Origin of the sequence: Microbacterium sp. SYP-A9085 (assembly GCF_009649635.1) — a bacterium.
In the GTDB taxonomy this organism is placed as follows: domain Bacteria; phylum Actinomycetota; class Actinomycetes; order Actinomycetales; family Microbacteriaceae; genus Microbacterium.
In genome coordinates, this window is record NZ_WJII01000008.1 from 1 (window position 1) to 47,577 (window position 47,577).

General features: G+C 71.1%; 47 protein-coding genes and 1 tRNA gene. 27 read left to right on the top strand and 21 right to left on the bottom strand.

Annotation, left to right across the window (positions count from 1 at the left end; translation table 11 throughout):
* Positions 1-326: 326 nt before the first annotated feature.
* On the top strand, positions 327-1,925 hold the full coding sequence (gene abc-f, locus GH740_RS13405) for a ribosomal protection-like ABC-F family protein (protein WP_367641596.1): 1,599 nt from the start codon (positions 327-329) through the stop codon (positions 1,923-1,925).
* 15 nt (positions 1,926-1,940) lie between these two features.
* Here the strand turns inward: abc-f and GH740_RS13410 are convergent, their stop codons facing one another.
* The 3 genes from GH740_RS13410 to GH740_RS13420 are packed head-to-tail and all read right to left on the bottom strand — an operon-like array spanning position 1,941 to position 3,456.
* Positions 1,941-2,864, bottom strand: coding sequence for an SURF1 family protein (locus GH740_RS13410; RefSeq protein ID WP_367641597.1), 924 nt, complete (start codon positions 2,862-2,864; stop codon positions 1,941-1,943).
* Entirely contained in the window at positions 2,861-3,085 is a 225-nt protein-coding gene (locus GH740_RS13415; RefSeq protein ID WP_153746619.1) for a hypothetical protein, read from the bottom strand. Before GH740_RS13415 ends, GH740_RS13410 begins: the two co-directional genes overlap by 4 nt.
* A complete protein-coding gene (locus GH740_RS13420) occupies positions 3,082-3,456 on the bottom strand; it encodes a DUF3099 domain-containing protein (protein WP_367641598.1) in 375 nt (124 codons plus the stop codon). Before GH740_RS13420 ends, GH740_RS13415 begins: the two co-directional genes overlap by 4 nt.
* A gap of 113 nt (positions 3,457-3,569) precedes the next feature.
* Between GH740_RS13420 and GH740_RS13425 the strand changes: the two genes are divergently transcribed.
* Complete coding sequence (locus GH740_RS13425) at positions 3,570-4,280, top strand: beta-ketoacyl-ACP reductase (RefSeq protein WP_153746620.1); 711 nt, start codon at positions 3,570-3,572, stop codon at positions 4,278-4,280.
* A gap of 7 nt (positions 4,281-4,287) precedes the next feature.
* Here the strand turns inward: GH740_RS13425 and serB are convergent, their stop codons facing one another.
* Positions 4,288-4,920 (bottom strand): phosphoserine phosphatase SerB, encoded by a 633-nt coding sequence (gene serB / locus GH740_RS13430; RefSeq protein WP_367641599.1) that lies wholly within the window; start codon positions 4,918-4,920, stop codon positions 4,288-4,290.
* Between the two features lie 21 nt (positions 4,921-4,941).
* Entirely contained in the window at positions 4,942-6,186 is a 1,245-nt protein-coding gene (locus GH740_RS13435; protein ID WP_153746621.1) for a glucose-1-phosphate adenylyltransferase, read from the bottom strand.
* Between the two features lie 46 nt (positions 6,187-6,232).
* On the opposite strand from GH740_RS13435, the gene glgA reads away from it, so the two are divergent.
* The 3 genes from glgA to GH740_RS13450 all read left to right on the top strand — a co-directional run bounded on the left by glgA (position 6,233) and on the right by GH740_RS13450 (position 8,578).
* On the top strand, positions 6,233-7,447 hold the full coding sequence (glgA, locus tag GH740_RS13440) for a glycogen synthase (protein ID WP_153746622.1): 1,215 nt from the start codon (positions 6,233-6,235) through the stop codon (positions 7,445-7,447).
* Positions 7,448-7,457: 10 nt separating this feature from the next.
* Positions 7,458-8,261, top strand: coding sequence for an ABC transporter ATP-binding protein (locus GH740_RS13445; protein ID WP_153746623.1), 804 nt, complete (start codon positions 7,458-7,460; stop codon positions 8,259-8,261).
* A gap of 62 nt (positions 8,262-8,323) precedes the next feature.
* Positions 8,324-8,578: a type B 50S ribosomal protein L31 gene (locus tag GH740_RS13450; RefSeq protein ID WP_153746624.1), complete on the top strand. Its 255-nt coding sequence runs from the start codon at positions 8,324-8,326 to the stop codon at positions 8,576-8,578.
* A gap of 63 nt (positions 8,579-8,641) precedes the next feature.
* Here GH740_RS13450 and GH740_RS13455 read toward each other — a convergent pair whose 3' ends face one another.
* Positions 8,642-9,349, bottom strand: coding sequence for an exonuclease domain-containing protein (locus GH740_RS13455; RefSeq protein WP_253941434.1), 708 nt, complete (start codon positions 9,347-9,349; stop codon positions 8,642-8,644).
* A 66-nt stretch (positions 9,350-9,415) separates the two neighbouring features.
* Between GH740_RS13455 and GH740_RS13460 the strand changes: the two genes are divergently transcribed.
* Positions 9,416-10,294 (top strand): alpha/beta fold hydrolase, encoded by an 879-nt coding sequence (locus tag GH740_RS13460; protein ID WP_367641600.1) that lies wholly within the window; start codon positions 9,416-9,418, stop codon positions 10,292-10,294.
* A 244-nt stretch (positions 10,295-10,538) separates the two neighbouring features.
* Here GH740_RS13460 and GH740_RS13465 read toward each other — a convergent pair whose 3' ends face one another.
* The gene (locus GH740_RS13465; protein WP_153746626.1) at positions 10,539-11,012 is read right to left on the bottom strand and encodes an Lrp/AsnC family transcriptional regulator; all 474 of its coding nucleotides are present in this window, start codon (positions 11,010-11,012) and stop codon (positions 10,539-10,541) included.
* A gap of 164 nt (positions 11,013-11,176) precedes the next feature.
* Between GH740_RS13465 and pdhA the strand changes: the two genes are divergently transcribed.
* Genes pdhA through GH740_RS13480 form a run of 3 tightly spaced genes read left to right on the top strand, consistent with a single transcriptional unit; the run spans position 11,177 to position 14,660 of the window.
* Positions 11,177-12,304 (top strand): pyruvate dehydrogenase (acetyl-transferring) E1 component subunit alpha, encoded by a 1,128-nt coding sequence (pdhA, locus tag GH740_RS13470; RefSeq protein ID WP_153746627.1) that lies wholly within the window; start codon positions 11,177-11,179, stop codon positions 12,302-12,304.
* On the top strand, positions 12,301-13,311 hold the full coding sequence (locus GH740_RS13475) for an alpha-ketoacid dehydrogenase subunit beta (RefSeq protein WP_153746628.1): 1,011 nt from the start codon (positions 12,301-12,303) through the stop codon (positions 13,309-13,311). Before pdhA ends, GH740_RS13475 begins: the two co-directional genes overlap by 4 nt.
* Positions 13,308-14,660: a dihydrolipoamide acetyltransferase family protein gene (locus tag GH740_RS13480; RefSeq protein WP_367641601.1), complete on the top strand. Its 1,353-nt coding sequence runs from the start codon at positions 13,308-13,310 to the stop codon at positions 14,658-14,660. The genes GH740_RS13475 and GH740_RS13480 overlap by 4 nt, the downstream gene beginning before the upstream one ends.
* A gap of 23 nt (positions 14,661-14,683) precedes the next feature.
* Here GH740_RS13480 and GH740_RS13485 read toward each other — a convergent pair whose 3' ends face one another.
* Positions 14,684-15,274, bottom strand: coding sequence for a TetR/AcrR family transcriptional regulator (locus tag GH740_RS13485; protein WP_153746629.1), 591 nt, complete (start codon positions 15,272-15,274; stop codon positions 14,684-14,686).
* A gap of 61 nt (positions 15,275-15,335) precedes the next feature.
* Here GH740_RS13485 and GH740_RS13490 point away from each other — a divergent pair, with 61 nt between their 5' ends.
* Genes GH740_RS13490 through GH740_RS13510 form a run of 5 tightly spaced genes read left to right on the top strand, consistent with a single transcriptional unit; the run spans position 15,336 to position 21,294 of the window.
* The gene (locus tag GH740_RS13490) at positions 15,336-16,898 is read left to right on the top strand and encodes a carboxyl transferase domain-containing protein (RefSeq protein ID WP_253941438.1); all 1,563 of its coding nucleotides are present in this window, start codon (positions 15,336-15,338) and stop codon (positions 16,896-16,898) included.
* Between the two features lie 20 nt (positions 16,899-16,918).
* Positions 16,919-18,844: a biotin carboxylase N-terminal domain-containing protein gene (locus GH740_RS13495; protein WP_367641602.1), complete on the top strand. Its 1,926-nt coding sequence runs from the start codon at positions 16,919-16,921 to the stop codon at positions 18,842-18,844.
* Positions 18,845-18,851: 7 nt separating this feature from the next.
* Positions 18,852-20,012, top strand: coding sequence for an acyl-CoA dehydrogenase family protein (locus tag GH740_RS13500; protein WP_153746632.1), 1,161 nt, complete (start codon positions 18,852-18,854; stop codon positions 20,010-20,012).
* Positions 20,013-20,017: 5 nt separating this feature from the next.
* Complete coding sequence (locus GH740_RS13505; RefSeq protein ID WP_153746633.1) at positions 20,018-20,494, top strand: MaoC family dehydratase; 477 nt, start codon at positions 20,018-20,020, stop codon at positions 20,492-20,494.
* Positions 20,491-21,294, top strand: coding sequence for a CoA ester lyase (locus GH740_RS13510; protein ID WP_367641603.1), 804 nt, complete (start codon positions 20,491-20,493; stop codon positions 21,292-21,294). The genes GH740_RS13505 and GH740_RS13510 overlap by 4 nt, the downstream gene beginning before the upstream one ends.
* A gap of 122 nt (positions 21,295-21,416) precedes the next feature.
* On the opposite strand, the gene GH740_RS13515 is transcribed toward GH740_RS13510, so the two are convergent.
* Together GH740_RS13515 and GH740_RS13520 are read right to left on the bottom strand one after the other, a co-directional pair.
* Positions 21,417-22,034 carry a histidine phosphatase family protein gene (locus GH740_RS13515; protein ID WP_367641604.1) on the bottom strand — a complete coding sequence of 206 codons (618 nt, stop codon included), beginning with the start codon at positions 22,032-22,034 and terminating at the stop codon, positions 21,417-21,419.
* 71 nt (positions 22,035-22,105) lie between these two features.
* A complete protein-coding gene (locus GH740_RS13520; protein ID WP_153746634.1) occupies positions 22,106-22,933 on the bottom strand; it encodes a Sir2 family NAD-dependent protein deacetylase in 828 nt (275 codons plus the stop codon).
* A gap of 49 nt (positions 22,934-22,982) precedes the next feature.
* Here GH740_RS13520 and GH740_RS13525 point away from each other — a divergent pair, with 49 nt between their 5' ends.
* Positions 22,983-23,786: a TrmH family RNA methyltransferase gene (locus GH740_RS13525; protein ID WP_367641605.1), complete on the top strand. Its 804-nt coding sequence runs from the start codon at positions 22,983-22,985 to the stop codon at positions 23,784-23,786.
* A 233-nt stretch (positions 23,787-24,019) separates the two neighbouring features.
* Here GH740_RS13525 and GH740_RS13925 read toward each other — a convergent pair whose 3' ends face one another.
* The 3 genes from GH740_RS13925 to GH740_RS13535 form a co-directional block, all read right to left on the bottom strand.
* Positions 24,020-24,178, bottom strand: coding sequence for a hypothetical protein (locus tag GH740_RS13925; RefSeq protein WP_172978384.1), 159 nt, complete (start codon positions 24,176-24,178; stop codon positions 24,020-24,022).
* A 55-nt stretch (positions 24,179-24,233) separates the two neighbouring features.
* Entirely contained in the window at positions 24,234-25,328 is a 1,095-nt protein-coding gene (locus GH740_RS13530) for an acyl-CoA desaturase (protein WP_253941435.1), read from the bottom strand.
* A 61-nt stretch (positions 25,329-25,389) separates the two neighbouring features.
* The gene (locus tag GH740_RS13535; RefSeq protein ID WP_216644957.1) at positions 25,390-25,917 is read right to left on the bottom strand and encodes a hypothetical protein; all 528 of its coding nucleotides are present in this window, start codon (positions 25,915-25,917) and stop codon (positions 25,390-25,392) included.
* A gap of 115 nt (positions 25,918-26,032) precedes the next feature.
* Here GH740_RS13535 and GH740_RS13540 point away from each other — a divergent pair, with 115 nt between their 5' ends.
* Positions 26,033-27,076, top strand: coding sequence for a diacylglycerol kinase family protein (locus GH740_RS13540; protein ID WP_153746637.1), 1,044 nt, complete (start codon positions 26,033-26,035; stop codon positions 27,074-27,076).
* Here GH740_RS13540 and GH740_RS13545 read toward each other — a convergent pair.
* Positions 27,040-27,900 (bottom strand): SGNH/GDSL hydrolase family protein, encoded by an 861-nt coding sequence (locus GH740_RS13545; protein ID WP_153746638.1) that lies wholly within the window; start codon positions 27,898-27,900, stop codon positions 27,040-27,042. The two genes, GH740_RS13540 and GH740_RS13545, sit on opposite strands and share 37 nt — an antisense overlap.
* Before the next feature lie 102 nt (positions 27,901-28,002).
* Here GH740_RS13545 and GH740_RS13550 point away from each other — a divergent pair, with 102 nt between their 5' ends.
* The 5 genes from GH740_RS13550 (at position 28,003) to ligA (ending at position 36,024) form a co-directional block, all read left to right on the top strand.
* Complete coding sequence (locus GH740_RS13550) at positions 28,003-29,811, top strand: DEAD/DEAH box helicase (protein WP_367641606.1); 1,809 nt, start codon at positions 28,003-28,005, stop codon at positions 29,809-29,811.
* Between the two features lie 115 nt (positions 29,812-29,926).
* On the top strand, positions 29,927-31,015 hold the full coding sequence (locus GH740_RS13555; protein ID WP_153746639.1) for a VIT1/CCC1 family protein: 1,089 nt from the start codon (positions 29,927-29,929) through the stop codon (positions 31,013-31,015).
* 69 nt (positions 31,016-31,084) lie between these two features.
* Positions 31,085-32,254: a cysteine desulfurase family protein gene (locus tag GH740_RS13560; RefSeq protein WP_367641607.1), complete on the top strand. Its 1,170-nt coding sequence runs from the start codon at positions 31,085-31,087 to the stop codon at positions 32,252-32,254.
* Positions 32,255-32,273: 19 nt separating this feature from the next.
* On the top strand, positions 32,274-33,371 hold the full coding sequence (mnmA, locus tag GH740_RS13565; protein ID WP_153746640.1) for a tRNA 2-thiouridine(34) synthase MnmA: 1,098 nt from the start codon (positions 32,274-32,276) through the stop codon (positions 33,369-33,371).
* Between the two features lie 343 nt (positions 33,372-33,714).
* A complete protein-coding gene (gene ligA / locus GH740_RS13570) occupies positions 33,715-36,024 on the top strand; it encodes an NAD-dependent DNA ligase LigA (protein WP_367641608.1) in 2,310 nt (769 codons plus the stop codon).
* A gap of 21 nt (positions 36,025-36,045) precedes the next feature.
* Here the strand turns inward: ligA and GH740_RS13575 are convergent, their stop codons facing one another.
* Both GH740_RS13575 and GH740_RS13580 read right to left on the bottom strand, forming a co-directional pair.
* A complete protein-coding gene (locus GH740_RS13575) occupies positions 36,046-37,866 on the bottom strand; it encodes a DEAD/DEAH box helicase (RefSeq protein ID WP_153746641.1) in 1,821 nt (606 codons plus the stop codon).
* Positions 37,863-39,569, bottom strand: a complete 1,707-nt coding sequence (locus GH740_RS13580; RefSeq protein ID WP_367641609.1) for a long-chain-fatty-acid--CoA ligase — start codon at positions 39,567-39,569, stop codon at positions 37,863-37,865. Before GH740_RS13580 ends, GH740_RS13575 begins: the two co-directional genes overlap by 4 nt.
* Before the next feature lie 162 nt (positions 39,570-39,731).
* On the opposite strand from GH740_RS13580, the gene gatC reads away from it, so the two are divergent.
* The 6 genes from gatC (at position 39,732) to GH740_RS13610 (ending at position 45,389) form a co-directional block, all read left to right on the top strand.
* Positions 39,732-40,031 carry an Asp-tRNA(Asn)/Glu-tRNA(Gln) amidotransferase subunit GatC gene (gene gatC, locus GH740_RS13585; protein WP_367641610.1) on the top strand — a complete coding sequence of 100 codons (300 nt, stop codon included), beginning with the start codon at positions 39,732-39,734 and terminating at the stop codon, positions 40,029-40,031.
* Positions 40,028-41,563: an Asp-tRNA(Asn)/Glu-tRNA(Gln) amidotransferase subunit GatA gene (gatA, locus tag GH740_RS13590; protein ID WP_367641611.1), complete on the top strand. Its 1,536-nt coding sequence runs from the start codon at positions 40,028-40,030 to the stop codon at positions 41,561-41,563. Before gatC ends, gatA begins: the two co-directional genes overlap by 4 nt.
* Positions 41,560-43,059 carry an Asp-tRNA(Asn)/Glu-tRNA(Gln) amidotransferase subunit GatB gene (gatB, locus tag GH740_RS13595; protein ID WP_153746642.1) on the top strand — a complete coding sequence of 500 codons (1,500 nt, stop codon included), beginning with the start codon at positions 41,560-41,562 and terminating at the stop codon, positions 43,057-43,059. The genes gatA and gatB overlap by 4 nt, the downstream gene beginning before the upstream one ends.
* A 140-nt stretch (positions 43,060-43,199) precedes the next feature.
* Positions 43,200-44,462 (top strand): DNA polymerase IV, encoded by a 1,263-nt coding sequence (dinB, locus tag GH740_RS13600; RefSeq protein ID WP_153746643.1) that lies wholly within the window; start codon positions 43,200-43,202, stop codon positions 44,460-44,462.
* A 41-nt stretch (positions 44,463-44,503) separates the two neighbouring features.
* Positions 44,504-44,824, top strand: coding sequence for a hypothetical protein (locus GH740_RS13605; RefSeq protein ID WP_153746644.1), 321 nt, complete (start codon positions 44,504-44,506; stop codon positions 44,822-44,824).
* Entirely contained in the window at positions 44,799-45,389 is a 591-nt protein-coding gene (locus GH740_RS13610) for a hypothetical protein (protein ID WP_367641612.1), read from the top strand. The genes GH740_RS13605 and GH740_RS13610 overlap by 26 nt, the downstream gene beginning before the upstream one ends.
* A gap of 3 nt (positions 45,390-45,392) precedes the next feature.
* Here GH740_RS13610 and GH740_RS13615 read toward each other — a convergent pair whose 3' ends face one another.
* The 5 genes from GH740_RS13615 to orn form a co-directional block, all read right to left on the bottom strand.
* A complete protein-coding gene (locus GH740_RS13615) occupies positions 45,393-45,884 on the bottom strand; it encodes a DUF2017 family protein (protein ID WP_253941436.1) in 492 nt (163 codons plus the stop codon).
* A complete protein-coding gene (clpS, locus tag GH740_RS13620) occupies positions 45,881-46,180 on the bottom strand; it encodes an ATP-dependent Clp protease adapter ClpS (protein WP_153746645.1) in 300 nt (99 codons plus the stop codon). The genes GH740_RS13615 and clpS overlap by 4 nt, the downstream gene beginning before the upstream one ends.
* Complete coding sequence (locus GH740_RS13625) at positions 46,177-46,527, bottom strand: metallopeptidase family protein (RefSeq protein WP_153746658.1); 351 nt, start codon at positions 46,525-46,527, stop codon at positions 46,177-46,179. Before GH740_RS13625 ends, clpS begins: the two co-directional genes overlap by 4 nt.
* Before the next feature lie 120 nt (positions 46,528-46,647).
* Positions 46,648-46,723 (bottom strand) — tRNA-His (locus GH740_RS13630).
* A 35-nt stretch (positions 46,724-46,758) separates the two neighbouring features.
* Positions 46,759-47,385 (bottom strand): oligoribonuclease, encoded by a 627-nt coding sequence (orn, locus tag GH740_RS13635; protein WP_153746646.1) that lies wholly within the window; start codon positions 47,383-47,385, stop codon positions 46,759-46,761.
* Positions 47,386-47,577: the final 192 nt, after the last annotated feature.

The window sequence follows — 47,577 nt, forward strand, 5'->3', positions numbered from 1 at the left end:
ACGACACCGACCTCGCCAACACGCAACGACTCCTCAACGGCCGGCCACGCCAAACCCTCGGATTCCACACCCCTGCTGAGAAACTAGACGAACTAGTCAGCGTTGCACTGGCATCCTGAAACCGCCCCCGACTTTTCGTCGTTTGCGCAATCTCGACGCCCGGGGAGGGCGCGACCCGGCGTCAGGACTCCGCGCGACCGAGCCGCCAGTAGTGATGCGGCGACAGGGCGACGGTGATGGACCGCCGGTGACCGCCTTCCGCGCCTCGTATACTGGGAGGCTGGCCCCTCGGCCCCTCCACCACCCGACAGAAACGGACGTCCGCTGTGCTTGCCGTGCACGACCTGCAGATCCGCGTGGGCGCGCGCACCCTGATGTCGGGTGTGTCGTTCCGTGTGGCCGCCGGCGACAAGATCGGGCTGGTCGGGCGCAACGGCGCGGGCAAGACGACCCTGACGAAGGTGCTCGCCGGCGACCTGCTGCCCGCGGAGGGCACCGTGGACCGCGTCGGGGAGCTCGGATACCTGCCACAGGATCCGCGCACCGGAGACCCGGACATGCTCGCCCGCACCCGCATCCTCGACGCTCGGGGGCTTGGGACCCTGCAGGTGGGGATGCGTGACGCCTCCGAGCGGATGGCGTCGGACGACGCGGATGTCGCGGCCCGCGCGATGCGCAAGTATGCGAACCTCACCGAGCGCTTCGAGGCCCTCGGCGGCTACTCGGCCGAGGCCGAGGCCGCCTCGATCGCCCACAACCTGTCGCTGCCGGACCGGATCCTCGATCAGCCGCTGCGCACGCTGTCCGGCGGTCAGCGTCGCCGCATCGAGCTGGCGCGCATCCTCTTTTCGGACGCCGAGACGATGATCCTCGACGAGCCCACGAACCACCTCGACGCCGACAGCGTCGTCTGGTTGCGCGAGTTCCTGAAGGGTTACAAGGGCGGGCTGATCGTCATCAGCCATGACGTGGAGCTTGTCGGCGAGACCGTGAACCGCGTGTTCTACCTGGACGCGAACCGCCAGGTGATCGACATCTACAACATGAGCTGGCGCAACTATCAGCGTCAGCGTGTGGCGGACGAGGAGCGCCGCAAGAAGGAGCGCGCGAACGCCGAGAAGAAGGCGACGGCGCTGCAGCAGCAGGCGGCCAAGTTCGGCGCCAAGGCGACGAAGGCCGCCGCCGCGCACCAGATGATGGCGCGCGCCGAACGGCTGCTCAGCGGCCTGGACGAGGTGCGCGCCGTCGACCGGGTCGCCAAGCTCCGCTTCCCGAAGCCGGCCGCGTGCGGCAAGACGCCGCTGATGGCATCCAGCCTGTCGAAGTCATACGGCTCGCTGGAGATCTTCGCCGACGTCGACCTGGCGATCGACCGCGGCTCGAAGGTCGTCGTGCTGGGCCTGAACGGCGCCGGCAAGACGACGCTGCTGCGGATCCTCGCCGGCGTCGACCGCCCCGACACCGGACAGGTCGAGCCGGGACACGGGCTGAAGATCGGCTACTACGCGCAGGAGCACGAGAACCTCGACGTGCAGCGCAGCGTGCTGGAGAACATGATGTCGGCGGCGCCGGACATCACCGCCACCGAAGCGCGCAAGGTGCTCGGCTCGTTCCTTTTCACCGGTGACGACGTGCTCAAGCCCGCCCGGGTGCTCTCCGGCGGCGAGAAGACGCGGCTGTCGCTGGCCACGCTCGTGGTCTCCAGCGCGAACGTCCTCCTGCTCGACGAGCCCACGAACAACCTGGACCCGGCCTCACGCGACGAGATCCTCGGTGCGCTCGCGCACTACGAGGGCGCCGTGGTGCTCGTCTCGCACGACGAGGGCGCCGTGCAGGCGCTCAACCCGGAGCGCGTGCTGATCCTCCCCGACGGCGTCGAGGACATCTGGGGCCGCGACTACGTCGACCTCGTCACCTTGGCCTAGCCGGGGGCTCCGGCGTCACCGGCCGCCGGAGCGATCCAGCAGCGCGTCCTCGTCCTGCGCGTCGCGGTCGCGCCGCGCCGCGCGCCGCTCCCGGACGCGGCGGGCGGATGTCTCGGCCTGCAGCGCCGCGGCGGCCTCCGGGTCGGTCGCCGCCAGCGCCGCCACTGCGGCTGCGTCCTCGGCCTCTTCACGGTGGATGCGACGCTCGGAGCGGATCACGTACCAGATGAAGATGAACCCCATCACGGCGAACAGGATCCACTGGATGCCGTACGACAGGTAGGGCCCCGGATCCTCCGACGGCGACTCGAACGCCTGCGGGGCCGACGCGGGCGCGGGGTCCTCGGACACGAGCTGCCCGTACGCGCCCCGGTACAGAGCGCTGCCGTCGGCGCCGCCGATGCGCTGCGCTATCAGGGGCAGGTGCAGTGACGGCACCTCGCCGGCGGGCGCAGCCGCCCCGGACGCGGGCAGCCCCTCGCCGGGCAGCAGCCGGGCCACGACCGTGACGGTGCCGGTGGGGGCATCCGGGATGCTGTCCGGTCGCGGCTGCCGGTTGCCCGGCGGCTCCCAGCCGCGGTCGACGAGGAACACGCGGCCGTCGGTCAGCCGGAAGGGAACGAGGATCTCGTATGCGGCGGTGCCGCCGTGCACGCGGTTGCGGGCCAGCAGCTGCCGGTCCGCGAGGTACGTCCCGGTCAGCGTCACGGGACGCCATTTGAGGTCGGCCGGCAGCGCCTCCTGCGGGTCGAGCACGTCCGCCAGCGCCACCGGCGCGGCGTCGTAGTTGCGGGCGATCAAGGCCAGCTGGTCGGTGCGGGCCGCGTTCTTGGTCAGCTGCCAGTTCGCCAGGAACGCGCAGGCGATGGCGAACACGACTGCCACGCCGATGTACGCCGTCCAGCGGACGGCGGCAGGGGCGGTGTGTCGTCTGCTCACGGGGACTCCTCGGGGCGGGCGGAGGGGAACGGCTCGACGGCGACGGGGAAGCGGCGGGCGGCGAGGTAGTCGCGCAAGTAGTCGACGTGTTCGTCGCACGCGAGCCACACCTTGCGGCGGCCCGCGGCGTGGATGCGCGGATTGCGCCACACGACCTGGGTGGTGGCGGCGGCCCGGCAGCCTGCGCGCGAGCAGATCGGCGTCTGTGCGGCGTCGGTCATGCCTTGTCCTGCGGCGGGGCGGGCGGCTCGCCGTCGCTCGGCTCCACCGCAGGGGTCTCGGCGACCCGGATCACCGGGGGGATCGACGGCGTGGACGGCGCCGCGGGCAGCGCCCGCTCGGGGGGCACGGCCGTCACGGACTTCGAGTCCTGGCCGACGTTGGCCAGCACCACCGCGATGTACGGGAGGAAGATGGCGCCGGCGCCGAACACCCACGTGTACCAGCCGAACGGCTGGATAAAGACCATGAGGACGAAGCACGCCACGCGTACCGCCATCATGATCAGGTAGCGCGCAGAGCGCGAGCCGACCTCGTCGCGCGGAGCGCGGGGGAGGGATGTCGCGGACTGTGGGTGCGGAGTCGTCTTCACTATCCCTCCAGACTACGCCGCGGACCGGGATCGATCGCCGTCGGTGCGGGGTCGGAAGCACCGCCCGGTTAGGCTGGTGCGAGCATCCGCCCCATCCCCTTCCGGAGTCATCCATGCCTGAAGACCGTGTCGTCCTGATCACCGGCGGCAACCGCGGAATCGGCCGCGCCATAGCGGAGCGGTTCGTGGCCGACGGCTACCGGGTCGCGGTCACCGCGCGGTCGGGCGAGGGCCCCGCCGGCACGCTCACCGTCCGCGCCGATGTCACCGACGCGGACGCCGTGGACGCCGCTTTCACCGAGGTCGAGGACAGGCTCGGTCCGGTCGCCATTGTCGTGGCGAACGCCGGCATCACGAAGGACACGCTGCTGCTGCGGATGACCGAGGACGACTTCGACACCGTCGTGTCCACGAATCTCGGCGGCGCGTTCCGGGTCGTCAAGCGGGCGGCGAAGGGGATGCTGCGCGCCCGCTGGGGCCGCGTCATCCTCATCTCGTCGGTCGTGGGCCTGTACGGCTCGGCCGGGCAGATCAACTACGCCAGCTCGAAGGCGGGCCTCGTCGGCTTCGCCCGGTCCCTGACGCGCGAGCTCGGCAGCCGGGCGATCACCGCGAACGTCGTCGCCCCCGGCTTCATCGAGACGGAGATGACGGCGGAGCTGCCGGAGGACACGAAGGCGGAGTACAAGAAGGCGATCCCCGCCGGCCGGTATGCACAGCCCAGCGAGGTCGCCGGCGTGGTGGCGTGGCTCGCATCCGACGAGGCCGCCTACATCTCCGGCGCCGTGATCCCCGTGGACGGCGGACTCGGGATGGGGCACTGACGCCGCGTCAGGGCAGCAGCGGCACCACCTGAGCGAGGTCGACCGGGCCGATCACGAGATCCGCCTGCGCGCGCACCGCCGGCTTCGCGTTGAAGGCGACGCCCAGCCCCGCGGCGGCCATCATCAGCAGGTCGTTCGCCCCGTCGCCGACCGCCACGGTGCGCGACGCGGGCACGCCGTGCTCGGCCGCCCACTCGCCCAGCGCGGCGGCCTTGCCGGCGGCATCCACGATCCCTCCGTCGACCCGCCCGGTCAGGACGCCGTCGGCGGCGTGCAGCCGGTTCGCGCGCCAGACGTCCACGCCCAGCTGCGGCGCCACGGTATCGAGCACTTCGTGGAACCCGCCGGAGACGACACCGACGATGCCGCCGCGCGCGTGCACGGCGTCGATCAGCTCGCGTGCACCGGGCGTCGGCTCGATGCGCGCCAGCACGCGGGCGAACGCGGCCAGCGGCACTCCGCGCAGCGCCTCGACGCGCGAGCGCAGACTCGTCGCGAAGTCGACCTCGCCGCGCATCGCCGCCTCGGTGGCCGCCGCCACCTCCGCGCCGCGCCCGGCCTCGTCGGCGATCAGCTCGATCACCTCGTTCCGGATGAGGGTGGAGTCGGCATCGAGGACGAGGAGGAGACGCGCGGGCACGCGTCCACAGTACCGGGGCGCTCAGGCGGCGACGTGCGTGCCCTTGCCGACGATGGTGATACCGGAGTCGGTGACCGTGAACCCGCGGTCCAGGTCGCGCTCCCGGTCCACGCCCACCGTCGCGCCGTCGGCGAGGACCACGTTCTTGTCGAGGATTGCCCGATGCACGCGGGCGCCCTGGCCCACTCGGACGTGGTCGAACAGCACCGCGTCGGTGATTGTGGAGCCTCCGCCGGCGAGGGTCCACGGGCCCACGACGCTGCGCTCCAGATGCGTCCCGGACAGCACCGAGCCCAGGGACACTATCGAGTCGATGGCGTTCCCGATCCGCCCCACCGAGTCGCGGACGAACTTCGCCGGCGGCGAGTTGACGGTCTGCGAGTGGATCGGCCAGTCCGTGTTGTACAGGTTGAAAATCGGCAGCGTCGAGATGAGATCCCGGTGCGCATCGAAGAACGAGTCGATGGTCCCGACATCCCGCCAGTACGACCGATCCCGGTCCGTGGAGCCGGGGACCTCGTTGAGCTTCATGTCGTACACGCCGGCCTCGCCGCGTGCGACGAAGTACGGGATGATGTCGCCGCCCATGTCGTGGTTGCTCGTGGCGATCTCGCCGTCCACGGTGACCGCCTCGATGAGCGCGTTCGCGTCGAAGATGTAATTGCCCATCGACGCGAGGATCTCGTGCGGCGCGTCGGTGAGCCCGGTCGCGTTCTGCGGTTTCTCGAGGAAGTCGCGGATGCGTCCGGGATGCTCCGGATCGACGTCGATCACCCCGAACTGGTGCGCGAGCGCGGTCGGCTGCCGGATGCCGGCGACCGTGGCGCGCGCTCCGGATGCCAGGTGCGCATCCAGCATCTGCCGGAAGTCCATCCGGTACACGTGGTCGGCGCCGACGACGATGACGATGTCGGGCTGTTCGTCGTTGATGAGGTTCAGGCTCTGCAGGATCGCGTCCGCCGACCCGGAGAACCACCGCTTCCCGAGCCGCTGCTGGGCCGGCACCGACGTGACATAAGCATCCAGCAGCGCCGACATCCGCCACGTCTGCGAGATGTGCCGGTCGAGGCTGTGCGACTTGTACTGGGTGAGCACCACGAGCTGCCGCAACCCCGAATTGATGAGGTTCGAGATCGCGAAGTCGATCAGCCGATACTGGCCCCCGAACGGCACGGCGGGCTTCGCGCGATCCGCTGTCAAGGGCATCAGGCGCTTGCCTTCACCACCCGCGAGGATGATTCCGAAGACCTTTGGTGCGGCTGGCATGGCACCACACTATTCCCCGGTTCCCGCCTGTACTAGCGTTCCAGACATGCGCGTCGACGTCGTGACGAAGGAGTACCCGCCGGAGATCTACGGCGGCGCCGGCGTCCACGTCGCCGAGCTCGTGAAGGCGCTGCGGGTCCTGGGTGCGGAGGGCGCCGGACCCCTGGATGTCCGGGTCCGCGCGTTCGGGGGGCTGCGCGACGAACGCGGAACCAGCTCCTACGCGGTCCCCGACGATCTGCGCGGGACGAACCCCGCGATCCAGACTCTCGGCACGGACCTGGAGATCATCCCCGACGTGGTCGGCGCCGACGTCGTCCACTCGCACACCTGGTACGCGAATTTCGCCGGTCACCTCGCGTCGCTGCTGCACGGCATCCCGCACATCGTCACCGCGCACAGCCTGGAGCCGCTGCGGCCGTGGAAGGCCGAACAGCTCGGCGGCGGATACGCCGTGTCCAGCTTCGTCGAGCGCGCCGCATACGAGGGGGCGGCCGCCGTGATCGCGGTCAGCGACGGCATGCGCTCCGACATCCTGCGCAGCTACCCGTCCCTGGATCCGCGCCGGGTGCGAGTCATCTACAACGGCATCGACGTGAACGCGTGGCATCCCACCGAGGATCCCGACGTGCTGGCCCGTTACGGCATCGACCCCGCGCGGCCGTCGGTCGTGTTCGTCGGGCGGATCACGCGGCAGAAGGGCCTTCCGTATTTCCTGCGCGCTGCCGAGCTACTGCCGCCGGACGTGCAGGTGATCCTGTGCGCGGGCACCCCGGACACCCCGCAGATCATGGAGGAGGTGCACGGCCTGGTGCACCGGCTGCAGCACACCCGCAACGGAGTGGTCTGGATCGAGCAGTTCCTGCCGCGCCACGAGCTGTGCACAATCCTGACCGCGGCCACCGCCTTCGTGTGCCCCTCCGTGTACGAGCCGCTGGGCATCGTGAACCTCGAGGCGATGGCGTGCGGCGCCGCCGTGGTCGGAACCGCGACCGGCGGCATCCCGGAGGTGGTCGTCGACGGGACCACGGGCCGACTGGTGCCCATCGACCAGGCCGCGGACGGCACCGGTACGCCCAACGACCCGGATCGCTTCGTCGCCGACCTGGCGGCCGCGCTGACCGAGGTGACGGGGGATCCGGACCGGGCGGCGGCCCTCGGACACGCGGGCCGGCAGCGTGCCGCGGACGAGTTCAGCTGGGCGACGATAGCCCGGCAGACGGCCGCGCTGTACACGGAGGTGACGGGCTCCGGCCGATAGGCTGGATGCCATGCCACAGGTCCTCGAGTTCTCCGACGTCGTCGTCCGCAGAAACGCCCGGAACATCGTCGATCAGGTGACCTGGTCCGTGCAGGGCGACGAGCGCTGGGTGGTCCTCGGGGCCAACGGGGCGGGTAAGACCACGGTGCTCCAGCTGGCGGCTGCCCTGCTGCATCCCACGAGCGGCGCCGTCATGATCCTCGATGAGCGGCTCGGCCGCACCGACGTGTTCGAGCTGCGTCCGCGGATCGGCTTCGCGTCCTCCGCGATGGCGCGCCGGGTGCCGCCGGAGGAGACGGTGCTCAACGTCGTGATGACGGCGGCGTACTCGGTGCTCGGCCGCTGGAACGAGGCGTACGAGGACATCGACGAGCGCCGGGCGCTGCGCGTGCTCGCCGAGTGGCGGCTGGACCAGCTCGCCGACCGCACGTTCGGGACGCTGTCGGAGGGCGAGCAGAAGCGCGTGCAGATAGCCCGCGCGGTGATGACCGACCCGGAGCTGCTGCTGCTGGACGAGCCCAGCGCCAGCCTCGACCTCGGCGCGCGGGAGGAGTTGCTGCAGCTGCTCGGCGGCTACGCGCAGGCGCCGACCACGCCCGCGATGGTGATGGTCACCCACCACGTCGAGGAGATCCCGGTCGGGTTCACGCATGTCCTGCTGTTGCGGGAGGGCGGGGTCGTGGCATCCGGACCGCTCGAGACGACCCTCACCGCGGAGAACCTCAGCAGCACGTTCGGGATGCCGATCGCCCTGAGCATGGACGACGGACGCTACGCGGCACGGGCCGCGTCGCAGAACCCGGCCGGCGACTGATAGAATCGTCCCTTGGTGCCTCGGCGCCGCAGATTTCCCTTCCGCTCTCGCAAGGAATCCCAATGAAGACTGACATCCACCCCGACTACCACGCCGTCGTGTTCCGTGACCTGGGCTCGGGCGAGACCTTCCTGACCCGTTCGACGGCGTCCAGCGACAAGACTGTCGAGCTCGACGGTGTCGAGTACCCCGTCATCGACGTCGAGATCTCGTCGGCGTCGCACCCGTTCTACACGGGCAAGCAGCGCATCCTCGACTCGGCCGGTCGTGTCGAGAAGTTCAACCAGCGCTTCAAGGGCTTCGGCGGCGCCAAGTAACGGCATCCTCCGACCTGATGAAAGCCCTGCTCCGGCGGGGCTTTCGTCGCGTCCGGGTGCGGATCAGCGGATCGGCCAGCTGCCGTCGACCGCGTCGATGCGCCCGATCCGCGTGAAGTACTCGGTGAGGCTCTCCGCCTGATCGCGCGCCCACCCTATCTGCCGGGTGTGCAGTTCGGCGACGGTGGCCGGCAGGACCGGGGCGAACCGCTCGGCGAGGGCAAGGGCCACCCGGCCGGCGGCGACCGCGTCGGCTGCCGCCTCATGCGCGTCCTCGAGCCGCACCGCGTAGTGCGCGGCCACCGCGGTGAGCGTGCGCTTGCCCGGACGGTAGCGGTCGAACGTCTTGTCCAGCACGAGCGGGTCGATCACGGGCTCCGGCCGGGCTATCTCGGCCACGCCGTGCCGTCGGCATTCGTGCTTGAGCAGCGAGAAGTCGTACGGCGCGTTGTAGGCCACGACCGGGATGCCGGCGGCGAACAGGTCGCGCAGCGCGGCGGCCACGTCGGCGACCACCTCCGCGGCGGGCCACCCGTGGGCCCGCGCGTGCGCGGTCGTCACGCCGTGCACGGCCGCTGCGCCGTCCGGGATCTCCACGCCGGGGTCGGCGAGCCAGTTCCGCGCCTGCAGGACCGCGCCTGTCCCGTCCAGGACGCCGACGTGCGCGGTCACGATGCGGTCGCGGTCGACGGCGACGCCGGTGGTCTCCAGGTCGAACACCCCCACCCGGCGCGACCATTCCGGGGTGTCGAACAGGGGCAGCTGATCCATGCCGCCCACGGTATGGCACCCTCCGGACATCCACCGCGCGGCATGCCGGTTCCGTAGACTTCTGTGGTGACCGTCCCCAGTCCCTACGCTGCGCAGCTCGCCCGGATCCCGGTGCAGCGGCAGGAGGCGGAGGTGCTCGGCTCGCGGACGGCGTACTGGGTGTATGGGCCCGACGATGCGCCGTACACGATCCTCGCGGTGCACGGTTTCCGCGGGGAGCATCACGGGCTCGAGCCCGTCGTGGCGCAGCTGCCGGGCGTCCGCTTCGTCTCTCCCGACCTGCCCGGGTTCGGCGAGACGCCTCCGCTGCCCGGACGTGCGCACGACCTGGACGCGTACGTCGACTGGCTCACCGCGTTCGCCGCCGCGGCGGCGCCGGGCGCCGTCGTGCTCGGGCACAGCTTCGGCTCGATCGTCGCGGCGGCCGCTGTCGCTGCCGGGCTTCCGACGCCCCGCCTGATCCTCGTGAACCCGATCGGCGCGCCGGCGCTGGAGGGACCCCGTGGGGTGTTCACGCGGCTCGCCGTCCTCTACTACCGGCTGGGGGCGAGGCTGCCCGCGCGACTGGGTGAGGCGCTGCTGCGCAACCCGCTCATCGTCCGGGTGATGAGCCTCGCGATGGTCAAGACGCGGGATGCCGCGCTGCGGCGCTTCGTGCACGATCAGCACGACACGTACTTCTCCCGGTTCGCCGACCGCGACGTCCTGCACGATGCTTTCGTCACGAGCGTGTCGCACGACGTCCGCGAATCCGCGGCGCAGATCTCCCAGCCGACGCTGCTGATAGCGGCCGACCGCGACGACATCACGCCGATCCACAAGCAGCGCGAGCTGCAGCGGCTGTTCCCCGACGCCCGGCTGATCGAGATCCCGGCTGTCGGGCACCTCATCCACTACGAGACGCCGGCGCCCGCCGCCGAGGCCATCGAGCGGTTCCTGCGCTGACCGCGCTGCGCCACCGTGTCACACAACCTGCGGGTTCGGGGCTGCAGAGGTCGCATGTTGTGCGACACGCGCGGCGATGTGTCTCACAGCGTGCGGCCTCGGCGGCGGGGATGTCGCCTATTGTGCGACACGCTCGTGGACGTGTCACACAACCTGCGGCTGCGGGGCTGCGGAGGTCGCATCTTCTGCGACACATCAGCCGACCGCGACACGTCGGTCGGCGTCGTGTGTGGCAACGAGACGACTACTGGTCGTCGTGGGCGAGTTCCATCAGCGGCCGCACCCGGTAGCCGATCACCTCGCCCATCACGAGGGATGTCTCGGTGCGCTCGACGCCCTCGATAGCGAGGATGCGCGCATCCGTGTCGAAAAGGTGCTGCGTGTCGCGGCACGCGACGAGGACCAGCAGATCGATCTGGCCGCTCAGGCCGTGGGCCTGCAGCACCTCCGGAATGTGGTGCAGCTCGCCCTTTATGTAGGGCAGATCCGCCTGCCGCACGGTGACGCTGATGAACGCCTCGATCGGGAACCCGAGCGCACTCGCGGAGATCGCCCGCTCGAACGAGAGGAACACCCCGGTGCGGTCCAGTCGCGCCATGCGCGCCTGCACGGTGTTGCGGCTCATGCCGAGCTTCTCGGCGAGCGCGACGACGGTGGCGCGCGGCTCCTGGGAGAGGGTGGCCAGGAGCTCCAGGTCGACGCTGTCCAGGTGGGCCATAGTGCGAAACACTAGCACGATTCTGTGGGGCAATTCTGCGCAACATGCTCAGCATCGACCAAGAAGCTTGAGCTAGGTGCAATATCGACGTACCCTCACGGTATCCGGCGTCGACGCCGGCTCATCACGCGGAACGCCCCACGAGGGCCCCGCGAGAAGGAGGGATGACGATGGTGCACACCCTGACTCCGACAGCCGACCTCAAACAGGATGTCGACGACGTCGCGCGACTGCTGACCGCGGAGGGCGAGCGCATCGCCGACCGCGACCTCGACCCGTGGGTGGCCGACGTGGACACGGCGCAACTGCGGGACCTGTATCGGGACATGGTCGTCCTGCGCAGGATCGACGCCGAGGGAATGGCCCTGCAGCGCCAAGGCCAGGTGGGTCTGTGGGCCCCCTGCCAGGGCCAGGAGGCCACCCAGATCGGCACCGCCCGTGCGATGCGTGCCGACGACTTCGCCTTCCCCAGCTACCGCGAGACCGGGGTCACGTACGCCCGGGGCGCGGGGCCGGAGGGATACATCCGCGCATGGCGCGGCGAGGCGCACTCCAGCTACGACCCGCACGAGGTCGGCGCCGCCATCCCGCAGATCATCATCGGCGCGCAGACGCTGCACGCGGTCGGCTACGCGATGGGCATCCAGCGCGACGGCACCGACCAGGCCGTCGCGACGTGGTTCGGCGACGGCGCGACGAGCCAGGGCGACGTGAACGAGGCGATGGTGTTCGCCGCGTCCTACACCGCACCGGTCGTGTTCGTCTGCACGAACAACCAGTACGCGATCAGCGAGCCCGTCGGCGTTCAGGCCGCGGCGCCGATCGCCGGACGGGCGCCGGGCTTCGGCATCCCCAGCATGCGGGTGGACGGCAACGACGTGCTCGCCGTCACCGCGGCGATGCGCTGGGCCCTCGACCATGCGCGCACCGGCCAGGGCCCCGCGTTCATCGAGGCTGTGACGTACCGGATGGGCCCGCACACCACCAGCGACGACCCGACCCGCTACCGCGACAAGGACGAGGTGGAGCGCTGGCGCCGCCGCGACCCGATCGCCCGGCTCGAGGCATACCTGCGCAGCCAGGACGCGTTCGACGATGAGTTCGCCGCCGCCGTGGCCGCGGAATCCGACGAGGTCGCCGCCGCTGTGCGCAGCACCTGCCTGGCGATGACCACGGCGCCTGCGCTGAGCATCCTCGACAACGTCTACGCCGAGCCGCACACCGGGCTCGAGGACGAGAAGACCTGGTTCGCCGCCTACCTCGACGGCTTCGCCGAGGAGAGCGCGCGATGACCCAGCTCACGATGGGGAAGGCCCTCAACGAGGGGCTGCGCCGCGCGATGCGCGACGACGACAAGGTCCTCATCATGGGTGAGGACATCGGCAAGCTCGGCGGCGTGTTCCGCATCACCGACGGACTGCAGACCGAGTTCGGCGCGCAGCGGGTTGTCGACACGCCGCTGGCCGAGTCCGGCATCATGGGCACCGCCGTGGGCCTGGCCTACCGCGGGTACCGCCCGGTCGTGGAGATCCAGTTCGACGGGTTCGTGTATCCCGCGTTCGACCAGATCGTCTCCAACGTCGCCAAGCTGCACTACCGCTCGCAGGGCGCCGTGAAGATGCCGATCACGATCCGCATCCCCTGGGCCGGCGGTGTGGGTGCCGCCGAGCACCACTCGGAGTCGCCGGAGGCGTACTTCGTGCACACCGCGGGCCTGCGCGTGGTGGCGGTCTCGAACCCGCAGGACGCCTACACCGTGCTGCGCCAGGCGATAGCGTGCGACGACCCGGTGGTGTTCTTCGAGCCCAAGCGGCTGTACCACACGAAGGGCGAGGTCGACCTCGACGGCGACATTGCGGACGCCGCCCCGATGGGGCTGGCGCGCGTCGCACGACCCGGGAGCGACGTGACCCTTCTCACGTACGGCGCGCAGGTGTCGACGGCGATGGATGCCGCGACCGCGGCCGAGGACGACGGCATCTCGATCGAGGTCATCGACCTGCGCTCGCTGTCCCCGGTGGACTACAAGACCGTCACCGCGTCGGTGCGCAAGACCGGCCGGGTGGTCGTCACCCACGAGGCCGCCCGCGAGGCGGGGATGGGCGCCGAGCTCATCGCCAGCGTCACGGAGCGCTGCTTCTACCACCTGGAGACGCCGCCGGTGCGGGTCACCGGGTGGGACATCCCGTATCCGCCGGCGAAGCTCGAGAAGCACCATGTGCCCGATCTGGACCGGATCCTCGACGCCGTCGACCGCGTGCTGGACCGTCCGAACAGCCTGACCGGAGTCGAACTGTGAGCCAGGACTTCCGCCTGCCCGACCTCGGCGAGGGCCTTCCGGACGCCGAACTCGTGTCGTGGCTCGTCGCCGAAGGGGACGAGGTCGCCCTCAACCAGAACATCGCCGAGGTCGAGACAGCCAAGGCCGTGATCGAGCTGCCGAGCCCGTTCGCCGGGACCGTGCAGAAGCTGCACCATGCCGCCGGCGACGTCGTCGAGGTGGGCGAGGTGCTGATCACGTTCGGCGGTGCGGGCGCGGAGGATGTCGCGCCCCGACCCGCCGCGCAGGAGGCCGCCGAGGACGAGAAGGCGACGCCGAACCTGGTGGGCTATGGGGCGGCCCCGCGCAAGTCCGCCCGGCCGCAGCGGCGCGCCCGCGCCGCGCGCGCCGACGATGCCCGCAGCGCCGACACCGCGGTGCTGGAGGCGGCGCCGCACGACGCCATCGTCGAGCAGCCGCTGGAACAGCCCCTCGAGCGGCCCCGGTCCACGCCTCCGGTGCGCAAGTTCGCGAAGGACCTCGGCATCGACCTGGCGCTGATCGAGGCGACCGGCGTGAAGGGCCTGATCACGCGCGCCGACGTCGAGGCGTACGCGGCACGCGTGGGACTGGGGGCCGCGCCCGACGCGGCGCCGGCCGCGGCATCCGTCCGCCCCGGCCCCGACGAGCGGGTCACCCGCCGCCCCATCCGCGGAGTGCGCAAGGTGACCGCCGAGGCGATGGTGCGCAGTGCGTTCACCGCCCCGCACGTCACGACGTTCCACACCGTCGACATCACCGAGACGATGCGCCTGGTCGCGTCGCTGAAGGCCGACCGGTCGCTGGAGGGCCACCGCATCGGCGTGATGGCCGTGGCGGCGAAGGCGGTGTGCCTCGCGCTGGGTCACAACGTCAGTCTGAACGCGAAGTGGGACGCCGAGGCGGGTGAGATCGTCGAGCACCACTACGTGAATCTCGGGATCGCTGCCGCAACCGACCGCGGACTGATCGTCCCGGTGATCCCGGACGCCGACGCCATGACGCTCGTCGAGCTCGCGGACGCCCTCCGCGACCTCGCACAGGTGGCCCGGTCGGGGAAGACCCCGCCCGCGGCGATGACCGGCGGCACTTTCTCGATCACGAACTTCGGCGTGTTCGGCGTCGAGGCGGGCACGCCGATCCTGAACCCGGGGGAGGCCGGCATCCTCGGCCTCGGCTCGGTGCAACGCCGTCCGTGGGAACATGACGGCGAGATAGCGCTGCGCGACGTGATGACGCTGAGCCTCTCGTTCGATCACCGGCTGGTGGACGGCGCGGAGGGTTCGCGGTTCCTCGTCGACGTGGCCCGGGTGCTGGAGCAGCCCGGCCGCGCCATGCTGCTGCGCTGAGCCTTCGGCCGCCCCGAACCGGGCTACGCGGTCAGCGCCGCGCGGGCGAGCTGCTCGAGGACCACGCGCACGTCGCCCTCGGGCGGCGCGGTGCGCAGGCCGCGGACGCTGTGCGGCGTGGAGTTTATGAGGCCGAACACGGCATGCGCGCGCACGCGCAGGTCCGCATCGTCACGGTCGGGGTGGATGCTGCGGAGCACCTCGACCCAGGTCTCCACGTATTCGCGCTGCAGCCGCCGCACCCGGTGGCGGTCGGCATCGGCGAGGCTCGCGAGATCCCGGTCCTGCACGCGGATGACGTCGGCGTCGTCCAGCGCGAACGCGACGTGGAACCGGATCAGCCCCTCCAGCGCGTCGGCCGGGGCGGCGGCATCCTCGATCACCGTCTGCCCGCCGTCGTGCAGTCCCTCGCTCACCCCCACGAGGATCGCACCGAGCAGCGCCTGCTTGCTCGCGAAGTGCCGATACACGGCGGGGCCGCTCACGCCCACCGCCGCACCGATCTCCTCGAGCGTGACGCTCGCGAAGCCGCGCTCGGCGAACAGGCGCGACGCCTCTCGCAGCAGGGCCGATCGGCGATCGGACTTCGCGCGCTCGCGCTGCGTGGTTGCCATCTGAGTTAACCCCCGCTAACCTGGAATTCGGTTAATGAAGACTAACATCCGTGGAGCCGACATGAGCGAACCCGCCACCCAGCGGGACCTGGCCGTACAGCTGCGCGCGCGCCTCGAGGCTGCGGCACTCGGCGGGTCCGAGGCATCCCGCGCCCGGCATGTCGGCCGCGGCAAACTGCTGCCGCGCGACCGCGTGACACGGCTGCTGGATGAGGGCAGCCCGTTCCTCGAGGTGGCGCCGCTGGCCGCCGACGGCCTCTACGACGGCCACGCGCCCGCCGCGGGCGTCATCGCCGGGATCGGCCTCGTGCACGGCCGGCACGTCATGGTCGTGTGCAATGACGCCACCGTCAAGGGCGGCACGTACTACCCGATGACCGTCAAGAAGCACCTGCGCGCGCAGGAGGTGGCGCTGGAGAACCGGCTCCCGTGCATCTACCTCGTCGACTCCGGCGGCGCGTTCCTGCCGATGCAGGACGAGGTGTTCCCCGACCGCGACCACTTCGGGCGCATCTTCTACAACCAGGCGCGGCTCTCCGCCGCCGGCATCCCCCAGATCGCCGCCGTGCTCGGTTCGTGCACGGCCGGCGGCGCGTACGTCCCGGCGATGAGCGACGAGACCGTGATAGTGCGCAACCAGGGCACGATCTTCCTCGGCGGTCCTCCGCTCGTGAAGGCCGCGATCGGCGAGATCGTCACGGCCGAGGAGCTCGGCGGGGGAGAACTGCACGCGCGCCGCTCCGGCGTCGTCGACCATCTCGCCGAGGACGACGAGCACGCCCTGGAAATCGTCCGCGACATCGTCGCCACCCTGCCCGCGCCGGCCGAGCCGGCGTGGGAGATCCTGCCGACCCGGGCGCCCGACGCCGATCCCGCCGAGCTGTACGACGTCGTGCCCGTCGACGTGAACCAGCCCTACGACGTGCGCGAGGTCATCGCGCGGCTCGTCGACGGCAGCGAGCTGCACGAGTTCAAGAAGGAGTACGGCACGACGCTGGTCACCGGGTTCGCCCGCCTCCACGGCCACCCGGTCGGCATCGTCGCCAACAACGGCGTCCTCTTCAGCGAGTCCGCGCTGAAGGGCGCGCACTTCATCGAGCTGTGCGACCAGCGCGGCATCCCGCTGCTGTTCCTGCAGAACATCTCCGGGTTCATGGTGGGTCGGGATGCCGAGGCCGGCGGCATCGCAAAGGACGGCGCGAAGATGGTCACCGCCGTCGCGACCACGCGGGTGCCCAAGCTCACGGTCGTGATCGGCGGATCGTTCGGCGCCGGCAACTACTCGATGTGCGGCCGTGCATACTCACCGCGGTTCCTGTGGACGTGGCCGGCCAGCCGCATCTCCGTGATGGGCGGCCCGCAGGCGGCATCCGTCCTCTCCACGGTCAAGCGCGACCAGCTCGAGCGTCGCGGTCAGGACTGGGATGCCGCGGACCAGGCCGCGTTCGAGGCGCCGATCCGCGCGCAGTACGAGGAGCAGGGCAGCCCCTATTATGCGACGGCGCGGCTGTGGGATGACGGCATCGTCGACCCCGCCGACACGCGCGACCTGCTGGGTCTGGCCCTGGACGTCGTCTCCCGCTCGCCGCTGCCCGAGCCGCGCTTCGGCGTGTTCCGGATGTGAGCGGCATGAGCGATCGGCGCGTGGAATCAGTGAAGCGAGACGAAGTGTTCGATACGGTCCTCATCGCCAACCGCGGCGAGATTGCTCGCCGCGTGATCCGCACGCTGCGGCGCCTGGGCATCCGCTCGGTCGCGGTGTACAGCGATGCGGATGCCGCGGCCCCGCACGTCACGGAGGCGGACGAGGCGGTGCGGATAGGCCCGGCCGCAGCATCCCGCTCGTACCTGGACATCGACGCGATCATCGCCGCCGCCCGCGCCACCGGGGCGCAGGCGATCCATCCCGGGTACGGGTTCCTCTCCGAGAACGCGGCGTTCGGCGCGGCCTGCGCGGCCGCCGGCATAGTGTTCATCGGCCCGGGCGCGCAGGCGCTCGAGGTGATGGCCGACAAGATCCGGGCCCGCGACCACGTCGCGGCGTCGGGCGTGCCGATCGTCCCCGGGTTCTCGGCGGCCGGGATGACCGACGACGAGATAGCCCGCACCGCGATCGCCGCCGGATTCCCGCTCCTGATCAAGCCGTCCGCGGGCGGCGGCGGCAAGGGCATGCAGGAGGTGCACGACGTCGCGCAGCTCGCCGACGCCGTCGCGACGGCGCGCCGGGTCGCGACCGCCGTTTTCGGCGACGACACGCTGCTGTTCGAACGCCTCATCCAGCGTCCGCGCCATATCGAGGTGCAGGTGCTCGGGGACACGCACGGACGCGTGATGCACCTCGGCGAGCGGGAGTGCACGCTGCAGCGCCGCCACCAGAAGGTGATCGAGGAGGCGCCGTCGCCGCTGATCGACGCCGACACCCGGGCGCGCCTGGGCGCTGCGGCCTGCGCGGCCGCGGCATCCGTCGCCTACACCGGCGCCGGCACCGTCGAGTTCATCGTGTCGGCGGACCGGCCCGACGAGTTCTTCTTCATGGAGATGAACACGCGGCTGCAGGTCGAGCACCCGGTCACCGAGCTCGTCACCGGCATCGACCTCGTCGAGCAGCAGCTGCGGATCGCCGCCGGCGCCCCGCTCGCGCTGGACGACGTCACACTGCACGGCCACGCCGTCGAGGCGCGGGTGTACGCGGAGAGCCCCGCGCGCGGCTTCCTGCCCGCCACTGGCGACGTGCTCGTCTGGCGGGCCGCCGACGGGGTGCGCACGGATGCCGCCGTCGAGACCGGCAGCACCGTCACCGCCGACTACGATCCGATGATCGCGAAGGTCATCGCCCACGGCACCGACCGCGCGGACGCGCTCGCGGCGCTGGATGCCGCCCTCGCCGAGACCGTGATGTTCGGCGTCGAGTCGAACGTCGACTTCCTGCGCACGCTGCTGGCCGACCCCGCCGTGCAGGCGGGGGCGATGGACACCGGGCTCATCGACCGGATGCCGGCGTTCGTCGATCCGGCGCCGAGCCGGGCAGCGCTGGATGCCGCGGCATCCGTCGTGCCCGCCTCGGCGGGGCGCAGCCACGCCGCGCCGCTGTGGCTGGCGCGCTCCGGCTGGCGGATCGGTGCAGACGCGCCGGATGCGGCGCAGTCGTTCCTGACCTCGGCGGGCGAGGTCGTCAGCGCGTCGCGGACCCAGGACCCGGGCGACCGCGCGGCGGCGGCACTCGCCGTCGCGGCACCGGACGGCACCGTCTGGGTGCACGCCGACGGTGTCACCAGCGCCCTCACCCCGCTCACCCGCCGACAGGCGATGGAGCACCGGCTCGCTCAGCGGGAGCGCGTCGACGCGGCATCCGATCCCGAGCTGCGGGCTCCGATGCCCGGCGCGGTCGTCGCCGTGCACGCCCCGCACGGCGCGCACGTGAGCGCCGGCGCGCGGATCGTCTCGATTGAGGCGATGAAGATGGAGCATCCCGTGACGGCGCCGCACGACGGCATCCTCACTCTCACCGTCGCCGTCGGCGACCAGGTCCGCCGCGGACAGATCCTCGCCCGCGTCACCGAATCGGAATGAAGGACACATGGACACGTACACCACCTACGACGTGACGGACGACGAGCGCGAACTCGCCGGCCTGGTCCGCGACTTCGCAGACACCGTCATCGCACCGATCTCCTACGAGGCCGACCGCACGCACACCCTGCCGCTGGACGTCGTCGCGCAGATGGGCGACATGGGGCTGTTCGGCCTGCCGTTCCCCGAGGAGTACGGCGGGCAGGGCGGCGACTACTTCGCGCTCGGCGTCGCGATCGAGGCCATCGGCCGCGTCGACCAGTCGCTGGCGATCACGCTGGAAGCCGGCGTGAGCCTCGGCGCCATGCCCGTATTCCGGTTCGGGAATGAATCGCAGAAGCGGGAGCTGCTGCCGGACCTGCTGGCCGGCCGTGCGCTCGCCGGCTTCGGTCTCACCGAGCCCGATGCCGGCTCGGACGCCGGTGCCACCCGCACCACCGCGCGGCTCGAGGACGGGCAGTGGGTCGTCAACGGGGCGAAGCAGTTCATCACGAACTCCGGCACCGCCATCACCCGCTTCGTCACCGTCACCGCTGTGACCGGCGAGCGGGGCGGCCGCAAGGAGATCTCCACGATCATCGTCCCCAACGGCACCCCGGGTTTCACGGTGGAGCCCGCATACGACAAGGTCGGCTGGCGGGCCTCCGACACGCACCCGCTGACGTTCGCGGACGCGCGCGTGCCCGCGGAGAACCTGCTCGGCGCGCAGGGGCGGGGCTTCGCGAACTTCCTGCACATCCTCGACGAGGGCCGCATCGCCATCGCCGCGCTGGCCACCGGTGCCGCCGAGGGGTGCGTGGACGCGGCCGTCGATTATGCGCACAGCCGCACGGTGTTCGGCCAGTCCCTCGCGACCAAGCAGGCGATGCAGTTCAAGATCGCCCGGATGCAGGCGCGCGTGCACACGGCGCGGCTCGCGTGGCACCAGGCGGCGCGTCTGCGCGACGCGGGCAAGCCGTTCAAAACCGAGGCGGCGATAGCGAAGCTCGTCGCCGGCGACGCGGCGATGGACAACGCCCGCGACGCCACCCAGGTGTTCGGCGGCAACGGGTTCATGAACGAGTATCCGGTGGCCCGGCACTACCGCGACTCGAAGATCCTCGAGGTCGGCGAGGGGACCACCGAGGTGCAGCTGCTGGTGATCGCCCGCGCGCTCGGGCTAGCGTGACGGTCATGACCGAGATCACGCAGCGCGGACTGTACTACGAGGAGTGCGAGGTCGGCGCCCGGTACCTGCACCGTCCCGGCCGCACCGTGACCGAGGCTGACAACATGCTGTTCTCGGCGCTGACGATGAACACGCAGGCGCTGCACCTGGATGCCGCGTACTCGGCCACCCAGCCGTTCGGCAAGCCGCTGATGAACTCGATGTGGACCCTGGCGACGCTGGTCGGGATGTCGGTCGCGCAGATCACGCAGGGGACCCTCGTCGCGCAGCTCGGCCTGTCCGACATCGCCTTCCCGCATCCGGTGTTCGCCGGCGACACCCTGTACGGCGACACCGAGATCGTCTCGAAGCGACTGTCGAAGTCGCGCCCGGGGCAGGGCCTCGTGACGATGACGCACACCGGCCGCAACCAGGACGGCACGGTCGTGGCCACGGTGTCCCGCGTCGCCCTGATGTGGTGCCTGCCCGAGGGGTCGGCGTGACACTCGCGATGGGCCCGGCCCTGCTGTTCTGCCCGGCCGACCGGCCGGAGCGGTTCGCGAAGGCCGCGGACCGGGCGGACGCCGTCATCCTCGACCTGGAGGACGCCGTCGCGCCGGATGCCAAGGTCGCCGCGCGCGGGCATGTCATCGAGAGCCGTCTCGATCCGGCCCGCACGATCGTCCGCGTCAACGAGCTCGGCGGCGAGCACACGGCATCCGACCTGTCCACCGTCCTGCAGACCGACTACCGCACGATCATGGTCGCCAAGGCCGAATCGCCGAAGAAGATCGGCCGGCTGGACCCGCGGCTGCGGGTGATAGCGCTGTGCGAGACGGCGCGCGGCGTCGCGAACGCCGAGAAGATCGCGGCGCTGCCCAACGTCGTCGCGCTGATGTGGGGGGCCGAGGACCTCGTCGCCTCGCTGGGCGGCACGTCCAGCCGCAAGGACAGCGGCCGGTACCGTGACATCGCCCGCCACGCCCGGTCGCGGGTGCTCTTGGCGGCCGGCGCTCACGGCAAGGCCGCGATCGACGCGGTGCACCTGGACATCACCGACGCGAAGGGTCAGCAGCGGGAGGCCCGGGATGCCGCCGCCAGCGGGTTCGCCGCGACGGCCTGCATCCACCCGTCGCAGGTGCAGACAGTGCGGGACGCATATCGCCCCGACGCGAAGACGCTTGCCTGGGCGCGTGCCGTGCTCGCCGCCGCGGAGGGGGAGCGGGGCGTGTTCGCGTTCGACGGGCGCATGGTCGACGAGCCGGTGCTGCGGCACGCCCGGGCCGTGATGGCGCGGGCCTGAGGCGTCCCTCCTCGGCTCGGCCGAGGAGAATGGCCGAGGCGAGGGCCGAATGACCCGGATCGGCCCTCGCGCGGGCCGATCCCCTCGGCTCGGCCGAGGATGCCGCCGCCGGGCGCCCGCTGTTAGCGCGGGGTGGGCGCGAAGCTCACGCTGCGGGCCGTGTCGACAAGGCGCAGACCCTCCCGTTCGTAGAGCATCGTGTAGCCGCCGCCGTTGGGCAGGGAGGTGCCGGGCGCGGGAAGGTCGCCGCCGGACACGTGGCGCACGAGCTCGCGGATGAGTCCGCCGTGCGCGACGACGATGACGGATGCCGCGGCCGGCGCTGTCGCGCGGCGTACGTCCCGCACGACGCGGTGCACGGCGGCGAGCGCGCGGCGCCGCAGCTTGTCGTGGGTCTCGGCGCCGGGCACCTGCGCCGTGCCCCAGGGACCCCACAGGTCCGCCGCCTCCGCGACGGTCTTGCCCTCGCCGGCGCCGTACGCCCGTTCCCGCAGCCGCCGGTACAGGCGGGGCGGGTTCAGCGCGAGCTCGGCGGCGATGATCTCCGCGGTCTCCCGCGCCCGCGCCAGGTCGCTCGCCACGATCGCGACCGAGCCGTCCAGCTGCCCGCGGAGATCCACAGCGGCCTCGCGCGCCTGCCGGCGCCCGGTGTCGTTGAGCGGGATGTCGGAGCTGCCCTGAATGCGTCCGGCCAGGTTCCAGTCGGTCTCGCCGTGGCGCACGAAGATCAGGGAGGTCACCCTTCGACGATAGCCGCGGCATATCCCAGATCCCTGAGCGGGCGCGGCGAGACGAAGCGCGGGCTCGTCGCTCAGGGAGTCGCCGGCTCCGGCAGGTGCTCGGCCAGCGCCGCCAGCACGTCGCTGGTCCCGGCATCCACCTTCACCGCCGCGCGGGCGTCGGCCCGGGTCTGGCCGCGGTTCACGATTACGATCGGCAGCTCGCGCCGGTGCGCGCGCTGGATCAGCCGCATCCCGGAGTTCACCGCCAGCGACGAGCCCGCCACCAGCAGCGCCTCCGCGCCCGCGACCAGCTGCTCGGCGCCGGCGAACCGGCCCACGGGGATCGTCTCGCCGAAGAACACCACCTCGGGCTTGAGCATCCCGCCGCACACCGAGCACACCGGGAGCCGGAAGCCGTCGACCGACGCGGGGCGTACGTCGCCGTCCGGCAGCAGTACGGCGTCCTCGCCGGCGACCAGCCACGGATTGTCGGCCTCGATCTGCACGGCGATATTTCGGCGGTCGAAGACCTGACCGCAGTGCAGGCAGACCACGCGGCGCATCGTGCCGTGCAGCTCCACCACCCGCTGCGAGCCGGCCTGGAGGTGCAGGCCGTCCACGTTCTGCGTGATCACACCGGTCGCGATGCGGCGACGCTCGAGCGCGGCGAGGGCGGCATGCCCCCCGTTCGGCAGCACGGAGGAGAACCGCCGCCACCCCATGTGGCTGCCCACCCAGTACCGCCGTCGGGCGTGCTCGGACGCGAGGAAGTGCTGCACGGTCATCGGGGTGCGCACCGGCGCGCCCTCGCCGCGATAGTCCGGGATGCCGGAATCCGTCGAGACGCCCGCGCCCGTGAGGACCGCGATGCGGCGACCCGCCAGCACCGCCACGGCGTCCTCGATAGCGCCCGTCATCCGCACCCCCGCGCACCAGGCTACGCCGCGGATGCGGCATCCTGGAACGGTGCTCCCGATCCGCATCGACGATCCCCGCGATCCGCGTCTGGCCGACTACCGGGACCTCACCGACATCGCGCTGCGCCGGAAGCTCGAGCCCTCCGGTGGCCTGTACATGGCCGAGTCTGCGAAGGTCCTCGCCCGCGCCCTCGCGGCGGGGCACATCCCGCGATCCGCCCTGGTCCAGGAGAAGTGGATGCCGGACGCCGCGGCGCTGCTGGCAGCCCACCCCGATGTCCCGGTCTACGTCGTGCCCGCGACGGTCGCCGAGCAGCTCACCGGGTACGCGGTGCACCGCGGCATCCTCGCCGCCATGCACCGGCCGGAGCTGCCCGCCCCCGAGGACGTCCTCGCCGGCGCACGGCGCGTCGTCGTGCTCGAGGACATCGTCGACCATACGAACGTGGGGGCAATGTTCCGTGCGGCGGCCGGGATCGGCGCCGACGCCGTGCTCGTGGGGCCCCGGTGCGCCGATCCGCTCTACCGCCGCAGCGTGCGGGTGAGCATGGGGACGGTGTTCCAGGTGCCGTGGACCCGGCTCCCGGACTGGCCCGCCGCGGGAGCCGTGCTGCACGCGGCGGGATTCCACGTCGCGGCCCTCGCGCTCGCCGACGACGCCGTGCCGCTGGACGTGTTCGCCGCCGCGCCGCCCGAGAAGGTGGCGCTCATGCTCGGCGCCGAAGGCGACGGGCTCAGCCGCCGTGCGGCGGCCATCGCCGACACCGTCGTGACGATCCCGATGCGCGGCGGCGTCGACTCGCTGAACGTCGCCGCAGCCGCTGCCGTCGCGATGTGGGCGCTGCGGGTCTGATCGCAAGGGCGAGCGGACTGGCCCCTCAATGGTTTTCTGGTCGGCGTGAGTGGATCGCGGTCGGTTTCAGAAACCGGGCACGCTTGGCCGCTGCGGGTGGTCGAGGATTCTCGGCTTGACCCGAGTTCTTGTCAGACTGCTGGTGCTTCCTCATGTCTGGACGCTACCGACTCAAGATGTACATGCTCACAGGGAGCAAATTGAGCGTGAAGCCGTCGCGCTCGGCCGCGGCGTCAACTCTTTCGAGTACGGTTCCGGATGAGCCCGAAGATCACTGTCCCGACGAAGAGGACGATGCCGATGATCGCCAACCAGAGCAGTCCCTTGAGCGCAAAGCCGACAACGGCGAGAACCGCCCAGACGACCAGCAGGATTACGAGTACTGTCCACATGGCTCTCACCGTACGCGATCGCGATGCTGATCACACCCCCTCTGACACTCATGGCCTAGCCGAGACCGTCACCCGTTCGCTCCGCAGACCCGCTTGACACGAACTGACGCTGGTCGATGAGCGGGCAGGTGAACACATCCCGCTCGCCGAGACCGACGCGATTGATGTAGCGCACCACGATGGTGTACGAGGCGAACAGTCCCGTCTGGGTGTACGGGACCGCGTGCTCGTCGCAGTAGGCGGCGATCAGCGGCGCTGCGCGCCGCAGATGCGGGCGAGGCATCGAGGGGAACAAGTGGTGTTCGATCTGGTAGTTGAGTCCACCCATCGCGACGTCGAGGAAGCGGCTGCCCCGAATGTTCCGGCTCATCATCACCTGCCGTCGCAGAAAGTCGAGCGTGCGGTCGCGGGGTACCACCGGCATGCCCTTGTGGTTCGGCGCAAAGGAGACGCCCATGTAGAACCCGAAGATGCCCAGCTGGACCACGAGAAACACGAACGCGATGCCAGGTGACAGCACGAGGAAGACGAGCGTCGTGAAGCCGACCAGCCGTACCCCCATGAAGCCGATCTCCACCCAACGTCGATCGAGATGCTGCCGTCCCACGATGCGCCGCAGCCCCGATGCGTGCAACGAGACGCCCTCCAGGAGGAGGAGCGGGAAGAAGAAGAGGCCCTGGTGCGCGCGTATCCACCGGCCCAGCGGACCAGCCAGCCATCGTGAGCGCTCTCCGGTCACGGTGATGACCGGCAACTCGAGGTCCGGGTCGGAGCCGAGCTTGTTCGGGTTCGCATGGTGCCGCGTGTGCTTGTGCTGCCACCATCCGTAGCTCATCCCAACGAGCAGATCACCGAGGATCAGGCAGATCCAGTCGTTCCATCGGCCGGAGGCGAAGATCTGGCGGTGCGCGGCATCGTGCCCGAGGAACGCGATCTGCGTGAAGACAATCGCCAGCACAGCGGCGGTGAACAGCTGCCACCACGTGTCGCCGATGAACACGAACGCCACCAGGCAGCCGCCGAGGGCGATCGGTGCGCCGATCAGCTTCGACCAGTAGTACCCGTATCGGCGGCGCATCAGACCGCTCTGTCTCACTCGCTGGGCGAGTTCGGTGAACTCGCTCGCGCCCGTCGTGGGCTTCTCACCCATCGGACGGTGGATCGTAGAGCGGATGGCGCCCATGATGACCCCTTCTCCGCCGGGCAGCCTTTCAGCTGCGAACGGCTTCCCCTTGATCGCCCCACATCGCGAGGAATGCGGGGTCTTCCGCCGCTTGCGTCTCCTCCCTGCCCGTGGCACGACGGGCGAACGTCACCGAATCGGCGAGAGCCGCGACTGCCGCTGCGCGCTTCTGCTCACGTTCCGGCGCTTCCTGAAAGCGAGCGGTCGCGATCTCACGCCGCCTCCACACCTCCGTGCTGATGGCGGAGAGCCGCTCTGCAAGTACCGCTGCCAACCCATCCCGCAACTCCTCTAGACTCGTGTTCGCGATGCCCAGACGGCGGTCGGACACAGAGACCTCGACCGTGCGATACCCGTTATCTGACAGACAGGTCCGTGTCTCGTTGCCGAGGATCGCCTCGATCTCCTCGCGCTGCGGCCTTCGGCTGAACACAGCCTCGACGAGATAGCGGTCGGGCGCGTCTTGCGTGAACAGCGTCGCGGGGAGAGAGCCGACGATGACCGCTCCCAGCCCGAGCACGTCATCCCTGCGCCCGGCGCTCGGCCTCGCGTTCATGATCGGACGGTACGCCCCCAACCTGTATGCGCGCAGAGACTGCCGCGTGGCGGGCAGACACCACACCGCCCCACGTATCGGCGCGGGTCGCGCGAGGAGAGTCTAGGCTTCGTGCATGTCCTCGCAGACAACGGCAGGGTCGCGCGCGGCGGTCGTCTACAACCCCGTCAAGGTGTCCCTCGATCGGTTGCGCAGTGCGGTCGGGCGGGAGGAAAACCGTCGGGGGTGGCAACCGTCGCACTGGTTCGCCACGAGGAACGAGGACGGAGGGTACGGCGCGGCTGAAGACGCGATCGCGGACGGTGCGGCGCTCATCCTCGTCGCCGGCGGCGACGGAACCGTACGTGTCGTCGTGGAGGCGGCCGAGGCCGCGGGTGCGAATGAGACCCCACTCGGCCTGCTGCCTGCGGGGACTGGGAATCTTCTTGCGCGTAGCCTCGGGCTTCCGTTGAACGATATCTCCGCTTCCGTCGCTGTTGCTTTCGGAGGCGCGACCCGCACGATCGACGTCGGCGTCGCTGAACTCGACGACGATGAAGGAGCTCGCAGACGCCACCTGTTCCTCGTGATGGCCGGCATAGGACTGGACGCCGAGATGGCGGAGAACACCGGTGCGGTTGAGAAGCGACGACTCGGATGGTTCGCGTACGTGCGGCCCATTGCACGGTCGATCATCGCGAACCGCGTCTTCCGTCTGCACTATCGGATCGACGACGGGCGCGTTCACTCTGCTCGGGCGCACACCGTCATCGTCGGGAACTGCGGAACGCTCACCGGCGGGATACCCCTTCTTCCCTCCGCCGTGATCGATGACGGGCTCCTCGATGTGGTCCTGATGCGACCCAAGAACTGGTTCGGATGGGCGCGGATCGGAACGAGACTCTCGCTCCACGGCATCGCACATCGCTCGGCGTTCGGCAAGGGCCTGCTACGGCTTGCCCCGGAGATACAAGCGCTCGCCTATGCCCAGGGACGACAGTTCGACGTACGCTTCGACGTCTCACACGGCGTAGAACTCGACGGCGACAGCTTCGGACCGGTCATACGTGCTCGGATCACGGTCCGGCACGCCGCACTTCGGATCCATACCGAAGAAGCGATGCGGGAAAACGGGAGCGCGTTTCATGTCTGCTCGCCGCGCCGGGCCGCGGCATCCTGACCCGGCGCGAGCGTCGTCACGGGGAGGGGCTCCGGGCGCTTGGCCGTCACGTTGTCGCCCGAGGACTGGTGGCGCAGGCGCCGCAGCACCCACGGCACCAGATGCGTGCGCGCCCAGACGAGGTCTTCGGCGCGGGCCTCACGCCAGGTGCGCAGCGGAAGCGGGTCCGGCTGCATCGGCGTGAGATCGTTCGGCACGTTCAGGGCGCGCAGCACCATGCGCGCCACCTCGTGATGGCCCAGCGCGTTGAAGTGCAGCCGGTCGTCGGCGAAGAACCGGGGATCCTGCACGGTCTTCAGCGCCCACTGGTCGGCCACGATCCCGTCGAACTCCTCGGCCACGGCCCGCACATTCTCGTTGTAGATCGCGACCTTGCCGCGGATCGGACGGAACACCGGCGTGAACGCGGTGTCGATCCCGGTGAACACGACGAGCGTGGCGCCGCTGCCGGCCAGCCGTGCCACCGCGTCGCGGAACACCTCGGCGACGGCATCCGGATCCGACCGCGGCCGGATCACGTCGTTGCCGCCCGCGCACAGCGTGATCAGGTCGGGCTTCAGAGCCAGCGCGGGCTCGATCTGGTCGTCCACGATCTGCCGGATGAGCTTTCCGCGCACCGCCAGGTTCGCGTACGCGAAGTCGTCGACCTGACGCGAGAGCGCCTCGGCGACCCGGTCGGCCCAGCCGCGGAACATGCCCGGGCGGGTGGGGTCGGGGTCGCCCACCCCCTCGGTGAAGGAGTCGCCGAGGGCGACGAAGCGCCGCCAGGGGTGCGCCTGCTCGTTCGCGAGATAAGGGCCGCGATCACCCTCGGCGTCGGACATCGACATCCTCCCGGTTCGTGACCGACACTCACACTAGCGCCGCACCCGGTGTCCGGCCCGTCGCTTAGGGTGGAATGTCGTCTGGCGTGGGAAGGAGACCGGGTGGAGGAGCAGGCCTCTCTGGGCAGCTTCGCCGCCGAACACCTTCCGCCCACCTACCCGCAGCGCGCGCCATGGGGCACCGCGCAGCGCCTGCGGGCGTGGCAGGCCGAGGCGCTGGACCTGTACTTCGGCCTGGACGGGCCGGACGGTGTCGGCAAGGGGCCGCGTGACTTCCTCGCCGCGGCGACCCCGGGCGCCGGGAAGACCACCTTCGCGCTGCGGCTGGCCAGCGAACAGCTGCGCCGCGGCGTGGTGGACCGGATCGTCGTGGTCGCCCCCACCGAGCACCTGAAAACGCAGTGGGCGGATGCCGCGGCCCGCGTGGGCATCCGCCTGGACCCCGCGTTCAGCAACCGGCACTCGGCGCCGTCGCGTCAATACCACGGCGTCGCCGTGACCTACGCGCAGGTGGCGGTGAAGGCGTCCGTGCACCAGCGCCTGGTGCTCGAGCGGCGCACGCTCGTGATCCTCGACGAGGTGCACCACGGCGGCGACGCCCTGAGCTGGGGGGACGCGCTGCGGGAGGCGTACCAGCGCGCGACCCGCCGCCTGCTGCTCAGCGGCACGCCGTTCCGCAGCGACACCGCCCCGATCCCGTTCGTCGAGTACCACCCCGACCGGCACGGCATCCGGATCTCCCGCACGGACTACAGCTACGGGTACCGCCGGGCGCTGGAGGACGGCGTCGTGCGGCCGGTCATCTTCCTCGTGTACGCGGGTCAGATGCGCTGGCGCACGAAGACCGGCGACGAGATGGAGGCCCAGCTCGGCCAGGACAACACGAAGGACATCACCGCCCAGGCGTGGCGCACCGCGCTGGATCCGGACGGCGACTGGATCCCCGCGGTGCTCCGCTCCGCCGACCGGCGGCTGACTGAGGTCCGCGCGCAGGTGCCGGATGCCGGGGGCCTGGTGATAGCGACGGACCAGACCGCCGCGCGCGCGTACGCCGCGATCCTGCAGGGCATCACCGGGGAGGCGCCGACCGTCGTCCTCTCCGACGAGGCGGAGGCGTCGGGTCGGATCGACTCGTTCACGAAGGACACGAGCCGCTGGATGGTGGCCGTGCGGATGGTCTCCGAGGGGGTCGACGTGCCGCGGCTCGCGGTGGGCGTCTACGCCACGAGCGCGTCCACGCCGCTGTATTTCGCGCAGGCGATCGGGCGTTTCGTGCGCGCGCGGCGCCGCGGCGAGACCGCGAGCGTCTTCCTGCCCAACGTGCCGCAGCTGCTGGCCCTCGCGAACGAGCTGGAGCGGCAGCGCGACCACGCCCTGGACCGTGAGTCCGGCGGGGACGAGTGGGATGCCGAGCAGGACCTGATGGATGCCGCGGAGCGCGAGGACAAGGCCTCGGACGCCCTCACCGAGGAGTTCAGCTACCAGGCGCTCGCCTCGTTCGCCCACTTCGACCGGGTGCTGTACGACGGGCGCGAATTCGGCCAGCTCGCCGTGCCCGGCACGCCGGAGGAGCAGGAGTTCCTGGGTCTTCCCGGACTCCTGGAGCCCGAGCACGTCCACGAGCTGCTGATGCAGCGCCAGGCGCGGCAGGGCCGGCATCGGGCCGCCCGGGAGGCGAAGGGCGGCGCGGAGCCGGTCGCGGAGGCGCCGCAAGCGCTGCACCGCACGCTGAAGGAGCAGCGGCAGGTGCTGAACAGCCTCGTCGGGCTGTACGCCCGCCAGTCCGGCGAGCCACACGCGTCCGTGCACGCCGAGCTGCGGCGGATGTGCGGCGGTCCCGCGGTCGCGCAGGCCACGGTCGCCCAGCTGCAGAAGCGCATCGAGCTGCTGCGCCGCCGCGTGCACTCGTAGCGCGGCGTCCGCGCGCGTTCGGATCCCCGAAATGCTGGCAATAGGGCAGAACCGCCCGGGTGCGGCATCCCGCGCCGGATAGCCTCGAGAGGTTGTCGAGATCCGGGAGTCAGCCATGCCATCCACCTTCGCGCCCACCGCGCGCGACCGCCGGCGGTGGGCGCAGTACCTCGTGAACGAGCGTGCCGAGGCGCGCGTGTACCGCGAGCTCGCCGACCGCCGCTCCGGCCACGAGCAGGAGATCCTGCGTGCGCTCGCCGAGGCCGAGGGGCGGCATGAGGCGCACTGGCTGGGGCTGCTCGGCGGCGAGCCCGCGGTGCTGCCGCGGGCGTCGGCACGGACGGTGCTGCTCGGGTGGATGGCGCGTCACTTCGGCTCGATCTTCGTGCTCGCCCTCGCCCAGAACGCCGAGGGGCGTTCGCCGTACGAGACCGACCCGCACGCGACCCCCGCGATGGCCGCGGACGAGAAGGTCCACCAGGAGGTCGTCCGCGGCCTCGCCGCGCGCGGCCGCCGACGGCTCTCGGGTGGCTTCCGCGCCGCGGTCTTCGGCGCCAACGACGGCCTCGTCTCGAACCTTGCGCTCGTGATGGGGATCGGGGCCACCGGCGTCCCCGCGCCGTTCGTCCTGATCAGCGGTGTCGCGGGGCTGCTGGCCGGGGCGCTGTCGATGGGCGCGGGGGAGTACGTCTCGGTCCGCTCGCAGCGCGAGCTGCTGGATGCCGCGGAGCCCGGCGAGTTCGCCGACGGCATTCTGCCCGACCTCGACCTGGACACGAACGAGCTCGCGCTCGTGTATCGCACGCGCGGGATGGCGCCGCAGGCCGCGATAGCGCGGGCGGAACGCGTGATCGAGCGCGCCCGCCGGGCCGAGGGGCCGGCCGCGCACACCGGGCCCGTGCGGGCGGGCGACGACCACGAGGTGATCGGCAGTGCCTGGCGTGCCGCTGTCTCGAGCTTCCTGTGCTTCGCGTCTGGTGCCGTCATCCCGGTGCTGCCGTGGCTGTTCGGGATGGGCGGCGTTGCGGCGGTGGTGCTCGCGCTCGTGCTCGTCGGCGTCGCCCTGCTCGGCACCGGCGCGATGGTGGGCCTGCTCTCCGGGGCGCCGCCGCTGCGCCGGGCGCTGCGGCAGCTGCTCATCGGGTTCGGTGCCGCGGCCGTCACCTACCTGCTGGGACTTGCCGTCGGCGGGGTCCTGGGGTGACCTGCGGACCGTCCGGTCTTCGGGTGCGCTGAAGGCCCTGGCAGCACCGGGGCGTGGCAGAGTGGACCGGTGACGGTCTACCTGGATCACGCGGCCAGCACCCCGCTGCGGCCCGAGGCGCGCGAGGCGTGGCTGCGGGCGACGGCGAGCTATGGCAACGCGTCGTCCATCCACCGGACCGGCCAGGACGCCCGCCGGCTCCTCGAGGAGTCCCGGGAGCGGTTGGCCGCGGTCCTGGACTGCGATCCCATCGAGGTCGTGCTGACCTCGGGCGGCACCGAGTCGGTGAACGCGGCGCTGAAGGGCCTGTGGTGGTCGCGGCCCGCCGATCGCGACGCCATCGTGCTCCCGGACGGAGAGCATCACGCCACGCTCGACACCGCGGCATGGCTGCAGAAGCACGAAGCGGCGTCCGTGCGGCCGGTCCCGCTGGACGCGCTCGGCCGGATCGAGTCGCCGGCATTCGCCGCCGCCCTGCCGGGCGCCGCGCTGGCCACCGCGCTCGCCGCCAACAACGAGGTCGGCACCGTCAACGACATCCCGGGCATTGCGGCCGCGGCGGCGGACGTCGGCGTCCCCCTGCACGTGGACGCGGTCGCGGCGTTCGGGCACGTGCCGGTGGCGTTCCGGGCCTGGCGGGGAGGGATCCGCGGTATGCGCGGGCTGTGCGCGCTCAGCGTGTCCGCACACAAGATCGGGGGACCGGTCGGCGTGGGAGCCCTCGTGGTCGCCCGCGATGCGGCGCCGGTCGCCCTGCTGCACGGAGGCGGGCAGCAGCGCTCGCTGCGCAGCGGCACGCAGGACGTCGCCGGCGCGGCCGCGTTCGCGGTTGCGGCCGAGTGCGCCGCGGCCGAGCGCGAGGGCGAGGCCGCACGGCTGGCCGCCCTCCGCGATCGGCTGGTCGGCGGCATCCTGCAGTCCGTCTCCGAGACGGAGCTTCTCGGCGATCCGCAGGGTCGGCTGCCCGGGAACGCGCACGTGCTGTTCCACGGCGCGCTCGGCGAGACGCTGCTGTTCCTGCTCGACGAGGCGGGGATCAGCGCGTCGACGGGGTCGGCGTGCCAGGCCGGCATCCCGGAACCGTCGCACGTCGTCGTCGCGCTGGGGAGGACGCAGACGGAGGCCCGGCAGGTGCTGCGGTTCAGCCTCGGGCGCACGAGCACGGACGCCGACGTCGACACGGTCCTCGTCGCGCTGCCCGCTGCCGTCGAGCGGGCCCGGGCCGCCGCGCGGCGCTGACGGCTCGTAGACTGGACGAATGCGGATCTTGGCGGCGATGAGCGGCGGCGTCGACTCCGCCGTGGCCGCCGCGAGGGCCGTCGAGGCCGGCCACGACGTCGTCGGCGTGCACCTCGCCCTGTCCCGCGCGGGCGGGACGCTGCGCACCGGGAGCCGCGGATGCTGCACGGTCGAGGACGCGATGGACGCGCGGCGGGTCGCCGACGTCCTCGGCATCCCGTTCTACGTGTGGGACTTCTCCGAGCGGTTCCGGCATGACGTCGTCGACGACTTCATCGCGGAGTACCGGGCCGGGCGGACCCCGAACCCGTGCATGCGCTGCAATCAGAACATCAAGTTCGCCGCGCTCCTGGAGCGAGGACTCGAACTCGGCTTCGACGCCGTGTGCACCGGACACTACGCGAAGCTCGTCGACGGCACCGCGGGGCGTGAACTGCACCGCGCGTCCGAGGCCGCGAAGGACCAGTCGTACGTCCTGGGCGTGTTGACCGCCGAGCAACTCGCACATTCGTACTTCCCGCTGGGCGACACGCCATCGAAGGAGCTCGTGCGCGCCGAGGCCGAGCGGCGCGGACTCGCGGTCGCGCGCAAGCCCGACAGCTATGACATCTGCTTCATCCCCGATGGCGACACGCGCGGCTGGCTCGCCGACAAGGTGGGCGCCGCGGACGGCGATGTCGTCGACCGCGCCGGTGCCGTCGTGGGCACGCACCACGGCGCGCACGCCTACACGGTCGGGCAGCGTCGCGGCCTGCAGCTCGGGGTGCCGGCGCCCGACGGCAAGCCGCGGTTCGTGCTCGAGGTCCGCCCGGTGTCGAACACGGTCGTGGTGGGCCCCAAGGAGGCCCTCGCCACCGCCGAGATCGCCGGCGCTCGGTTCACCTGGGCGGGCCGCGCCCAGGACGAGGGTGGGTTCGACTGCGCCGTGCAGATCCGCGCCCATGCCGATCCGGTCCCCGCGCGCGCAGAGCTGGCCAGCGGCATCCTCACCGTCCGGCCCGAGCACCCGTTCGACGGCGTCGCGCCCGGGCAGACCGCCGTGCTCTACGACGGCACCCGCGTGATCGGCCAGTTCACGATCGACAGCACGGTGTCGGCCGTTCCCGTCGGCGCCTGAGGCTGTCTCGACATTGCGCAAACGGCGAGAATATCGCCGATTGCGGGTCATGTGCGCAATCTCGGCCACCTCCGACCCGCCGAGGGGCACCCGGTCGGCCATGCTTGCGAACCACGCCCAAGAGCGCCGACGCCCGCCTCGCCAACCTGCTCGGCGCCACGCGCGCTGTCGAGATTGCGCAAACGACGAGGATGTCGCCGGCTGAGCGTCATTTGCGCAATGTCGACGACATCCCGTCCCCGCCTCTCTTCGTCGGTCGATCGGCGTCGTCACGTTGCGCCACCGTCGCAGGTGGTCCACCGAGCGACGGTGCGTGTCGGCACTCCCTCATAAACTGGGCGATGTGGCGGACGACATCTCGCGGGAAGACGCGCGCACCGAAGCGGAGGATCTGACCTCCCGCATCCTGGACGCGAAGGATGCGTACTACGGGCGCGACACGTCACTCGTGGACGACGCGACGTACGACGGGTGGATGCGGCGGCTGGAGGAGCTGGAGCGCCGGTACCCCGAGCTGCAGGGGCAGGACTCGCCGACGCAGATGGTCGGTGCGGCGGGCGCGACCGCGCTCGACACGATCGAGCACGCGGAACGGATGCTGAGCCTCGACAACGTCTTCTCCGTCGATGAGCTTCGCGACTGGGCGGCCAAGACGCAGGCCGCGGCGGGGCGCACGGTCGCGTGGCTCACGGAGCTGAAGATCGACGGCCTCGCCATCAGCCTCCGCTACGAGAACGGCATCCTCACCTCCGCGGCGACCCGCGGAGATGGACGGGTTGGCGAGATCGTCACCGAGAACGCGCTGCGGGTCACCGGCATCCCGGCCCGGCTGTCGGGCACCGGGCACCCTGCCCTCGTGGAGGTGCGCGGGGAGGTGTTCATCCCCGTCGCGGCGTTCGAGAATCTCAACGCCGCGCAGGCCGACTTCCGCGACCGGGCGTACGAGGACGCACGGGCCCGGTGGCAGGCGCGCGGCGCGAAGAAGCCGTTCGACGAGGAGAAGGCGACGACCGCCGCGGCACGCCGCTTCCCGGCATTCGCGAACCCGCGCAACGCCGCCAGCGGCGGACTGCGCCAGCAGCTCGACAAGAAAGAGGGCCTCGAGCACAAGGCCGGCGTCCTGCGGGTGCAGTCACTGTCGCTGTATGTCCATGGCATCGGCGCCTGGCCCGACCCGCCCGTGGCCGCTCAGAGCGAGGTGTACGAGCTTCTCGCAGGATGGGGGATGCCGACAAGCCCGCACACGAAGGTCTGCCGCACGATCGACGAGGTCGCCGACTTCGTCGCGTACTTCGGCGAGCATCGGCATGACATCGAACACGAGCTCGACGGCATCGTCGTCAAGGTCGACGAACTCGCGCTGCACGGCGAGCTGGGGCAGACAAGCCGCGCGCCCCGATGGGCGATCGCGTACAAGTACCCGCCCGAAGAGGTGCAGACGACGCTGCTGGACATCGTCGTCTCCGTCGGCCGCACCGGGCGCGCGACGCCGTTCGCGGTCATGGAGCCCGCGCACGTGGCGGGGTCCGTCGTGCGGCAGGCGACGCTGCACAACAAGGATGTCGTGAAGGCGAAAGGCGTCTTGATCGGCGACACCGTCGTGCTGCGCAAGGCCGGCGACGTGATCCCCGAGGTGCTCGGCCCCGTCGTCGAGAAGCGCGACGGCACCGAGCGCGAGTTCGTGATGCCCGAGCGGTGCCCGGAGTGCGGCTCCGTGCTCGCGCCCGCGAAGGAAGGCGACATCGATCTGCGCTGCCCGAACACGCGGTCGTGCCCGGCCCAGGTGCGCGGCCGTGTCGAGCACATCGGGTCGCGCGGGGCGCTGGACATCGAGGTGCTCGGCGAGGTGACCGCGGCCGCGCTCACCCAGGCGGAGCCGCCCGCCGTCGCGCCGCTGGACACCGAGGCGGGGCTCTTCCACCTGACGCTGGACGAGCTCGTGCCGATCTCGGTGGTGGTTCGGGATGCCGAGACCGGCCTGCCGAAGGAGGATCCGGATGGGGTCGTCAAGACCCGGTCGCCGTTCCGCCGCAATCCGACAACGGCCGAGCGCAAGCAGGGGCTGGAGGGCCCGCGGCCATCGTCGGGCGCTGTGAAGCTGCTGGCCGAGCTCGAAAAGGCCAAGACGAAGGATCTGTGGCGTCTTCTGGTCGCGCTGAACATCCGACACGTCGGACCGGTCGCGGCCCGTGCCCTCGCGCAGTGGTTCGGGTCGCTCGACGCGATCCGGGCTGCGTCGCGCGACGATCTCGCGGCCGTCGAGGGCCTCGGCGGGATCATCGCCGACTCCGTGATCGACTGGTTCGCGGAGGACTGGCACGTGGACATCGTGCAGCGGTGGACGGATGCCGGGGTGCGGTGGTCGACCCCCGGACATCCCGGACCCGGAGCCACTGCGACCGGCGGAGTGCTGGAGGGGCTGACGGTGGTGGCGACCGGGAGCCTCGACGGCTACACGCGTGAGGGTGCGCAGGAGGCCATCATCGCCGCCGGCGGCAAGGCCGCGTCATCCGTGTCGAAGAAGACCGATTTCGTTGCCGCCGGACCCGGCGCCGGCTCGAAGCTCGCCAAGGCCGAGGAGTTGGGCGTCCGAATCATCGACGCCGCACAGTTCCGGCTGCTCGTCGAGCAGGGTCCGGCCGCGCTCGAATAGGGCGTCACCCCCGCAGGGCGCTCATTTCTTGTGACGCGGCTTGCGCGGCGGGCGATCGTCGTCGTGCTCCCGCCGCGGCGCGCGGCGGTCGTCGTCGCGGTGCGCGTGCCGCCCGTCGGCATCCGAGTGCTCCAGCCGACGCCGGTTCGGGATGCCGCGGTCCGGCGTGATCTCGATGCGCCGGCCCGAGATGCGCGTGTCGCGCAGCCGCTCCAGCACGGCGGGGTCGAGGTTCGCGGGCAGCTCGACGATCGAGAAGTCCGGCTTGATCGCGATGGCGCCGAAATCGTCGCGGCGCAGCCCGCCCTCATTCGCGAGCGCGCCGACGATCTGGCGCGGCTCAACGCGGTGCCGCCGACCCACCTCGATCCGGTACGGGGCGTAGTCCCCACGGCCGCGGCGGGGCTCGCGCGGCTCCCGGGCATCCCGGCCCGCGCGCTCCCGTGGCGGACGTCCCGCCGCCGCGATCGAGGCCGAGAGCGCGTCGTTCTCGGGATCCAGCAGCAGTGGCGTCTCGCCCTGCGCCACGACGGCGAGCGCGGCCGCCACATCACCTTCCGGCACGTCGTGATGCCGGACGTAGTGCGCGATGATGTCGCGGAACGCCGTGATGCGGCCCGTGGCCTCCAGCGCCGCGGTGATCGCGTCGTCGAATCTGTTCAGGCGGGTCGTGTTGACGTCCTCGGTCGTCGGCAGCGGCATCTGCGCCGGCTGCTGACGCGTCGCCTTCTCGATGTGGGCGAGCAGGTAGCGCTCACGCGGCGTGATGAAGCTGATCGCGTCGCCGGTGCGCCCGGCGCGCCCGGTGCGGCCGATCCGGTGCACGTACGACTCGGTGTCGTTCGGGATGTCGAAGTTGATCACGTGGCTTATCCGCTCGACGTCCAGGCCGCGCGCGGCGACATCCGTGGCCACGAGGATGTCGAGCTTGCCGTCCTTCAGCTGGTTCACCGAGCGCTCGCGCTGCACCTGCGGCACGTCCCCGTTGATGGCGGCGGCGGAGTAGCCGCGGGCCCGCAGCCGCTCGGCGAGCGTCTCGGTCTCGTTCTTCGTGCGCACGAACACGATGACCCCGTCGAAGTTCTCCACCTCGAGGATGCGCGTGAGAGCATCCACCTTCTGCGCATGCGCGACCACGAGATAGCGCTGCGTGATGTTCTGGTTCGTCGTGGTCTTCGTCTTGATCGCGACCTCTTCCGGGTCGCGCAGGTACTTCTGCGCCAGCCGGCGGATCGCCGCGGGCATCGTCGCCGAGAACAGGGCCACCTGCTTGTCCTCGGGCGTCTGCGCGAGGATCTGCTCGACGTCCTCGGCGAACCCCATCTTCAGCATCTCGTCGGCCTCGTCCAGCACGAGGTACTTCAGCTCGGACAGGTCCAGGGTGCCCTTGGCCTGGTGGTCCATGATGCGGCCGGGCGTTCCCACGACGATGTGCACCCCGCGGCGCAGCGCCGACAGCTGCACGCCGTACCCCTGGCCGCCGTACACCGGCAGCACATGCACGCCCTTCATGCGGCCCGCGTACGACTCGAACGCCTCGCACACCTGCAGGGCGAGCTCGCGGGTCGGCGCGAGCACGAGCGCCTGCGGGGTCTTCTGTGCGAGGTCGAGCCGCTCCAGCACCGGCAGCGCGAACGCGGCGGTCTTGCCGGTGCCGGTCTGCGCGGTACCCATCACGTCGTGCCCGTCCAGCAGCAGCGGGATGGTCGCCGCCTGGATCGCCGACGGCGTCTCGTAGCCGAGGTCGCGGATCGCCGCGAGCACCGGCCCGGTCACGCCGAGCTGTTCGAAGCCGGGGGCCTCGGGTTCGCCGCCGTCCGCGGCATCCGTCTCCTGCGTCATGATCCTGCTCCCGTCAGTTCCAGCAGCTTCTCGCGCACCTGGCGGCGCAACACCTTGCCGATGAGGGATTTCGGCAGCTCGTCCACGACGAACAGCCGTCGCGGCACCTTGTAAGGGGTGAGGATGCCGCGCGCGAACGCGCGGATAGCCTCGACATCCGGCTCGTCGACATCGGGGGCGAGGACGACCGCGGCGACGACCTCTTCGCCCGAATGCTCGCTGGGTAGCCCGACGACCGCGACGTCATCGACGTCGGGGTGCTGGCGGAGGGCGTTCTCGACCTCGGTGGGGGCGACGTTGAACCCGCCGGTGATGATGAGCTCCTTGATGCGGTCGACGATCCGCACGAACCCGGCGTCGTCGATCGTGACGATGTCGCCGGTGCGGAACCATCCGTCGACGAACACGGCCGTCGTCTCCTCGGGGCGGCCGTGGTATCCGCCGAACACCTGTGGACCGCGCACGACGAGCTCCCCGGGTGTGCCCGGGGCCACATCTCGCGCGGGATCGTCGGGGTCGACGACCCGGCATTCGGTGCCCGGCAGGGGAAGCCCGACCGATCCCGGCACGCGGTTGTCGGCCACCGGGTTCGCCATCAGCACGGGCGAGCACTCGGACAGCCCGTACCCCTCGACGAGGTAGCCGCCGGATGCCTGCTCGAACGGCACGACGAGCTCGTGCGGCAGGGCCATCGCACCGGAGATCGCTATCTGGGTGCCGCGCAGCGACACCCCCTTCTCGGCGGCGGCCTTCAGCAGCCGGTCGGCGATCGGCGGCACCAGCGGCAGGAACGTCGCCGGCCGCTTGCTCGTCACGGCGAGCACCAGGTCGGGGTCGAACTTGGGGAACAGCACGAGACGCGCCCCCATCGACATCGCGAACGCGAGGCACAGGGTGAGCCCGTAGGCGTGGAACATCGGCAGCACCGCGTAGACGACGCACCCGGGGCCGCGGACGATCTGCGGCACCCAGGCCCGGGCCTGCGCGGCGTTGGCCAGGAGGTTCCGGTGCGTGAGCAGGACGCCCTTCGGGGAGCCGGTGGTGCCGCTGGTGTACTGGATGATCGCGAGATCGTCGGTCGCGGGCTTCGGATGCGTCTCCGGCAGCGGGTCCGCGGCCACCACGCGCTCCCACGGGATCGTCCCGCTCACCCGGGTGTACAAAGCGTCGCGCGACTCGCGGGCCTTCGCGACGGGCAGCTTCAGCGCCAGACGGGTGCGCAGCGGCATCGCGGCGATCACGTCGACGGAGATGACGTTCGCCACAGCGAGGTCGGCGGGGAACTCCTGGACGGGAGCGACGACCTTCGTCCAGACGATCGCCGTCTTCGCGCCGTGGTCCTCGAACTGCTTGCGCAGCTCACGCGGGGTGTACAGCGGGTTGTGCTCGACGACCACCGCGCCCAGGCGCAGGATCGCGTAGAACGCGACGATGTGCTGCGGGCAGTTCGGCAGGACGATGGCCACCGGGTCGCCGGCCGTGACGCCGAGCGCCTTGAGCCCCGCCGCCGCGCGGGCTATCTGCCGGTCCAGCTCCCTATAGCTCGTGGTGCGGCCGAAGAACTCGAGCGCCGGAGCGTCGGGGTAATCGCGGGCGGATGCCGCGACGATGTCCACCAGCGAGCCGTCCATGGGGTCCAGGTCGGTGGGCACGCCGGGCTCATAGCTGGCGGTCCACGGGCGGGGCGGATCGAACGTCGTCACCGCGCCAGCCTACGCGCCGGGCCCCCGCGCGTTTCCCGCGGGCAGGGGAGTTCCGGTCCGAAGATGCCGGTTCCGCGCGGCGCAGGCGGCACGACGGGACGGTGACTCCCGCCGCCGTCGCGGCCGAAGGGCGCGGCATCCGCGCGCCCATAGACTGAAGGGGTGTCTGAAATCACCCCCGAACTCGTGCGCCATCTCGGTGTGCTCGCACGCATCCAGCTGAGCGACGCGGAGGTCGAGCGCCTCACCGGCCAGCTCGACGTCATCGTCGACAACATCGCGAAGGTCTCGCAGGTCGCCACCCCCGACGTGCCGGCCACGAGCCACCCGATCGCCCTGGAGAACGTGTTCCGCCCCGACGAGATCGGGCAGACCCTCACCCACGAGCAGGCGCTGTCCAACGCGCCGGACGCCGCGGACGGGCGCTTCCGGGTCACGGCGATCCTGGGGGAGGAGCAGTGAGCGACATCATCCGGCTTTCCGCCGCCGCGCTCGCCGACCGGCTCGCCGCGGGCGATATCTCCTCCGTCGAGGCCACGCAGGCGCACCTGGACCGGATCGCCGCCGTCGACGGCGACATCCACGCCTTTCTGCACGTGAACGAGAAGGCCCTGGATGCCGCGGCCGACATCGACCGGCGCCGCGCGGCCGGAGAGCAGCTCGGCACCCTCGCCGGCGTGCCGCTGGCGATCAAGGACGTGCTCGTCACGACGGACATGCCGTCCACGAGCGGGTCGAAGATCCTCGAGGGATATCTGTCGCCGTTCGACGCCACCGTCGTCGCCCGCTCGCGCGCGGCAGGCATGGTGCCGCTGGGCAAGACGAACATGGACGAGTTCGCGATGGGCTCCTCCACCGAGCACTCCGCATACGGTCCCACGCACAACCCGTGGGACCTCGAGCGCATTCCCGGCGGGTCCGGCGGCGGTTCGGCCGCGGCCGTCGCCGCGTTCGAAGCGCCCCTCGCGCTCGGATCAGACACCGGCGGATCGATCCGCCAGCCCGCCCACGTCACCGGCACCGTCGGCATGAAGCCGACGTACGGCGGCGTGAGCCGGTACGGCGCCATCGCCCTGGCGTCCTCGCTCGACCAGGTCGGCCCGGTCACCCGCACCGTCCTGGATGCCGGGCTCCTGCATGACGTGATCGGCGGGCACGACCCGCACGACTCCACGTCGCTCACCGACGCGTGGCCGTCCTTCGCCGCCGCCGCCCGCGAGGGCGCGACCGGCGAGGTCCTGAAGGGCCTGAAGATCGGCGTCGTGACCGAGCTGCCCGACAGCGGGTTCCAGCCCGGCGTCGCCGCGTCCTTCCGGGACGCGCTGGACCGGCTGCAGGCGCACGGCGCCGAGATCGTCGAGATCAGCGCCCCGCACTTCGAGTACGGCGTGGCCGCCTACTACCTGATCCTGCCGGCCGAGGCATCCAGCAACCTGGCGAAGTTCGACTCCGTCCGGTTCGGGATGCGCGTGGATGTCGCCGGCGGCACCGTCGAGGACGTGATGGCGGCGACCCGGGATGTCGGGTTCGGCGAGGAGGTCAAGCGCCGCGTCATCCTCGGCACGTACGCCCTGTCCGCCGGGTATTACGACGCGTACTACGGCTCGGCGCAGAAGGTGCGCACGCTCATCCAGCGCGACTTCGACACAGCATTCGGCCAGGTCGACGTGATTGCGACGCCGTCCGCGCCGACCACCGCGTTCAAGATCGGCGAGAAGATCGACGACCCGCTGCAGATGTACCTCAACGACCTCACCACGATCCCCGCGAACCTCGCCGGCGTCCCGGGGATCTCGATCCCGTCCGGCCTCGCCGACGACGACGGCCTGCCCGTCGGCATCCAGTTCCTCGCACCGGCGCGTGCGGACGCCCGCCTGTACCGGGTGGGTGCCGCGACCGAGGCGCTGCTGGTCGATGCGTGGGGTGGTCCGCTGCTGGACCGGGCCCCCGTGCTGAATGAGCGAAGCCGCACGATGCAGGAGGGGAGCCGCTGATGGCCGCCGCGCTGATGGACTTCGACAAGGCGCTCGAGCTGTACGAGCCGGTGCTCGGCTTCGAGGTGCACGTCGAGCTGAACACGAAGACGAAGATGTTCTCGGCCGCCCCGAACTCGTTCGGCCGCGAGCCCAACACCGACCTGGCGCCCGTCGACCTGGGCCTTCCCGGATCCATGCCGGTCGTCAACGAGCAGGCGGTGCGATATTCGATAAGCCTCGGCCTCGCGCTGGGCTGCTCGATCGCGGCGTCCAGCCGGTTCGCCCGGAAGAACTACTTCTACCCCGACCTGGGCAAGAACTACCAGATCTCGCAGTACGACGAGCCGATCGCGTACGAGGGCCAGGTCGAGGTCGAGCTCGCCGACGGCACGCTCGTGCAGATCCCGATCGAGCGCGCGCACATGGAGGAGGATGCCGGCAAGCTCACGCACGTGGGCGGCGCGGCCGGCCGCATCCAGGGCGCGGCGTACTCGCTCGTGGACTACAACCGCGCCGGCGTGCCGCTCGTGGAGATCGTCACGAAGCCGATCTTCGGCGCCGAGCACGGCGCGCCGGAGCTCGCCGCCGCGTACGTGCGCACCATCCGCGACATAGTGCTGTCGCTGGGGATCTCGGATGCCCGCATGGAGCGGGGTAACCTGCGCTGCGACGCGAACGTGTCGCTGCGCCCGCGCGGGCAGGAGAAGCTCGGCACCCGCACGGAGACGAAGAACGTCAACTCGATGCGCTCGGTCGAGCGCGCCGTGCGCTACGAGATCCGGCGGCAGGCGGCGATCCTCGCCGCCGGCGGCACCATCACCCAGGAGACCCGGCACTGGCACGAGGACACCGGCGTCACCTCTCCGGGGCGCCCGAAGTCCGACGCCGACGACTACCGGTACTTCCCGGAGCCGGATCTGTTGCCGGTGGTCCCCGCGCCGGAGCTGATCGAGCAGCTGCGCGCGGCGCTGCCCGAGCCGCCCGCCACCCGTCGGCGCCGGCTGAAGGCGGAGTGGGGTTTCACCGACCTGGAGTTCCAGGACATCGCGAACGGCGGCGTGCTCGCCGAGGTCGAGCAGACGATCGCCGCGGGCGCTGCTCCCACCGCGGCCCGCAAGTGGTGGACGGGCGAGATTGCGCGTCTCGCGAACGCCGCCGACCGGGAGACGAGCGAGCTCGTCGAACCGGCCGCCGTCGCCGAGCTGCAGAAGCTCGTGGACGCGGGCACGCTCACCGACAAGCTGGCCCGGCAGGTCCTCGAGGGCATGGTCGCGGGCGAGGGGACGCCGCAGGAGATCGTGGACGCGCGCGGGCTTGCCGTCGTCTCCGACGACGGGGCGCTGATCGCGGCGATCGACGAGGCGCTCGCGGCGCAGCCGGACGTGCTGGCCAAGATCCGGGACGGCAAGGTCCAGGCCGCCGGCGCCGTGATCGGCGCCGTGATGAAGGCCATGCGCGGTCAGGCCGACGCCGCCCGCGTGCGCGAACTGATCCTGGAGCGCGCCGCCCAGTAGTCCGGCCGGCTCCCCGCGAGAGTACAACTGACGGACGAGGGTGTGGGTTTTTCCCGCACCCTCGTCCGTCAGCTGCACCCTCGGCGTCAGGTCGGACGGCCGGGGGAGCGGGTGTCGGGGGCGGCGGCGAGAATGGGTCCATGGGACGCGGCGACGGATCGGCCAGGCGCGTGTCGCCGGACGACGCGGATGACACCGGCGCCGGCATCCTGCACGTGGACATGGACGCCTTCTACGCGTCGGTCGAGGTGCTCGACGACCCCTCTCTGAGTGGCAAGCCCGTGATCGTGGGCGGCGTGGAGGGTCGCGGCGTCGTCTCCAGCGCCAGTTACGAGGCGCGACGGTACGGCGTGCGCTCCGCGATGTCGATGCCGCAGGCGCTGCGTCTGTGTCCGACCGCGACCGTCGTCGCCCCGCACTTCCCGCGCTACCTGGAGATGTCGGCCCGGGTGATGGATGTCTTCCACGAGATCACCCCGCTGGTCGAGCCCCTGTCGATCGACGAGGCGTTCCTCGACGTGCGCGGCGCGCGCCGGCTGTGGGGTCCGCCGGGAGGGATCGCCCGGATGCTGCGGACCCGCGTCCGCGAGCGCACCGGCCTGACGTGCAGTGTGGGCGCGGCGGCCACGAAGCACGTCGCGAAGATAGCGTCGACCATGAGCAAACCGGATGGCCTGCTCATCGTCGCAGAGGCCGCCACCGCCGACTTCCTCGCCCCGCTCAGCGTCCGCGCGATGTGGGGCGTCGGACCGAAGTCGGCGGACGCGCTCGAGGCGCGGGGCATCCGCACCATCCGCGACCTGCGCGAAACCCCGCTCGCGGTGCTGGAGCGCACGCTCGGGACGACGTCGGCGGATCGCATCCGTCAGCTCGCGCACGGGCGGGACGCGCGCGACGTCGAGCCGGAGCGGCTGGAGAAGAGCGTCGGCCACGAGGAGACGTTCCAGGTCGACATCGCCGACGACGTCATCCTGCGCGGCGAGCTGCGTCGGCTCGCCGACCGCGTCGGTGCGCGACTGCGCAGCGCCGGCTGGGAGACCGTGACGGTCTCGATCAAGGTGCGGTTCGCCGACTTCACCACGGTGACCCGTACGCAGACGCTCGCCGAGCCCACCTCGGTGGGCCAGCGCATCGGCGCAGCGGCCCTGGAACTGTTCGGTGCGCTGCCCCGTCCGCTGCCGGTGCGACTGGTCGGCGTGCGTGCAGAGCGGCTGCGTCCGGCCGGCAGTGCGGGGCCGGCACTGTGGGACGACGATGAGGAGTGGCGCCAGGTCGAAGGAGCCCTGGACGACGCTGCGGCCCGATTCGGGAGCGGCGCGGTCACCCGCGCCGCGTTCCTGGGTCCGAAACGGGATGTCGGCGGCGTCACGCACCACCCGCCGCCGCGCCGGAATCCCTCCTGACGGGGGTGGGCAGCGCCGCCACAGACGGCTAGCGTGGGGGCATGCCCAACATCGCACTCGAACTCGGCAAGCAGGCGGCGTCCTTCGGGGTGAACAGCGCCTACGGCGAGCAGCAGGATGTCGACGGCATCCGCATCATCCCGGTCGCCATGAGCTGGTCGGGGTACGGCGGCGGTTCCGACGAGTCCGGCAACGGCGGCGGGGGAGGCGGGGGATACGCGATCCCGATCGGCGCCTACGTCCGCCGCGGCGACGACCTCCGGTTCGAGCCGAACGTCGTCTCCTTCCTGGCCGTCGCCATCCCGTTCGCGTGGGTGTGCGGCCGGGCGCTCAGCCGTGTCATCCGCGCCCTCAAGAAGTAGCGTCGATCCGGTCGGGGCCGCGCTCGCTCTCGGCGCGGAGGCCGTGCTGCGCGCGGTCGCGGCTGCCGCCGCCGCCCATCCGGTCGTGCTGATCGACGGATGCAGCGGTGCGGGCAAGACGTCGCTGGCGCGGCTGCTGGCCGCGCAATGGCAGGGCGGACCGGTGCAGCTCGTGGCGCTGGACGCGCTGTACCCGGGCTGGGACGGGCTGGATGCCGGCGTGGAAATAGTGCGCGCGGCGGTCCTGGTGCCGCGCGCCCGTGGCGAGGCCGGGGCGTGGCGGCGCTGGGATTGGGATGCCGGCGCCCCCGCGGAGGAGCATGTCGTGGATCCGGTGCTGCCGCTGATCGTGGAGGGCTCGGGCGTGCTCACCGCGGCCACCGCCCCGCTCGGTGATGTCCGAGTGTGGGTGGATGCCCCGGCCGCGGCGCGGCGGCGCCGGGCGCTGGACCGGGACGGCGACCTGTACCGGCCGCACTGGGAGCGGTGGGCGGCGCAGGAGCGCCGACACGTGGCTCGGGATGATCCGCGGGGCTTGGCGACCGTGGAGGTCGTCGTGCCGTGACGGCTACCGGGCGCCGTCGGCCGCCTGGATGAGCCCCTCCAGGCGGTACCCGAGCCATTCGTAGATCCCGAACCGCGGATCGTCGTCGTCGTGGTCGTCCTCCGAGTGGATGTCCAGGCGCGACGCGAGCACCAGGCGCAGCGCCGCCAGTGTGCGCAGCCACGCCTCCACCCGCTCCGGCGACAGCACGATGGACATGGTCTGCAGCGACCGGTTCTCGTCGTCGGGAGGCGCCACGCTCGGCAGGTCGGCCAGGACCGTCTGCGCGTCCTCGTCGCGACGCGCGAGGAGATCCGCCGCCGTCAGGTCGCGGAATTGCCGGGACGCCTCGGCGTCGTCGGCGTACGCGTCGGGCACCAGCCGCGCCAGGGCCGGGTCCGCGGGTGGGGTCGACGTCGGGGTCTCGCCGAGCAGATCGCGGAACTGGCGCACGAGGTCCGCCAGGTGCGCGGCCTCGAGGAGCGTGATCTCCATCACCACGGTGCGCGGTCTCATAGCCCGGCCTTGCGTATCGTGGCCCACAGCCCGTAGTCGTGCATCGCCTGCGCGTGCAGCTCCATCTGCTCGTGCGGCCCTTCGGCGACGACGGCGTGGCCCTCGTTGTGGACCGCGAGCATGAGCCGTGTGGCTTTCTCACGGGAGTAGCCGAAGTAGGTGCGCAGGACCCGGACGACGTAGCTCATCAGGTTCACCGGATCGTTCCAGACCACCGTCTGCCACGGGCGGTCGGGGTCGACCGTCTGCCGGAGGTCTTCGTCCTCACGGATGTCGGGGGTTGCGAGCACACTCATGCCCAGCCCAGCTCGTGGAGTCGGTCGTCGTCGATGCCGTAGAAGTGCGCGATCTCGTGCACGAGCGTCGTGTGCACCTCGTCGCGCAGCTCCTCCTCGTGCTCGCATGCGGCCAGGTGCGGCTCCCGGTACACGATGATCCGGTCGGGCAGCTCGCCGCCGCCGTACCGGTCTCGCTCGGTGAGAGCCCAGCCGTCGTACAGGCCGAACAGGTCGAGGCTGCCGTCCTCGGGACGGTCCTCCACCACGAACACGACGTTGTCCAGGCCGTCCACCATGTCATCGGGAAGCCTGTCGAGCTCGTCGACGACGAGAGACTCGAATGCCTCGGCATCCATCTGCAGCATCGGCCGGACCGCTCCCGTGTCGCTCATGTCAGGGGACGGCATCCATCATCGCAGGGTTGCCGATGCGCGGCGTCGCGCCGGTAGGCAGGCGACGGTCGACGCGGGGCGTCGGAAAACGATTGGGGTGAGTAACGGGACTTGAACCCGCGACCCCCTGGACCACAACCAGGTGCTCTACCAACTGAGCTATACCCACCATGCGCCCGCACGGCGGGCAACCACACGATTCTCTCACACCTTCAGAGCGAACGATGACACCGCCGCGGCCGCCAGAGCCTTCGCGTCGTCGCTGGTCGGCCCGGGCTGCGGGACGAACACGGCGTCGCGATAATAGGCGAGTTCGCGGATGGATTCCCGGATGTCGGCCAGGGCGCGGTGGCCGCCGTCCTTGGCCGGAGCGTGCATGTACACCCGGGGGTACCAGCGGCGGGAGAGCTCCTTGATGCTGGAGACATCCACGCTCCGGTAGTGCAGCCACTGATCCACCGCGGGCATGTACTTCGCGAGGAACATGCGATCGGTGCCGATCGTGTTGCCCGCCAGCGGGGCCTTGTTCTGCAGCGGCGCGAACCGGCGGATGTACGCGAGGGTCTGCTCCTGGGCGTCGGCGAGGGTCGCCCCGCCGGGGATCTCCTCGATGAGGCCGGAGGTCGTGTGCATCTGTGTGACGAACTCGTTCATGTGCGCGAGCGCGGCCTCGCTCGGCCGGATGACGATCTGGAAGCCGGGATCCAGCGGCTCGAGCTCGAAATCGGTGATGACGACGGCGATCTCGACGAGCTCGTCGACTTCGAGGTCGAGGCCCGTCATCTCGCAGTCGATCCACACGAGCCGGTCGTTTCCGGATGATGCCACCATGTGAATCATCCTAATGACGGGGCCGGACCTTGCCGACGCGCCCGCATCACACGGCCCCTCCGGGAGTGTCTAGGTTCACGACATAGGTCACAGGTGATAGGTCGCTGATGAGTCGGGACATAGGTCACAGTGCGATGCATGTCGAAGCATCGTGTCGTGGTGTTGAAGATCGTCGCCGGGCAGCTCACCGTG

Bases quoted from the DNA above. Each gene is read 5' to 3' on its own strand.
- GH740_RS13415 (WP_153746619.1), bottom strand. From the start codon at position 3,085: ATGACCGACGCCGCACAGACGCCGATCTGCTCGCGCGCAGGCTGCCGG.
- GH740_RS13425 (WP_153746620.1), top strand. From the start codon at position 3,570: ATGCCTGAAGACCGTGTCGTCCTGATCACCGGCGGCAACCGCGGAATC.
- GH740_RS13435 (WP_153746621.1), bottom strand. From the start codon at position 6,186: ATGCCAGCCGCACCAAAGGTCTTCGGAATCATCCTCGCGGGTGGTGAA.
- glgA (WP_153746622.1), top strand. From the start codon at position 6,233: ATGCGCGTCGACGTCGTGACGAAGGAGTACCCGCCGGAGATCTACGGC.
- GH740_RS13445 (WP_153746623.1), top strand. From the start codon at position 7,458: ATGCCACAGGTCCTCGAGTTCTCCGACGTCGTCGTCCGCAGAAACGCC.
- GH740_RS13450 (WP_153746624.1), top strand. From the start codon at position 8,324: ATGAAGACTGACATCCACCCCGACTACCACGCCGTCGTGTTCCGTGAC.
- GH740_RS13455 (WP_253941434.1), bottom strand. From the start codon at position 9,349: ATGGATCAGCTGCCCCTGTTCGACACCCCGGAATGGTCGCGCCGGGTG.
- GH740_RS13465 (WP_153746626.1), bottom strand. From the start codon at position 11,012: ATGGCCCACCTGGACAGCGTCGACCTGGAGCTCCTGGCCACCCTCTCC.
- pdhA (WP_153746627.1), top strand. From the start codon at position 11,177: ATGACGATGGTGCACACCCTGACTCCGACAGCCGACCTCAAACAGGAT.
- GH740_RS13475 (WP_153746628.1), top strand. From the start codon at position 12,301: ATGACCCAGCTCACGATGGGGAAGGCCCTCAACGAGGGGCTGCGCCGC.
- GH740_RS13485 (WP_153746629.1), bottom strand. From the start codon at position 15,274: ATGGCAACCACGCAGCGCGAGCGCGCGAAGTCCGATCGCCGATCGGCC.
- GH740_RS13490 (WP_253941438.1), top strand. From the start codon at position 15,336: ATGAGCGAACCCGCCACCCAGCGGGACCTGGCCGTACAGCTGCGCGCG.
- GH740_RS13500 (WP_153746632.1), top strand. From the start codon at position 18,852: ATGGACACGTACACCACCTACGACGTGACGGACGACGAGCGCGAACTC.
- GH740_RS13505 (WP_153746633.1), top strand. From the start codon at position 20,018: ATGACCGAGATCACGCAGCGCGGACTGTACTACGAGGAGTGCGAGGTC.
- GH740_RS13520 (WP_153746634.1), bottom strand. From the start codon at position 22,933: ATGACGGGCGCTATCGAGGACGCCGTGGCGGTGCTGGCGGGTCGCCGC.
- GH740_RS13925 (WP_172978384.1), bottom strand. From the start codon at position 24,178: ATGTGGACAGTACTCGTAATCCTGCTGGTCGTCTGGGCGGTTCTCGCC.
- GH740_RS13530 (WP_253941435.1), bottom strand. From the start codon at position 25,328: ATGGGTGAGAAGCCCACGACGGGCGCGAGCGAGTTCACCGAACTCGCC.
- GH740_RS13535 (WP_216644957.1), bottom strand. From the start codon at position 25,917: ATGAACGCGAGGCCGAGCGCCGGGCGCAGGGATGACGTGCTCGGGCTG.
- GH740_RS13540 (WP_153746637.1), top strand. From the start codon at position 26,033: ATGTCCTCGCAGACAACGGCAGGGTCGCGCGCGGCGGTCGTCTACAAC.
- GH740_RS13545 (WP_153746638.1), bottom strand. From the start codon at position 27,900: ATGTCCGACGCCGAGGGTGATCGCGGCCCTTATCTCGCGAACGAGCAG.
- GH740_RS13555 (WP_153746639.1), top strand. From the start codon at position 29,927: ATGCCATCCACCTTCGCGCCCACCGCGCGCGACCGCCGGCGGTGGGCG.
- mnmA (WP_153746640.1), top strand. From the start codon at position 32,274: ATGCGGATCTTGGCGGCGATGAGCGGCGGCGTCGACTCCGCCGTGGCC.
- GH740_RS13575 (WP_153746641.1), bottom strand. From the start codon at position 37,866: ATGACGCAGGAGACGGATGCCGCGGACGGCGGCGAACCCGAGGCCCCC.
- dinB (WP_153746643.1), top strand. From the start codon at position 43,200: ATGGGACGCGGCGACGGATCGGCCAGGCGCGTGTCGCCGGACGACGCG.
- GH740_RS13605 (WP_153746644.1), top strand. From the start codon at position 44,504: ATGCCCAACATCGCACTCGAACTCGGCAAGCAGGCGGCGTCCTTCGGG.
- GH740_RS13615 (WP_253941436.1), bottom strand. From the start codon at position 45,884: ATGAGACCGCGCACCGTGGTGATGGAGATCACGCTCCTCGAGGCCGCG.
- clpS (WP_153746645.1), bottom strand. From the start codon at position 46,180: ATGAGTGTGCTCGCAACCCCCGACATCCGTGAGGACGAAGACCTCCGG.
- GH740_RS13625 (WP_153746658.1), bottom strand. From the start codon at position 46,527: ATGCTGCAGATGGATGCCGAGGCATTCGAGTCTCTCGTCGTCGACGAG.
- orn (WP_153746646.1), bottom strand. From the start codon at position 47,385: ATGGTGGCATCATCCGGAAACGACCGGCTCGTGTGGATCGACTGCGAG.